Raw genomic sequence first — 57,671 nt, 5'->3', positions numbered from 1 at the left:
CACGCTGGAAAGTTCCCGTTGTCACCGATCTGTGACCAGCCGATACGGCAGGCTTGAAACTTTCAGCCGTCGTGGAGGGACCGGTCACGGGGGCGCCCCCGGAGCAGGGAGTACACGGGGCTCACCTGGCCGGACCAGCGGCGAAGGCCGACGCGGTTCACCGGAGGCACCGAAGATCATTGTAAAGTCCGCCAGTCAGGACGAGTTCGGCGAGGACCGGACCACCCTCAGGCTTCGAGACCGAATTGTCGCGAAGTCCCGCCTTTAACCGGTCTCGGATCGGCCGCCCTGGTCAGGTGACCGGGCCGGGATCGTCGAAGAGCATCGGGTGGCCCATCGCGCCGAAGGCGTCCGGCGGAGGGGTCAGGCCGAGGTGGGACCAGGCGGACGCGGTGGCCACGCGGCCCCGGGGGGTGCGGGCGAGCAGACCCTGCCGTACGAGGAAGGGCTCGGCGACGACCTCGACGGTCTCGGGCTCCTCCCCCACGGCCACGGCCAGCGTGGACAGCCCGACGGGACCGCCCCCGAACTTGCGCAGCAGGGCGCCCAGCACGGCCCGGTCGAGCCGGTCGAGCCCTTCGGCGTCGACCTCGTAGAGGTTGAGCGCGGCCGAGGCGATGTCCCGGGTGATGAGGCCGTCGGTGCGCACCTCGGCGAAGTCGCGCACCCGCCTGAGCAGGCGGTTGGCGATGCGGGGCGTGCCGCGGGACCGCCGCGCGATCTCGTGGGCGCCCTCCTCGGGAAGGTCCAGCGAGAGCAGTCGCGCCGAACGGCGAAGCACCTGCTCCAGCTCGTCGACGTCGTAGAAGTCCAGATGGGCGACGAAGCCGAACCTGTCGCGCAGCGGGGCGGGCAGCAGGCCCGCGCGCGTCGTGGCCCCCACCAGAGTGAACGGGGCGATCTCCAGTGGGATCGCGGTGGCCCCCGGCCCCTTGCCGACCACGATGTCGACCCGGAAGTCCTCCATGGCGAGGTAGAGCATCTCCTCGGCGGGGCGCGCCATGCGGTGGATCTCGTCGATGAACAGCACCTCGCCCTCGGACAGGGTCGACAGGATCGCCGCCAGGTCACCCGCCCGTTCGAGCGCGGGCCCGGAGGTCAGCCTGAGGGGCATGCCGAGCTCCGCCGCGATGATCATGGCGAGCGTGGTCTTGCCGAGCCCCGGCGAGCCGTTCATCAGCACGTGGTCGGGCGGCCGGTTGCGGCGCAGCGCGCTTTCGAGCACCAAGGAGAGCTGCTCGCGCACCCTTCCCTGGCCGATGAACTCACCCAGCCGCTTGGGGCGCAGCGCCGACTCGATCGCCTGCTCGTCGCCCTCGGCGTCCGGCGACACAAGGTCTCTGTCCAGGCTCACGCAGGGCCCCTATCGCACGCTCAGGGCCCGCAGGGCCGCCTTCAGCAGCACCGCGACCGCGGGGGCGCGCCCGGCGGCCACCTCGGCGTCGGCCTCCGGGGAGACGATCGCGATCGCCTCGTCGGCGTCCCTCGCCGAGTAGCCGAGCCCGACGAGGCCGGAGTGCACCTGCTCGCGCCAGGCGGGCTGCTTGGCCTGCCCGTTGAGCGCGGCGGCCAGCGCCGCGTCGGGCGTGCCGAGCTTGTCCTTCAGCTCCAGGATGATGCGCTGCGCGCCCTTCTGCCCGATGCCGGGGACCATGGTGAGCGCCTTGACGTCGGCGCTCGCGACCGCGACCCGCAGGGCGTTCGGCGGGTGGACGGCCAGCATGGCCAGCGCCAGCCTGGGACCGACGCCCGACGCGGTCTGGAGCAGTTCGAAGACCGTGCGCTCGTCGTCGGTGCCGAAGCCGAACAGCGTCAGGGAATCCTCGCGGACCACCAGCGAGGTGGCGAGCCGGGTCTCCTCGCCCGTGCGAAGGGTCGCCAGCGTGCCGGGCGCGCAGTGGACGAGCATGCCGACGCCGCCGACCTCGACCACGGCCGAGTCGGGGGCGATCGCGGCGACGCGCCCGGAGATCGAGGCGATCACAGGGCCGCTCCCTTCGTGGATCCGGCCCGTCCGCCACCGGGCGCGCCGGAAGCGCGGGACGGGCGGGCGGCCTTGGCCTTGGCGACGGCCTCGGCGAGGCGGTTCTGCGTGCCGCCACGCCAGATGTGGCAGATGGCGAGTGCCAGGGCGTCGGCGGCGTCCGCGGGCCTGGGCATGGCGTCGAGCCGCAGAAGGCGGGTGACCATGGCGCCCACCTGGACCTTGTCGGCGTTGCCGTACCCCGTGATCGCCGCCTTGACCTCGGAAGGCGTGTGGAGCGCGACCGGAAGGCCGCGGCGGGCGGCGCAGACGATGGCCACGGCGGAGGCCTGGGCGGTGCCCATGACGGTGCGCAGGTTGCTCTGGCTGAAGACCCGCTCGACCGCGACGGCGTCCGGCCTCACCTCGTCGAGCCAGCGCTCGATCTCGGCCTCGATCGCGACGAGGCGCGCGCCGATGTCGTCGCCGGCGGGGCTGCGCGCGACCCCGACCTTGACCAGCTCAAGCGGGGCGCCCGCGCGCCCCTCGACGGCACCGAGACCGCAGCGGGTCAGCCCTGGGTCGACCCCCATCACCCGCAGCTCAGGTAGCCGCACCGGCAAGCCTCCCGTGAAACGCCGAACACCTGTTCGGCCCCGAACTCTACCCCGGCCGCCGCGGCGGCGCACCACCGACACGCCGCGCCTGCGAGGGGCGGGCAGGCCCGGTCAGAAGTAGTCGATCATGTAAGGCCTGGCGGCGAAGGCGGTGTCGAGGAGGTCGTCGGTGCCGGGCGCGCCGCCCGCGAGAAGCCCGGCGCGGCGGAGCGTGCTCGTCGGGACGCCCGCGAACAGGGCGGACATGCCTCCGATGGACAGGCGGGGCACATCCGCGCCGGGAGGCGCCGTGGTGGCGGTGGCCGTGCCGCCGCCGGAGGAGATCGACAGGCGCCACGCGCCCGAGTTGGCGGGACGCTGCGGATCGTCCACCTCGACGACCGTCTCGGCCGAGACGCCGGCCGGGTAGCCGCGCAGGCCGACGGCGGCGGCCAGGTCGACGAGGCGGAACATCCAGCGGGTCTGCTTCACCGTGTCGTACGAGCGCTCGCGCAGCAGCCACAGCATCGGGTCGTCGGGCTCGACGCTGGCCGTGACCGTCGTGGCCATGGACGAGGCCGTTCCCACGAGCGACCACAGCGCCCTCGCCGTCGCCTCCGACCCGGCCACGAGGTTGTCGACGTCGATGTCCCCGTCGTGCCAGCGGTAGAGGACGAAGCCGTCGTCGGCGAGGTAGGCGAAGTCGTCCTCGCCGGAGAGCCACAGGCGGGCGACGCGCTCCTCCCAGCCGAGAGGCCCCGAGGCGCGCGTGGCGGCGTAGACGCGGTCGAGCACGCTCCTGAGCTCGGGGGCGTCGTCGGGGCCCATGCGCCTCAACTTGACGCCGCCGTCGGGGGCGCTCAGCGTGCGAAGGGCCTCGGCGGGCACCGTGATCCTGTTACGCGCCCCGGCGTGCTCCCAGCCGAGGCTCCGGTACAGCGGGGTGGTCGCGGGGTACAGCGCGGAGGCGACGTGGCCGAGCTCGGCGCAGCGCTCCAGCGTCCCCCGCATCAGGAAGCGGCCCACTCCGCGCCCGCGCTCCTCGGGCGCCACCGTGACGCTCGCCACGCCGCCCATCGACAGCGGACGGCCGTGCCACCACTGGTCGTAACGGTTGATCCTGCTCGTGCCGATCAGGCGCCCGCCGTCGAAGATCCCGAGATAGCGCCCCTCGGCCAGGGTCGGCGTCACCATGGCCCGCCACGGCTCCACGCTGCTCGCGGGGAGGGGGCCGAAGGCCCGCTTACGGCTGTCGAGCACGGCGTCGAGGTCATCGGCCGTCACATCACGGATCTCCACAACGGCCAAACCTATGGCGACCGCCCGGACCCGGTCGAATTATTTTCCCGCGCCCACCTGGCCCGTCGCCGTACGGATCAGGGAAAGACGCGTCACCCCCGGCACGGCCGGGGGTGACGGCGGGCTCGGCCGGCTAGTCGAGCTTCGCCAGGACGTCGTCGGAGACGTCGAAGTTGGCGTAGACGTTCTGGACGTCGTCGCTGTCCTCAAGGGCGTCGATGAGACGGAAGACCTTGCGCGCGGAGTCCTCGTCGAGGGGGACGCTGAGCGTGGGCATGAAGCCGCTCTCGGCCGAGTCGTAGTCGATGCCGGCGTCCTGCAGGGCCTTGCGCACCGGGACGAGGTCACCGGCCTCGGAGACGACCTCGAAGGAGTCGCCCAGGTCGTTGACCTCCTCGGCGCCCGCGTCGAGGACGGCGGTCAGCACGTCGTCCTCACCGAGGTCGCCCTTGGGGACGATCACCACGCCCTTGCGGTTGAACATGTAGGACACCGAGCCGGGGTCGGCCATCGAGCCGCCGTTGCGCGTCATGGCGACACGGACCTCGGAGGCCGCGCGGTTGCGGTTGTCGGTGAGGCACTCGACGAGCACCGCGACTCCGCCGGGCGCGTAGCCCTCGTACATGATCGTCTGCCAGTCGGCGCCACCGGCCTCCAGGCCGCCGCCGCGCTTGCGCGCGCGCTCGATGTTGTCGACCGGGACCGAGCTCTTGCGCGCCTTCTGGATGGCGTCGTAGAGGGTCGGGTTGCCCTCGGGGTCAGGACCACCCGTCCGGGCCGCCACCTCGATGTTCTTGATGAGCTTGGCGAAAAGCTTGCCGCGCTTGGCGTCGATCACGGCTTTCTTGTGCTTCGTCGTCGCCCATTTGGAGTGGCCGGACATCGGCTAGAGCTCCCTCACCATCTCGACAAAATACGAATGAACCCGCGTGTCCCCGGTCAGCTCGGGATGGAAGGACGTCGCGAGCAGAGGTCCCTGCCGGACCGCGACGATCCTATCTCCCGGCTCGGCCAGTCCCAGCACCTCGACGTCCGCGCCCACCGACTCGACCCAGGGAGCCCGGATGAAGATGGCGCGCATGAGACCGCGCCCCGCGAAATCCAAGGATGCCTCAAAAGAGTCGACCTGGCGGCCGAAGGCGTTGCGGCGCACCACCATGTCGATGCCGCCGAGCGTCTGCTGCCCCGCGATGCCGCCCTCGATGGAGTCCGCCAGCATGATCATGCCGGCGCAGGATCCGTAGGTCGGCATGCCCGACTTGACGCGCATGCGCAGCGGTTCGAGCAGCTCGAACGCCTCGGCCAGCTTCCAGATGGTCGTGGACTCGCCACCGGGGATCACCAGCGCGTCCACCGCTTCGAGCTCCGCCATGCGGCGGACGGCCACGGCCCTCGCGCCCACCGCCTCCAGGGACCTGACGTGTTCACGCACGTCGCCCTGGAGGGCGAGCACGCCGATCATCGGCGCAGAGGTCACCGGTGTTCCTCCCAATCACTGATCGAGCCGATCACTGCTCGAATGCTCAGGTGCCGTGGGGCCCCGGGTCGCCGGTCTGGCCCCCGCTCGGTTCTCCGAGGGGTACGGAAGCGCCACGGCACGCCGGTCCCACATAGGGACGCATGCGTCTCGAAAGCGTACGGCCATGCGGAACAACGCCCCAAACCGCCCGGGACTTCCCTGCGACGGAGCGGCCGGGTCAGGTCTGGCGGAGCAGTCCGGGGAAGCGGTCCGCGACGACGAACGTGGCCGCCGTCAGCACCGGGGCGCCCGGGGCGCTGACGTACCGAACGATCTTGAAGTCCGCGGTGAGCGCGGTGGGCTCGATCTTGACCATGAGGTAGCCGCGGCGTCTGAGGTGGAATTTCAGGTGCGGGTTCTTGGCCAGCAGCGAGTCCCTGGCTGGGTCGGCGTCGTGGCCGTCGCCACCGCTGGTGATCGAGGTGACGGCGAGCTCGGTGCCCACCACGCGCGAGTCGGGGTCGTCGTAGTCGAGGGCGAGCTCACCGGCCCAGTGCGAGTGCACGTCCCCGGTCAGCACGATGGCGTTGCGCACCCCCGCGTCGACCCAGCCGCGGGTGACCCTGGTCCGCGACCCGGAGTACCCGTCCCAGGCGTCCTGCCTGACCACCAGGCCAGAGCCGGGACGCTTGTCGCGCCGGCCGAAGAAGATCTGCTGGCCGATGACGTCCCACAGCGCCTTGGACTCGTGGAAGCCTTCGAGGAGCCAGCGCTCCTGCGCGGCCCCGGTGATCGTACGGGCGGGGTCCATGGACTCCGGGCAGTCCTTGAAGCCGGCCGAGCCGCAGAGGTAGCCGTCGCGGTACTGGCGGGTGTCCAGCATGTGGAGGGTCGCCAGGCTCCCCCACCGCAGCCGCCGGTAGAGCTGGATGGCCGGTCCCTTGGGCTGGGCGGCCCGGCGCAGCGGCATGTGCTCGTAGTAGGCGCGGAACGCGGCCTCGCGCCGGTCGGCCGGCAGCAGCTTCGTCCAGTTGTTGCGGACCTCGTGGTCGTCCATGATCGCGACCCACGGCGCGGCCGCGTGCGCCGCCCGCAGCTCGGGGTCGGTCTTGTACAGCGCGTGCCTGCGCCGGTAGTCGCTCAGCGTGCGGGCCTCCGGCCCCTCGTGGTCGCGCACGTTGCCGCCGGGGCACTTCTGCTCGCCCTTGCCGTACTCGTAGATGTAGTCGCCGAGGTGCAGGATCAGGTCGGGGCGTTCCTGCGCCATCCGCGTGTAGACGGTGAAGTGCCCGTGCTGGTAGTTGGCGCACGAGGTGACGGCCAGGTTGAGCGACCTCGGCAGTGTGCCGGGCGCGGGAGCGGTGAGCGCCCGCCCGATCGGCGAGACGTAGGGCCCGGCCTTGAAGCGGTACCAGTACTCGCGGCCGGGATCGAGCCCTGTGACCTCGGCGTGCACGCTGTGCGCCCACTCGCGCGCGGCCTCCTCGGTGCCGCGCCGTACGACGTTCGCGCAGGCCGGGTCGGTGGCGATCTCCCAGTAGACCGGCACAGGGGCGGGGGGCATGCCTCCGAACCCGTCCTCGGCGAGAGGCACGGGCGCCAGGCGCGTCCACATGACGAAGCCGTCGGGGGCGGGATCGCCACAGGCCACGCCGAGCGTGAAGGGGTCGCCATAGGAGACCCGCATGGGCGGCACTCCCGCTGCCAGCCCCATCACGAGGAACGATCGCCTGTCGAGCACATGACGATCATTAACTATTCACAGCAAACGCCAGGTATAAGGACACCCAGGTCAGAGGGGATATTTCCGGACGATCAGCATCACGCCTTCCCAGCACCGCGGAACGCGGCGCCGGGAAGGCGGAATGAGAGTCCGGGCTGCCCCGGAGGGCTACCAGCCCCGGGTGGCCAGGCGCTCGGACTCGGGAAGGTTCGCGAGGTTGATGCCGACCATGGCCTCGCCCAGGCCGCGCGAGACCTTGGCGATGACGTCGGGGTCGTCGTAGAACGTGGTGGCCTTGACGATCGCGGCCGCGCGCTTGGCCGGGTCACCGGACTTGAAGATACCCGAGCCGACGAAGACGCCCTCGGCGCCGAGCTGCATCATCATGGCGGCGTCGGCCGGGGTGGCGATGCCGCCCGCGGTGAACAGCACGACGGGCAGCTTGCCGGTCTTGGCGATCTCGGCGACGAGCTCGTACGGCGCGCGCAGCTCCTTGGCGGCGGCGTAGAGCTCGGCCTCGTCGAGGGCGGCCAGGCGCTTGATGTCGCCGCGGATCTGGCGCATGTGGCGGGTGGCCTCGACGACGTTGCCGGTGCCGGCCTCTCCCTTGGAGCGGATCATCGCGGCGCCCTCGGCGATGCGGCGCAGGGCCTCGCCGAGGTTGGTCGCCCCGCAGACGAAGGGCACGGTGAAGGCCCACTTGTCGATGTGGTTGGCCTCGTCGGCGGGGGTGAGCACCTCGGACTCGTCGACGTAGTCGACGCCGATGGCCTGGAGCACCTGGGCCTCGACGAGGTGGCCGATGCGGGCCTTGGCCATGACGGGGATGGAGACGGCCGCGATGATGCCGTCGATCATGTCGGGGTCGCTCATGCGCGACACGCCACCCTCGGCGCGGATGTCGGCGGGCACACGCTCAAGGGCCATGACGGCGACCGCGCCGGCGTCCTCAGCGATCTTGGCCTGCTCGGGGGTGACGACGTCCATGATGACGCCGCCCTTGAGCATCTCGGCCATGCCGCGCTTCACGCGGGCGGTGCCGGTGACGGCGGTGTCGGTGACTTCGGGGGTGCTGCTGGACACGGTCTTTCCTCACGGGCGCGACAATGGGTTCCCGTCCCATGTTAGGCGCTGATCAGCATGGCCCTTGACGGTCCGGATGTCACATGTTCGGGGCATCGTTGACACGGTGTACGACCCCGCCTCCCTTCCGGGAGTGAGACCCGAGGTCGAGGGGGTCACGCGGACGGGTTCGCGCGGCGGGCTCAGGGCTGCACGGGCTTCGGAGCCGCGAGCACGATCCACACCTGGCCCCGGCTGAACGTTATCGGCTCGCCGCCCTCGGTGGTGAACATGGTGCCCGCCTTCTCCGACGAGCGCGACCATTCCGCCTTGTAGGCCTTGCCATCGCGCAGGACGACCGCCTTGCCGGTGCCCGTCGTCTGGATCAGCGGCGTGTAGCTGCCGGTGAAGTCGTGGAACTCCGACCTGGTGGTCTTGGCGTACTGGATGACGATCGTGGGGGCGCCGAGCTGGCCTCCCTCGGCCGCCATGTCCTTCTTGCCGTCCTGCGTGACCAGCCAGCGCTTCTGGGCGGCGGACCAGGTGAACGTGAAATTGGCTGCCGGATATTTTACGGAAAATGACTTTTTGGGGGTTCCACCCTCGGGCGCGTCGCCGAATTCCAGGCCGATGTCCTTGGCCTTGGTCGCCTTGGGCGCCCCCGCCAGCAGCTTCTTGGTGTCGGCGAACAGGTTGTACGGGGCGACCCGTCCGGGCTGGCGGAAATACGCGCCGGGCGCGGCGCTGTCGGAGACGTCGAACAGCGACGCCGCCCTGACCAGGGGGACCATCCTGGTCTGCACGCCCGAGTAGGCCAGGGCGGGCTTGCCGAACATCGGCAGCAGGTGCAGGTCGGAGATGCGCGCGCTGCGGACGGGGCCGACCTTCTCGGGGATCTTGGAGGAGAAGACCGCCATCAGACGGGTCAGCCCGCCCTCGACCTGCTCGACGAACACGAGGTCGGCGCTGCGCAGGCCGAGTTGCGGCTTGCCGGACGAGGTGTTCTCGATCTTCACGGCCAGCACCGGCCTGCGGCTCGCCACCGGCTGCCCGGTGAACGGGTGCTCGGGCGGCGGTGAGGGGGTCGCCGCCGCCGTCCCGACGGGCTGGGCTCCCCCGGAGGCCGGCGTGGCCCCGCCGGATGACGAGCACGCCACCGCGGGCGCTAGAACGGCGGTTCCCGCAAGCGCGATGCCAATCATCCGTTTTACCCGCACAGCCCGGCTCCTCCCGATTTCTCCTAAAACGCCATGAGCTTACCGATGGTTGGCGACAGGTTTCCGCTGGTGCGCAGGAAGTTCCGTCGATTCACAGCCACGCTGGAGCAAAGCGCAGGTCATGTTCCCAGCGGGAGGCGAAGGAAGCGTCATGGAGGCCACCGGTGAGGACGGACGGGCGCGCGGACGGCCCGTCAGGACTGCTGGGCGAACGACGCGGGCTCGTCGTCGTCGATCTCGAAGTACGACGGGTACTCGGTGTGGCCGGCCAGGCGCAGCGTGCGGGCAAGCCAGCGGCGCTGGGCCTGCCGGGTCACCTCGACCGCGTTGTTGTAGAACCGGCGCGAGTAGATCACCTTCGTCACGGCGGTGTCCAGCTCGGCCATCAGGTCGGGCCCCGACGGGGTCTCGGCCAGCCGCTCGCGGAAGCGCTCCTGGTCCATCACGGCGCGAAGAGCCCGCGACAGGTCGCTCTCGGCGTGCTCACGCTCCTCCGGCCCTGCCGTTCGCGCCTCGTGCGTCGCCGCGGCGAGCACCAGGCTGGTGGCCGGGTCGAGCACCCGGGAGGCGGCGAGCTCCATGCAGACGGCGGCCCGGCGTACGAGCGCGGCGTCCAGCGCGGCACGGGCGGTCTCCAGGCGGATGTGCAGGCGGTCGAGCCGCCCGGCCCTCCAGGAGATGTAGACGGCCGCGAGCACGACCGCCACTCCCACCACCAGGATGACCATCGTGGTGGTCACGAGGCCTCACCCCCGTGGGCCCGGACACCCTCGGGCACCCGGGCGGCATGGTCGGCGGGGCCGGCCGGGCGGGCGTCGGGCTCGCGCACCCGGCCCTGCTGCTCCTCCTCCACGCCCCCGGCCGCGGTCGCGGTGACCGTCTCGTACACCCGCACGACGTCGCGGGCCACGGTCGACCAGTCGTACTTGCGCACGGCCAGGCGGGCCTCTCCGGCCAGCTTGGCGCGGCAGGCCGGATCGTCGAGCAGTGCGGCGGCCTCGCGGGCGAGCGAGGCGGCGTCGCCGGTCGCGAAAAGCGCTCCCGCCTGCCCGTCTCCCAGCACCTTGCGGAACGCCGGGATGTCGCTGGCCAGCACGGTGGCGCCGGCGGCCATCGCCTCGGCGAGCACGATGCCGAAGCTCTCGCCATGGGTGTTCGGCGCGCAGAAGACGTCGACGGAGTGGTAGGCGCGGGCCTTGTCCTCCTCGCTGACCATGCCGAGGACGCCGATGCGGTCGCGCAGCCCTGCGGGGACCCTGGCGAGCACGTCGTCGGCGTCGCCGGGACCCGCGACGAGCAGCCGCAGGCCGGGACGCTCGGGCGCGAGCAGCGTGAACGCCTCCAGCAGTACCGGAAGGCCCTTGCGCGGCTCGTCCATGCGGCCGAGGAACCCGATCACTCCACCGTCGGGACCCCAGCCGGGCAGGGGCTCGGCCTCGGCGTACCGGCTCACCGTGACGCCGTTGGGGATCAGGACCGCGTCGCCCCCGAGGTGCTCCACCAGGGTCTTGCGCGCGGCGTCCGACACGGCGATGCGGCCGGTGATCTTCTCCAGCGCGGTGTGCAGCACGGGCGCGGAGACCGACATGGCGCGCGAGCGCTGGAAGGAGGCGTGGAAGGTGGCCACGATCGGGCCGCGGGCGGCCCAGCAGGCCAGCAGGCCCACCGAGGGGACGGCGGGCTCATGCACGTGGAGCACGTCGAAACGGCCCTCGCGCAGCCACTTGCGCACGCGGTTGGCCGAGAGGAAACCGAACGCCAGGCGTGCCACCGAGCCGTTGTACGGCACGGGGATGGCGCGGCCCGCCGAGGTCACGTAGAACGGCAGCGGCGCGTCGTCGGACGCGGGCGCGAGCACCGACACGTGGTGGCCGTCGGCGATGAGCGCCTCCGCCAGGTCGCGGACATGCGCCATGACGCCGCCGGGGACGTCCCAGGTGTAGGGGCAGACCATGCCGACCCTCATGATGCGATCACCGTGGCTCCAGGTCGTCGAGCCAGAGCCGCTGCAGCATGTGCCAGTCCTCAGGGTGCCGGGAGATGCCCTCCTGGAAGACGCGCGCCATGCTCTGCGTCATGACCGCGACCTTCTCCTGACGGGTGCCCTCGGCGGGGACGGGGATCTCCTCGTGGATGTGCACGCCCCAGCCGTCGCCCTCGAACCACAGCGTGGCCGGGTGCAGCGCCGCGCCGGTCTGGAGCGCCAGAAGCGCGGGACCGGCGACCATGCGCGTCGTGCCGTCGAAGAAGTCGACCTCGATGCCCTTCTCCGTCAGGTCGCGCTCGGCGGGCAGGCAGATCGGTCGGCCCGCACGCAGCCGCTGGGCCAGGGTGCCGAAGGCGTGGGCGGTGCCGCCTCCCTTGGCGGTGAGCGGCAGCACCTCCATGCCGAGGCTCTCGCGGAAGGCAACGAACCGCTCGTACAGCGACTCGGGCTTGAGCCGCTCCATGACCGTGGTGAAGGGGTAACCCTTGTGGATCAGCCAGGCGCCGGCGAGGTCCCAGTTGCCCATGTGGGGCAGGGCGAGCACGATGCCCCGGCCGGAGTCCACCGTGGAGAAGATCCTGTCCCCGTGGACGTCGTGCATACCGGTGAGGATGCGTTCCTTGCCGATCACCGGCAGGCGCAGCGCCTCCATCCAGTAGCGGAAGTAGGAGCGCATGCCGGCCCTGCTGAGGTCGCGGATCGAGGGGTCCGTGACATCCTTGCCCGTCACCCGGGCCAGGTTCGATTCGAGGCGCCGCACGAGCTTGCCGTGCCGCCACCACATGAGGTCGGCGATGAGGCGGAAGGCCCACGCTGCAAGCGGCTCGGGCAGCTTCGGCACGAGCACCCAGCCCAGGTGGTACGCCCAGGCGACGAGCCGATCAGTCAACGCGAGGTTCACCCCCAGAAGTCGGTAAGAAGACCTGTCCTAGAAGAAGAAGGCCATAAGTTCATGTTGTCACCGTCTGGCGGTAAACGTGGAGGATGCGCTGGCCGGCGGTGAAGGCGCTGGCCACCGCGAGGAGCCAGAGGCCCGCCGCGAGGATGTACGGCACGCCGAGCCCCCCGAGACCGGCGGCGACGAGCACGACCAGGAGCCGCTCGGACCGTTCCGCCAGCCCGACGTCGCAGGTCAGCCCCAGCCCCTCGGCACGCGCCTTGGCGTACGACACGACGGCCCCGGCGACCAGGCAGAACAGCGCGACGCCCGCGAGGACCGTCTCGCCGGTGGACATGAACCACAGGATCAGCCCTGAGAAGATCGCGGCGTCGCCGACCCGGTCGAGGGTGGAGTCGAGGAAGGCGCCCCAGGTGCTGCCGGTGCCGAGCATCCTGGCGAGGACGCCGTCGAGCAGGTCGGCGAGGACGAAGAACGTGATGACGACCGAGCCCAGGAACAGCTGGCCGCGCGGATAGAAGGCGAGCGCCCCCGCGGCGACGCCGAGCGTGCCGAGGAGGGTGATGACGTTCGGACTGACCCCCCGGCGGGCGAGCGCCCGGCCCAATGGGGTGAGCACACGGGTGACGGCGGGGCGCAGGAGCTTCAACATCGCGGTCCGATCGTAGGCCACGTGAGGCCCCTGGTTCGAACGAAGTGCTCGTGGTGAGCGACCAGGGGTGAATCGTGTGCGAGAGAACGGGGAATGGGGAAGGAGACAGACGACAGGGGTACGGCCGGCGAACACGCGAGCAAGTTCAGGCATCATTTCGCAAGCACTTTTGCCTGTTCCCTCTTGTGATCCGCGCCACAGAGGTAAAGGGTGAATGCACCGCGCTCTCTCGGGCGGCGGGCGCGGCGGCGGACGATGCGGCCGCGCGCGGCCGCATCTCACGGCGAGACGCGGGAGGCGACGTGCCGGAGAGAACCACGGGCGGAACATCAGGAGCCGCGGGCAGGGCACCCTCGGCCGACCGGCCGGATGCGGTGCGCAATGTCGCGCTGGTCGGCCATTCCGGATCAGGGAAGACGTCGCTCGTCGAGGCCCTTCTGTCCGCGACGGGCACCATCCAGCGCACGGGCCGGGTCGAGGACGGCAGCACGGTCAGCGACTTCGACGAGGTCGAGGTGCGCCAGCAGCGCTCGGTCAACCTGGCCGTCGCGCCGGTCTCGTACAACGGCATCAAGATCAATCTTCTCGACACCCCCGGGTACGCCGACTTCGTGGGCGACCTGCGGGCCGGGCTGCGGGCGGCCGACGCCGCCCTGTTCGTGGTCTCCGCGGCGGAGGGCGTCGACGGGCTGACGCGCATGCTCTGGGAGGAGTGCGCCTCGGTCGGGATGCCCCGGGCGGTCGTGATCACCAAGATCGACCACCAGCGCGCCGACTTCGACGACGTGGTGGCCACCTGCCAGGACATCTTCGGCGACGGCGTGGCCCCGCTCTACCTGCCCGTCGTGACCAACGGCCATGTGAACGGCCTGATCGGGCTGCTGTCGCAGAAGTTCTTCAACTACGCCACGGGCACCCGCACCGAGAACGCCCCGGGAGCCGCGTACCAGGAGCAGATCGAGACCTACCGGGGCTCGCTCATCGAGGGGATCATCCAGGAGAGCGAAGACGAGTCCCTCATGGACCGCTACCTGTCGGGCGAGGAGATCGACACCAAGGTGCTGATCGACGACCTCGAAAAGGCCGTGGCCCGGGGCGGCTTCTACCCCGTGCTCGCGACCTGCGCGACCCCCGGCTCCGGCGCGGTCGTCGGCATGCTGGAGCTGCTCGAAGTGATCACCGCGGGCTTCCCCTCGCCTATGGAGCACCCCCTGCCGGAGATCACCACGATCGACGGGCGGCCGGTGCCCGGCCTCGCGTGCGACCCGGACGGGCCGCTTGTCGCCGAGATCGTCAAGACCACCAGTGACCCGTACGTCGGGCGCATCAGCCTGGTGCGGGTCTTCTCCGGCACGCTGCGCCCCGACATGGTGGTGCACGTCTCCGGTCACGGCCTCGCCGAGCGCGGGCACGAGGACCACGACCTGGACGAGCGCATCGGCGCCCTGTCCTCGCCCCTCGGCAAGCTCCAGCGCACGACCACCAAGTGCGCCGCGGGCGACATCTGCGCGGTGGCCAAGCTCGGCAGGGCCGAGACCGGCGACACCCTCTCCGACAAGGACAACCCGCTGCTGGTGACGGCCTGGACGATGCCGGAGCCGCTGCTGCCGGTCGCCATCCGGGCCAGGTCGAAGGCCGACGAGGACAAGCTCTCGCAGGCCCTGGCGCGCCTGGTCGCCGAGGACCCCACCCTCCGGCTGGAGAACAACGCCGAGACCCGCCAGCTCGTGCTGTGGTGCATGGGCGAGGCCCACGCCGACGTGCTCCTGGACCACCTGGCCAAGCGCCACGGCGTCGAGGTCGAGCGGGTGGAGCTGAGGGTGCCGCTGCGCGAGAGCTTCGGCGGCAAGGCGCAGGGCATGGGCCGCAACGTCAAGCAGACCGGCGGGCACGGGCAGTACGCCATCTGCCACATCGAGATCGAGCCGCTGGAGTCGGGCGGGGGCTTCGAGTTCGTCGACAAGATCGTCGGTGGGGTGGTGCCGAGGCAGTTCATCCCCTCGGTCGAGAAGGGCGTGCGGGCGCAGATGGAGCGCGGCGTGCTGGCCGGCTACCCCGTCGTGGACATCCGGGTGACGCTGTACGACGGGAAGGCGCACTCGGTCGACTCCTCCGACATGGCGTTCCAGATCGCCGGGCAGCTCGCGCTGAAGGAGGCGGCGGCGAAGGTGCCCGCTCTGCTGCTCGAACCGGTGGACGAGGTCTCGGTGCTGATCGAGGACGAGCACGTCGGCGCGGTGATGTCGGACCTGTCCTCGCGAAGGGGACGCGTCCTCGGCACCGAGGCGGTCGGCACCGGCCGCACCCTGGTCAAGGCCGAGGTCCCCGAGTTGGAGATCACCCGGTACGCCATCGACCTGCGGTCCATGTCGCACGGAACGGGAACCTTCCAGCGGGGCTTCCTGCGGTACGAGCCGCTGCCCTCCCACCTGGCCGAGAAGCTCAGGTCGGCTCCGGAGTAGGCGGAGTCACGACGGGCCGCATCCATCCGGCCGGCACGCGAGGGGGCGCGCGCCGGCCGGATGGTAAGCCACTTGTCACCCGGGCACCCGTCCCGCTCGCCGCGTGCGCGCGCGACGCCGCGCGCGCCGGAGGTCTCCGGTGCCGCGACCCCAGGTGCCGCCCGGAACCGCCCGCTCCTGACCGGGTCCGCGAGCGGCCGCCGGCGAGGGCCACGGGAATCACGAGGACCCCATCGGTCACGATGGAATCACGATACGATTTCTTTTATTCGGCCTTACCATCTCTTTGCCGATGCCACACTGATGTCCCATGCGAAACGGACATCGGCCCCTGCTCGCCGCCGCGACCATCGCGGTGGTCACCACCGGCGTCGCCTACTTCTTCGGACCGGGCGCCGTTCCGGCGGACAGCGAGACCAAGCCCCCGGCGTCGGCGGCGGCCCGTCCCGCCACCGCGGAGGCGTGCGAGGTGAGCGCCAAGTACCCCAAGCGGCAGCTCCGGGGCGTGTGGATCGCCACCGTGCACAACGTCGACTGGCCGTCCAAGACGGGGCTCGACCCGGCCCGGCAGCAGGCGGAGTACGTCCGCATCCTCGACGACGCGGTCAGGCGCAACTTCAACGCGGTGTTCGTCCAGGTGCGCCCGGCCTCCGACGCGATCTACCGGTCCCCCTACGAGCCGTGGTCCCAGTGGCTCACCGGCACCGCAGGCGAGGATCCGGGCTGGGAGCCGCTGCCCTTCCTGATCGCCGAGGCGCACAAGCGGGGCCTTGAGTTCCACGCCTGGTTCAACCCCTACCGCGCGGCCGACAAGGACGACCTCACCCTGCTGCCCGCCGGCCACCCCGCCCGGCAGCACCCCGAGTGGGTCGTCAAGCACGAGGGCAAGCTGTACTACAACCCCGGCCTGCCCGAGGTGCGCGCCCACACCGTCAAGGTCATCACCGATGTCGTGCAGCGGTACGACGTCGACGGCGTGCACTTCGACGACTACTTCTACCCCTATCCAGGCAAGGGGACGAAGTTCGCCGACGCGCGCGCCTTTACAAAGTATGGCAAGGGCGCATCCCTGGCCGACTGGCGGCGCGGCAACGTCGACAAGCTGGTCGCGCAGGTCGGCAAGGCCGTCCACGCCGCGAAGCCGTACGTCAAGTTCGGCATCAGCCCGTTCGGCATCTGGCGCAACAAGTCGGACGACCCGTCGGGCTCGGACACCAAGGGCCTGTCGGCCTACGACGCGATCTACTCCGACGCCCGCGCGTGGATCAAGGCGGGCTCGGTCGACTACATCATGCCGCAGCTGTACTGGCCGCGCGGGTTCGCCGTCGCCGACTACGCCAAGCTCGTGCCGTGGTGGGCGAACGAGGTCAAAGGCACCGGCGTGCACCTGTACATCGGCCAGGCGCTCTACCGGGTCGGCACCAGGGACAACGCGGCCTGGACCAAGGTGGGCGAGCTGCCCGCCCACCTGACGCTCAACCGGAGGTATCCCGAGGTCCAGGGCGACGTCTACTTCAGCGCCGCCCAGGTCGGCAAGAACCCCCTCGGCGTGCTCGACAAGATCGTGAAGGACCACTATCCCCGCCCGGCGCTGCTCCCGCTGATGAAGGGGCGCGGCGGCGGTGCCCCGGCCGCGCCGGCGGCCCTGAGGAACTCCGGCGGGGCGCTGGTGTGGAAGGCCTCCCCCGGCGCGCGCTCCTACGCCGTCTACCGCGTGGCGGGCGCCAAGGCGGGCGACTGCGCGGTCACCGACGCCCGCAACCTCCTCGCCGTCGTCCCCGCGACCGGCGCGGCGGAGCAGTCCTACACCATCACCTCGAAGGGCACCTACCTGGTGAGCGCGCTCGACCGCCTCGGCAACGAGAGCGCCCCCACCACGGCCACGCTCCCCTGACCCCGGCACGACGCCGGCGTCATTGCTGAGCAAGCCGGATCCAAACGGTGGGATGCTCCCCCGCAGGGACATCCCACCGTCGCGTGGCGCACGATATTGGATTTACGTGGAAAGCCTTGGCGATGCCACAAGATTGTTCGCCGCGATGACCAGTGTCGCGCAGAGCAGAGGTATGGCGGGTAGCAGATATCGGCTGTCATAGGCTGTGACGAGTACCGGACTTATGACAAGCCCGATGGCACTGACCAGCGGTAAAACCACTTCCCCGCTGGAGCGCCGTGCCCATCCCATCGCACTGACGACAGTGGCGCCGGCGAACAGCGCGCCGAAGATCGGGCCCGGCATGAAGGAGAGCGACTGGTATGTTCTCATCACTTCCGCGGCCGGCTCACAGAACCGGGTGACCGTCTGCCCCCGCTCGTACGCCTGTAAGTCCTGACGGATGGTGGCGCCGGGAATCCTGATCTCATCGGGTGGAGGGCCGCCGCTGACGTTAGGAAAGGCGTATCGGTTAAAGCCGATCTGCGCGGTTTTCGGATCTGGGCCTCTACGCCAGTTCAGCGCCCGCTTGAGGTCTTCGACGACCAGCTGAAGATAGTCCGATGGCTGGCTCGAAATCGCACGCCTGGCCAGGTTGCCCGCCAGCCGGTCGATCCCAGGGTGAAAGAGGTCCCCGCGCGTGGTGACCGAGTGGCCAGGGACGTTCCTCAAAGGCGACCAGTCCGCCCAGATGAAGTGCGGCGAGCTCGGCCGTCGACCAACGGGCTGGGCAGGGCAGAGGACGGCTTCGTCCGCCGCCGGCCTGATCTTCTGGCAGTCCGCGAACGGCATGGTGCGGGCCCACAGCCATACTCCGCTCCCCCCGTTGATCGCGGGAGACCCGTGCCAGGATCCGTACCAGGCGGCGTAGCAACCGAGCGGGACCGCCGCGGCGACGACGGTCACGAGCAAGGTGCGCCATCCGGAGCGGTTGACGACAAGGTACCCGGCGAACACGGGAAGCAGCGCGACCCCTATCGAGCGGGTGAGAGCCGCCGCGGCGAGGAGCAGCCCCACCGACGCCGCACGCCGGAGCGAGACGCGGGGCGTCCACAGGGTAACGGTGACCGCGGTGACCACCAGGAATGAGAAGAGCGGATCGCTCAGAATCGTGTGTTCGAAAAAGATCTGGTATGCGTCGAGAAGGACGGGTGCCGAAGCGAGTACGGCCGACCACTTCCGCGGATTCCTCGTCCGGCGCAGGACGAGGGCGTAGACCATCACCCCCATCGCCAGCCCTGACAGGTGCTGGAGACCGACGACGACGGCGAAGCTGTGTAACGGTCGCATCGCCCACAGCAGGATCGGGTAACCACTTGGACGGACGGGATAGGGCCGCAGCCGCTCGGCGACACCTACATAGTCGAAGGCGTCCTCGAACCACACGACCGGGGAGTAGCCGACCATGGTCAGTACACGGAGCGCCAGGCCGAGAGCGAAAACGGCGGCGAATTGCCGATGCTGAAATAAGAGCCGCATCTACCGGGCGAGTCCTTCCGGGTCAGGCAAGACCGACCAGGGCTGACAGGCCCGCCGAAACGCCCATCGCTGAGGATCCATGCTGAAAGCCTGTCGGAGGACGCTGCGGCCCACTTCCACCAGCAGGGCCGACCCACGTCGTCAAAGCCCCGGCAGGTCAATGGAAAGCCAATGACAAAGGGTAATATCCGGGGCGGGCGCCACCACATTACTAGACATTGCCGATCTTCGTGTAACCCGTTTATCCCAACCATCCGGTCACGCCATGTGGTAACGATTCGACGTCAGCTCATGTAAGCGCAGATGAGCAGTGACGTCCCTCCTTCCCCGAATCCGGATATCACAGATCGACAACAGGCACGTACGATCACCGAAAGCCGGGATCCGCGCAATTCAGGTCAACCGCACTCTGTCCTATTTCCGGATTTCGGGCGGGCCTTAGTCGGGCGCGGGTGATGCCTCAGCACTGGCGGCTCGCCCCGGCCCTCGTCGACGCGCGTCGACGCCCCGGCCGGCGGTCGCCGCCGGTGAGGAGACCAGCCCGGCGGCCGGGTGTCCCACCGGGGCGGGCCGCCTCCTCGGGCCTGGCAGGGAAGGGCAGAGGCGGGGCCGTGACGCGCGGTCGCTCTGTTCGGGCGGTGTTCGTCACGATTTCCTGGACCGGGCGGCCGGATTTCCCGTACGGTTCCAAGGATTTGCCGGTGGATGGTTCGTGGGAGGTCAGAGGTCAGTGGTGAGGCGGGCGCTCGGCGCGTTGGCCGTGATCATTTTGGGGCTGCTCATGAGCCCCGCCGCCGCGCGGGCGGACGCTCCGGGACGTGTGGCGCTGATCGGCGTGCCCGGGCTCCACTGGCACGACGTGGACGCCGCCGCCACCCCGAACCTCTGGCGGCTCGCGGGCCAGAGCGCCATCGGCTCGCTGTCGGTCCGCACGGTGGGCAGGACGACCTGCCCCTACGACGGGTGGCTCACCGTCTCCGCCGGGGTGCGGTCCTCCGTCGGCTCCCGCTGCGGCCCCCCGCCCGCCGTGGAACGGCAAGGCGCCGGGGCGGTCGTCCCCGGATTCGACTGGCTGTGGACGGTTCGCGACGCCACGTACGCGGGCACGCTCGGCGCGGCGGCGCACGCCGCCGGCCAGTGCACCACCGCGGTCGGCGCCGGCGCGGCCCTCGCGCTCGCCGACCGCGCCGGGCGCGTCGACCGCTACGCGGCCTCCCCCGGCGAGCTCGCAGACTGGTCCACCTGCCCCGTGCTCGCCGTGGACGTCGACGACCTGATCCATCCCTACCTCGACGGCGAGCTGCTGTCGCAGGCGCCGGACAAGCTCTCCCCCGCCCAGCGCAGGGCCGCGCTCGGCGTGGCGGACGCCGCGGTGGGCGCCGTGCTCGGCCACCTGCCACCGGACACCCAGGTCATGCTGGCCGGGCTGTCGGACCACGGCGCCGACCCGCACCTGCGGGTCGCGATGTGGCGGGCGCCGGGCGCCGGTGGCCACTTCCTCGGGGCGGCGTCCACCCATCGGGACGACATGGTCATCCTGAACGACGTCACGGTCACGATGCTCCAGGCGGCGGGCCTGCCCGTCGCCGCGACCGTCATCGGGGCACCGTGGAGCGCGAGCCGCCCGACCACCCTCGACGAGGGCGTGACGGCGCTCCGGCACGCCGACATCGCCGGGCAGACCATCCGCGGCGTCGGCGGCCCGTTCTTCATCGGCCTCGCCGTGCTGCAGGTGCTGTTCTACCTGATCGCCTACCTGCTGCTGCGCCGCCGCCGCGCCCTCGCCGGGGTGCGGGTCGCCGCGCTCGGCCTGGCGTCGATCCCGGTCTCGACCTACCTGGTGAACCTCACCCCGTGGGACCGCGCGGCCGTGCCCGGCCTCGCCCTGGCGGCCGGCGTGCTGGTGTCCGCCGTCGCGCTGACCGCGCTGGCCCTGGCCGCGCCGGCCCTGTGGTCGCGGCTGCGGGGCCGTCCGACGGAGAGCGGGGTACTCCTGCCGCCCTCCGTCATCGCGGGCGTGACGGCGGCCGCGCTCGTCGGCGACCTGCTCAGCGGCACGCCCCTGCAGCTCAACAGCCTCATGGGCTACACCGGCGTCGTCGGCGCCCGATACTCGGGGCTCGGGAACATCCCCTTCGCGCTGCTGGCCACCGCCGTCCTGCTGCTGACCGCCGCCGCCGCGGACGAGCTGGTACGGGCGGGACGCCGCCGGGTGGCCGTCGCCCTGGTGGCCGGCCTCGGCGGCTTCGCGATGCTCCTCGACGGGTGGCCCGGCGTGGGCAGCGACTTCGGCGGTGTGATCGCGTTCGTGCCGGGCATCGCGGTCACCGCCCTGCTGGTGGCGGGCAAGCGCGTCTCCATCGTCAAGCTGGCGGCCTTCTGCGGCGCGGGCGGCGTTCTGGTCATGGCCATCGCCTACCTCGACTACCTGCGGCCGACCGCCTCGCAGAGCCACCTCGGGCGTTTCGTCGGCCAGGTGGTCGACGGGACGTTCCTGCCGGTGATCCTCAGGAAGCTGACGGCCATGCTCAGCACTCTGCTCTCGCCGACCCTCATGCCCATCGTCGTCGCGGCCTTCGCGTTCCTGATCTTCGCCCTGTTCCGCCCCGGGGCCGCGAGCGCGGGGGTGCTGCCCGTGGCGTTCGAGCGGGCTCCGATGCTGCGCGCCGGCCTCATCGGAGCCCTGGTGAGCGGGGTCGTCGGGATGCTGGTCAACGACTCGGGGGCCGCCGTGCTGTCGATGGCGCTCGCGCTGGCCGTCCCGCTGGTGCTGTCGGCGGGCATCCGCGCCCTGGCACCCGGCTCAGGCGCCTCCACGGAGCCGGCCGCCGTGCTGAGTCCCCTGACGACGTGACCCGGGGGAGGCACCTCCCCCGGAGTCTCGGGCTCGGGCTCGGGTACCGGGGCGCTTCCAGGCGAGGCACCACCCGGGCCTTCCCAGACGCCCGTTCCGCAGTTCCCAAACCAGGACGAACCCGATTCGGAAACCCCTGAAACGACAAGATCCCGCCCGATCGCGATGACCAGACGGGATCCCGTCAACTTCAGTCCGGCCGTTTCAAGAACGGCCCTTCCTGCGCGGCCGCGGCATCATTCACCGCATCGCCCGTCGCGGTATCGAATCCAGCCAGGCTGGGACGCCACCGCTGGGTCGTCGAGCGCACCTTCTCCTGGCTGGCCGGCTGCCGCCGATTCCGGAGGATGTTTGTGATTGCCTTCCTAGTGTTCCTGTTACGCGGCAGACACTAGGAACGACCCCTTGCAGCTCAATTACAGCTCGCTTACGACACCAGGCCCCGAGCCAGGCGGTCCGCCCCCGCGCCGGCGTGGACGCCGTGTCGGGCGAGCGTCATGGCCGCCACGGCCGTCACGCCGCACAGTAGCCACACCCCATCCCCGAAGGCGGTCCAGGCCGCCACGCCGAGGATGGGGCCAAGGGAGTTGGCGAGACCGAACATCGCGTTGGCGGCGCCCAGGTACCGGCCCTGGTGCCCTCCCCGGCCGGCCTGGGCAGGGTAGGCGAAGTACATGGACGGTGCTCCGGCCATCTCGCCGAGCGTCCACACCAGGGTCGCGACGATCATGCCGGCTACTCCCCACGGCGGCGCGTACAGGGTCATGCCGAGGCCGGTGAGAGCCATCCCGCCGAGGATCGCCAGGCGCGGCGGCCGGCCCTGGACCAGCCGGGTGACGAGCAGCTCGCAGGTGATCACGAAGACGCCGTTGACCGAAATCAGCACGGCGTACACCACCACGGGCATGTGGTGGTCGCGGATCGCCAGCGGGAGCGTGGACAGGTACTGCACGTAGACGACGGAGTGGAGCAGCAAGGCAGCGAGAAACAGCAGGTAGGGGCGGTCACCGAGCATCGTGCGTCCTCGGGCGGGCGGCGCGGCCGGTCCGAGGGCCGGAGCTGCGGCGAGTCCAGGAGACGTGTCCGCCCCGGCTCCCGAGCTCGAGGCGGGGCCGGAGTCCGGGACCGAGGCGGGGCCGGAGTCCGGGACCGAGGCGGGGCCGGAGTCCGGGACCGAGGCGGGGCCGGAGTCCGGGACCGAGGCGGGGCGGCGGGGCAGGGCGACGCCCGCGATCACGGCGTAGGAGATCGCGGCCAGGGCCTCACCCCAGAACAGGAGGCCGTAGGAGACCGACGCGAGCGCGACGCCGGCCAGCGGGAGGGCGGTCGCGCCGAGGTTGACCGCGAGCCGGTTCATCGCGAAGACCATCAGCCGCCGCTCCGGCGGCACCAGGTCGCTGAGCATGCTCGCCGAGGCGGGCCGGTACGCCTGGCCGACCGCGCCGGTCAGCGCGATCAGGACGATCTTCGCGGGGTACGGCCCGAGGTAGTAGACGCCGAGGAGCAGCCCCGCCGTGCACGCCATGGAGACGACGATCGTGCGGCGCCCGCCGAGCAGGTCCGACAGCCAGCCACCCGCCAGCATGCCGCCGATGGACCCCGCGCCGTACGCGCCGAGAGCGAACGCCGCCTGCGTGTCCGAAAAGCCACGGTCGGTCATGTAGAGGATGGCGAAGACCTGGAGGAAACCGCCCAAGCGGTTCACGAAGGTACCGGCCAGCAGTGCCCGGGCGGCGGGCGGCGTCGCGCGCCAGGTGTCCAGGGCTCCGGCCCCGCTCAGCAGAGCCGGCACGCGTGGGCCCCTTCCTCGGGCGACGCGGCGTCTTCGCGTCCGCCCGCCCGGAACGGGTGCCGACTTCGGTTGGCCGGAAACGGCCATTTCCCCCCGCCGCCACGCCCGACTTCTCCTGGCCTCGACGCGGAGAATCCGCAGCACATCCAGCACTCACGGCATTCATGGATCTTGAGTCGATGCCCCGGGACCGCCGCTCGTCGCTTAACACCGCTCATTGACACGCTACTTGATCTTTGATAGGAAGCCCATGGCATTATTCGATTCTAACAGCAGGGAAGCGTGTGACCATAAAGGCGTTACTGCGACAGCCTTATCTTCCCGGCCTGCCCCTCGGAGATTATCTCGACCAAATCGGCAAACGTTTCCCTGATTTCGGCCGCGTCCTCTGGTTCGACCGAAAAGGCGCCGCCGAGGCGCTGGCCGGGCTGTACGCGACCACGAACGAATTCGAGACCAACGACGACGACGGCCGGGGCGACTCCTATCGCCGGGCGCAGCTCAATCGAATGATCCGGGCGCGCGGCATGCGCACGCTGTTCACCCTCGCCGCCGGGGTGCCGGACATGGAATCCATTCCGCCCGGCTGGACCCTGCTCGACCTCCTCGGCGGGGACGGGCTGCTGGCCCGGGTCTTCGCGACCATGGCTCCCCGGCCACGCCACGCCGTGATCACCAGCGACATGGCCGGTCACATGGTCGCCGCGGCGCTGCACGCCGGGCTCCCCGCCATCCGCCAGCAAGCACAATTCCTGTTCATGCGGGACGAGTCCGTGGACGCGGCGCTGCTCGCGTACGGCACGCACCACATCGCGCCCGAGGACCGGCTCGGCGTCTGCCAGGAGGCGGCCCGGGTGCTGCGGCCCGGCGGACGGCTCGTCCTGCACGACTTCGAAGCGGGCGCCCCGGCCGCCCTGTGGTTCTCGGAGGTCGTCCACCGATATTCCAGGGCGGGCCATTCCTATCACCATTTCACGGCCGCGGAAATGGCGGGTCATCTGAAACTCAGCGGGCTCGGATCCGTCCTGGTTCGCCGTGTCTACGACCCGCTCGTCATACGCGGGGGCTCAGCCGCCGAGGCGCGCAACCTGCTCGCCGACTATCTATTCGACATGTACGGGCTCACCGGCCTGGCGTTTCCGCAGACCCCGCTGGACGACCTCCGGCAGACGGTGTGGAAGCTCGCACGATACCACTTCGCGCACAGTGCGAAATACGCGCCGGACGACGCCGGATCCGAATGGAAACGGGAGCCGGTCGTCTACCGCGACGGCGCCGAGTGGGTGGCCGAAATCCCGAGAGTGGCCCTTGTGGCCGTCGGCGAGAAATGACCGAGGAGAGACCATGTGCGGAATCACGGCGGAAATAGCCGGGCCGACCGGCGGCGTGCCGGGCACCCGGGTGCAGGTGATGCTCTCCGAGATCCGTCATCGCGGCGACACCGAGCATTTCGGCGGTGTGGCCGAGCTTCCGGGCGCGGCGCTGGGCTGCAACCGCCTGGCCATCGTGGACCGCGCGACGGCCGCCCAGCCCATGTCCGACACCGCGCGGAACGTCTGGGCGACGTTCAACGGCGAGATCTACAACCACGCCGAGCTGCGCCGCGAGCTGGCCGGGCTCGGCCACCGGTTCCAGACCGCCTCCGACACCGAGGTCCTGGTGCACGGCTACCGCGAGTGGGGAGCCGACCTGCCCCTCCACCTCGACGGCATGTTCGCGTTCGTGGTCTACGACGCCTCCCGGCGGAGCTTCCTGTGCGCGCGGGACCGGTTCGGGGTGAAGCCGCTGTACTGGGCCCGGGACGGCGACCGCCTACTGTTCGCGTCCGAGATCAAGTGCTTCCTCCCGATCCAGGTGACTCCCCGGGAGTTCCCGCCCGGCCACCTGATGGTGGACGGCGCGGGCCCGCACCGCTACGACGAGCGGGACGACAGCCCCCTGCCAGACGGCGAGGACGAGCTCGTCGCCGGGTTCCGCGGGCTGATGGACAATGCGGTGCGCAAGCGTGTCCAGACCGACCTGCCGATCGGCGTGATCTACAGCGGCGGCGTGGACAGCGCGGCCGTCCTCGGGCTGGCGGCCCGCCACCACCCCGACGTGACGGCGATCAGCGTCGGCTTCCCGGGCGCACCTGACCTGGACTTCGCCGAGCGCTCCTGCCGGGACCTCGGCATCCGGCAGATAACGCGGCACCTGGAGTACGGCGAGCTCATCGACAGCATGAAGTCGATCGTGCAGCAGGTCGAGACCTTCGAGGTGATCGACATCATGGACTCCTGCGTGATGGCGCCGGCCTACGAGGTGGCGCGCGAGCTCGGCCTCAAGGTCGTGCTGGTCGGGGACGGCAGCGACGAGTCGCTGGCCGGGTACGAGCTGTTCCGCGAGCACCCCGACCCGGTCGCCATGAGCCGCTACCGCGTGATGAACCTGCACCGCACCGACCTGCAACGGGTCGACCGGCTCTCCATGATGAACACCGTCGAGGCGCGCGTCCCCTTCCTGGACCGCGAGGTGGTGGACTTCGCCTGGAAGCTCCCGATGGAGTACAAGTTCCGTGACGGCATCGAGAAGTGGATCCTGCGCGCGGCGATCAGCGGCGTGATCCCCGACTACCTGGCCTGGCGCCCGAAGATCAGAATGCCGCAGGGCACCGGCCTGCTGTTCCAGCTCATCGACTTCGCCCGAGGGCAGGAGACGGGCCTGGACGGCGAGCTGCTGCGGGAGATAGGCCTCGACCAGCCCGAGGCGGCCTACTTCCTCCAGGCGTACCTCGACGCCGGCTACCCCCTGCCGCCCGCCCGTTACCGCAGGCCCGGCTGGGACTTCGCGGCCAACGGCTACTTCGTCTTCCAGGAGTAGGCCGATGACCAGACCCCCGATCCTGCTGGTCTACGCGCGTGGCGGACCGCCGCTCTCCGACGTGCTCCCCCGCGTCGCCGCGCACGCGGAGGTCCATCTGCTCGCCATCTCCGCGCCCCCGGCCGGGGGTGGGGCGGCCATCGCCGCGCACTGCGCCTCCGTCCTCGACGCGACCGGGGACGGGCTCGCGGGCGAGGCGCTGGCGGGCCGGATCGTCGAGGCGGCGCGGTCCGTCCGCGCCCAGGGCGTCCTCACCTTCTCGGAATTCGCCCTGATCGCCACCACCGTGGCCGCCGACCGGCTCGGCCTGCCCGGGCCGGGCGGCGAGGTGATCAAGGCGCGCAGCAAACGGCTCATGCGGCGGACGTGGGCCGAAGCCGGCGTACCGGTCCCAGGTTTCCACCCGGTCGACTCGGTGGAGGACCTGCGCCTCGCCTGGACACTGCTCGCCCCGCCCGTGCTGCTCAAGACGGCGTGGGGCGCGGGCTCCATCGGCCAGGTCGTCGTCGAGCGGCCGGAGGACATCCCGGCCGCGTACGCCCGGGCCCGCGCCGCCGCCGAGAAGGCGCGGCAGGCGAACATGGCGGAACTTTACGTGGCCGAGCCCGGCGAGCTCATCGCCGAGGAGATCATCGTGTCCAGCCGGTCGTCCTGGCACGACGACGCACGGTACGCCGACTACCTCAGCGTCGAGGGCCTGGTCGTCGAGGGAACCTACCACCCGGTGTGCATCACCGAGCGGCTCCCCACGCTGCGCCCGTTCGTCGAGCGGGGCAACCTCGCGCCGTCCGTCCTGCCCGAGCCGCTGCAGCGCGAGATCGAGCGGGCGTCGGTACAGGCCGTGAACGCGCTCGGGCTCGGCACCTGCGGCACCCACACCGAGATGAAGCTGCTGCCCGGCCGGCGAGTCTGCCTGCTGGAGACGGCTGCCCGCTTCGGCGGGCACCTGCTGACCCGGCAGGTTGAGGCGATCCACGGCGTCGACCTGGTGGGCGCCCTGACGATGGCCTCCCTCGGGAACAACCCGGGCCTACCCAGGCAGATGATCACCGGCCCCGGCCGTCGGGCCGCCGGCTCGGTCAACATGATCGCGGCCGATTCCCTGGGCGTCCCCTGGAGGAGCACACCCACGTTCGAGCCCACCCACCTCGACCTGCGTTCCCTGGTCTCGCCCCGGAGCCACATCGAGATCGTGCCAGACCTCACCAGCCTGCCGCCGGGAACGCCCATGGCGTCCTTCGACCCACCACGAGGTTCCCTCAATCTTGCCGGGGTCTTCTACATCGAAAGCCCCGACTCCAGAACCCTGGCCCACGACGCGTACACAATCCTGAACCAACTGGAAACAGCAATGACCGCCGCCTCCACGTCCACCTCGGCCTGACCACCGCCTCCCTGGCGGTCGTGGCAAGCCCGCCAGGTAGGACCTCCGGGTGCGGCGCGGGAGTCCGGAGGAACGAGTCGTCAGCCACTGACGCCCCCAACACCCGACGACAGGCAGCGCCGACCACACATCTCAATTCCGGGCAGCAGAAAGGCCCTCTCGCAATCCTGCGAAAGGGCCTTTGTAGTGCGGAGGCTCGGGGATTTGAACCCCGGATGGGCTGGAGCGCCGCCCGGGTGTGGGCCAAGCTGTACCGGATCCTGCTGGACGAACTCGGCGCCCGAGGGGAACTGGACTGGTCGCGCTGCGCGATCGACTCCGTCAGCGTCCGGGCGGCAAAAGGGGGGAGCTGACAGGCCCGAATCCTGTCGATCGCGGCAAGAAAGGGTCGAAGATCCACCTCATCACCGAACGGAGCGGTCTGCCGATCTCTGTCGGGATCAGCGCGGCCAACACCCACGACAGCCTGGCGCTGGAGCCGCTGGTCCGACCTCTAAGGGGATCGAAGATCGACGACCTAGAGGCGGACGCGCGCCGCAAGCTCACGGTCAACGACCGCACGCTCAGCAAGACCGAATGCAGGGGCATGCATCACGGCGAGCGGATCCAGTGCAAGTACGTGAAGGGTGTGGACTCCGTCGCCGCCTAGGCGGGCCAGGCGTCGGCCAGGAGCTCCCGGGTGTCCTTGAGCAGTTGCGGGAGCACCTTGGTGTGCCCGACCACCGGCATGAAGTTCGTGTCGCCGCCCCAGCGCGGCACGACGTGCTGGTGCAGGTGACCCGCGATGCCGGCCCCGGCGACGTGGCCGAGGTTCATGCCCACGTTGAACCCCTGGGCGCCGCTGGCCTTCCTCAGCGACACGATCGCGCGCTTGGTGAAGTCGGCCAGCTCCGTGGTCTCGGCCTCGTCCAGGTCGGCGTAGTCGGCGACGTGGCGGTACGGGCAGACCATCAGGTGCCCGGAGTTGTACGGATAGAGGTTGAGCACCGTGAACACCGAGGAGCCCCGGGCGACGACGAGCCCGTCCTGATCGCTCATCGTGGGGATCTCGCAGAACGGGCAGCCCTCACCTGGGCCGGTGCCGCTCGGCTTGTTCTCCCCCTTGATGTAGGCCATGCGGTGCGGGGACCACAGACGCTGGAAGTTGTCGGGATCTCCCGCACCGGGCTGCTCAATCGGCTCCTGCATGCCTTGCAGCATAGGACGAGCCGCCGGGGCGGTGACGAGCGGGCGCGTCCCTACGACCGCGGACGGATGGGGCACGGTTTCGGCGGAATCTCACCCGGACGACGGGCCGAACCGGTATGACAGGGACGTGCCGCGAGGACACCGGCCCCGAAACCGGCATCGGCCCCCGACATCAGGAGCTTCCATGACCGACACCGTCTCCACCGAGGAATCGTCCGCGGGCAGCCGGCTCCACGAGGAGTACGCGGAGTCCTCGCAGGCGTTGCCCGATCACGTGCCCGATTCCTTCCCCGCGCCCGCGCACGCGGAGGACGAGTCCGAGTCCCGCTTCGAGGAGTCCCCCGGCGCCACGGGGCACGGCGACGAGATCGGAACCGGCCTGGTGGCCGACGAGCCCGACACCGCGACCGGCGTCAGGGGGCGCATCAAGGTCGCCGACGAGGTCGTGGAGAAGGTCGCCGCCCTCGCCGCGCTTGAGGTCACCGGGGTCGCGGACCTGGGTGGAGATCTCGAACGGGCGCTGGAGTCGGTGCGCGACCGCATCGGCGTCGGTGCCAAGCGCCCGAACCAGGGCGTACGCGCCCGCATCGACAACCGTCAGGTCGCCGTCGACGTCACCATCGTCATCGAGTACGGCCATATCGTCATGGAGGTCGCCGGCGACGTCAAGGTCAACGTGGCGCGCACCGTGAGCCACATGCTGGGGATGCGGGTCGTCGAGGTCAACGTGACCGTGGACGACGTGCGGCTCCCGGACGAGCGGCAGCCGGCGAGGTCCGACGACGATCTCGTCGAGGCCTTCTGAAGATCGTGACGGGGTGACGGCCGACCGCCCGGACGCTCAACGCCCGGGCGATCGGACCGTGTGGTCAGACCTTGCGATCCGCCTGCGTGGTCGGACCGCGTGATCAGACCTGGACGCGGCGCTCGATCGCGTCCAGGATCTCGGCGATGGCCTCGTCGACCGGAACGCCGTTCTTCTGCTCGCCGTCGCGGTAGCGGAAGGAGACGGCGCCGTTGGCGACGTCGTCGTCACCGGCGAGGAGCATGAACGGCACCTTGGACTTCTGGGCGTTGCGGATCTTCTTCTGCATGCGGTCGGCGGAGCCGTCGACCTCCACGCGGATGCCCTTCTCGCGCAGCCGCTTGGCCACGTCGCCGAGGTAGGACACGTGGGCGTCGGCGATCGGGATGCCGACGACCTGCACGGGCGCCAGCCACGGAGGGAACGCCCCGGCGTAGTGCTCCACCAGGACGCCGAAGAACCGCTCGATCGACCCGAACAGCGCGCGGTGGATCATGACGGGACGCTGGCGCGACCCGTCGGCCCCCTGGAACTCCAGCTCGAAGCGCTCCGGGAGGTTGAGGTCGACCTGGATGGTCGACATCTGCCAGGTGCGGCCGATGGCGTCCTTGGCCTGCACGGAGATCTTGGGGCCGTAGAAGGCCGCGCCGCCCTCGTCGAGGACGAGGTCGAGGTTCTCGGCCGAGGCCGCCACCCGCAGCGCCTCGGTGGCCTCCTCCCAGACCTCGTCGGTGCCGATGGACTTCTCGGGGTCGCGGGTGGACAGCTCCAGGTAGAAGTCGTCGAGGCCGTAGTCGCGCAGCAGACCGAGCACGAACCGCAGCAGGCTCTTGAGCTCGTCCTGCATCTGGTCGCGGGTGCAGTAGATGTGGGCGTCGTCCTGCGTCATGCCGCGCACTCGGGTGAGGCCGTGCACGACGCCGGACTTCTCGTAGCGGTAGACGGTGCCGAACTCGAACAGGCGCAGCGGCAGCTCGCGGTAGGACCGCCCGCGCGACCTGAAGATCAGGTTGTGCATCGGGCAGTTCATGGGCTTGAGGTAGTAGCGCGCGCCCTCCAGCTCCATGGGCGGGAACATGCCGTCGGCGTACCAGTCGAGGTGGCCGGAGACCTGGTAGAGGTTCTCCTTGGTGATGTGCGGGGTGTTGACGAAGGAGTAGCCCGCCTCCTCGTGCCTGCGCCGGGAGTAGTCCTCCATGATGCGGCGCACGATGCCGCCCTTGGGATGGAACACGGCGAGGCCCGAGCCCAGCTCGGTCGGGAAGGAGAACAGGTCGAGCTCGGCGCCCAGCTTCCTGTGGTCGCGCTTCTCGGCCTCGGCGAGGAGCGCGAGATACTCGTCCTGCTTCTCGCGGGACTCCCACGCGGTGCCGTAGATGCGCTGGAGCTGGGGGTTCTTCTCGCTGCCCCGCCAGTAGGCGCCACCCGAGCGCATCAGCTTGAACGCCGGGATGACCCGGGTGGTGGGCAGGTGGGGGCCCCGGCAGAGGTCCTTCCAGCACAGCTCGCCCGACTTGGGGTCGAGGTTGTCGTAGATGGTGAGCTGGTCGCCGCCCACCTCGACGCTCTCTTCGTCGGCCGCGCCGCCCTTGAGCCCGATGAGCTCCAGCTTGTAGGGCTCGGCGGCCAGCTCCTCGCGGGCGGCCTCGTCGGACACCGCGCGCCGGGAGAATGCCTGGCCCTGCTTGACGATCTCGCGCATGCGCTTCTCGACGCGCTTGAGGTCGTCGGGGGTGAACGGCTGCTCGACGTCGAAATCGTAGTAGAAGCCGTTCTCCACGGGCGGGCCGATGCCGAGCCGGGCGCCGGGGAAGATCTCCTGGACGGCCTGCGCCATCACGTGGGCGGTGGAGTGACGGAGGATGGACCGGCCCTCCTCGCTGTCGATCGCGATGGGCTCGACGGTGTCGCCGTCGGCGACCTCGGTGGCGAGGTCGCGCGGGTGGCCGTTGATCTTCGCGGCGACGACGGCGCGGCCGTCCGCCGCGAGGGCCTCGCCGGCCGTCGTGCCGCCCGCCACCACACGCTCGGCTCCGGCGAGGGTGATGCGTAGTTCGAGGGCGGCAGACACGATTACTCCAAGAAAAGTCGTGGACGTGATTTCGCTTTTATCGTGCCCGATGCTACCGGGAACCGCCCCCGTTTATCGCCGTCGCCTACGCCTTGCTCTCGCGCTTGTGGGGCTGGAAGCCGAGCGCGGTGAGCTGGGCGCGGGTGCCCCGGAAGACGTTGCGGTCGATCGGCCCATGGGCGTACTGGTGGATGGTCCACCTGTTCCAGGGCGGCGGCACCACGGGGTGCCCCTTCGGGTGGCTCGGGGCGGCGATCCACAGCGGGTAGTCGTCCAGCCCCTGACAGTAGCCCTTCTTGGCGAACGACAGGAAGGTGTAGATGAGGGGCCTGACGCCGGTGAGCCGGGTCATCACGTGGCACCAGCGCCGGGCGAACGCGGCGACCTCCTCGGGCGGCAGGTGGCCCGAGTGCTCCAGGTCGAGGGCGACCAGGTCGCCGCGCCTCAGGCCGCCCGCCTCGTCGACCACGTTGAGGAAGTGGCGCACCTGGTCGTCGGGATCGCCCTTCGGGTGCCCGAAGTGGTAGGCCCCGCAGACCAGCCAGTTCTCGCGCATCCCCGTCCAGTTGCGGGCGAACCACTTGTCGGTGAACGCCGTTCCCTCGCTCGCCTTCGCGAAGCCGAAGTCGACGCCGCCGCCGGCGTACTCCGACCAGTCGACGGCGCCCTGCCAGTTGGACACATCTATGCCGTGCAGCATGACGCTTCGCACACTCCCCGTGACCTCGCCCCGGGGGATTGTAGTCAGCGGACCGCCCGCGCGGCCCTCCGGACACGCCCGGCCGGCCCAGGTGGCACGCGCACCGCGCGGACGGGGACCGGCTCGCCCTTCACTAGGGTTGCGGCATGGAACCCGAGGGACTGAACAGGCTGCTGGACGAGGCCGGGGTGGACGCCGGACGGTTCCGCGCGGCCCTCGCGCTGATGTGCGACGGCGGCTGGTGGACCCTGGCCGACCTGGTCAGGCGCACGGCGACGTCGCGGCGCGGCATCGAGACGCTCCTGCGCGAGGCGGGCCCGCAGCGGTCGGGCGAGCGGTTCCGGCTGACGCCCGAGCAGGCGCGCGCGTACCGCGACCTGCTCGGCGAGGGCTTCGGCGTCCCGGTCGATCCGGTGGCCCACCTGCTCGCCGGGCACGCGGACGTGGTCGAGCGCATGGAGAAGCTGATCGCGGGAGCTCCGCGCGCCCGGCACGTGCTCGACCACGTGGCGGCGACGCCCGAGACCGTCGTGCGCAGGGCGCTGCTGCTCGGCGCCCGGTTCTGGCTGCCCGGCTCGCGGCTGCTCTGCGTGGGCGACCACGACCTGACCTCGCTGGCGGTCGCGATGATCCACCCGGGCGTCCAGGTCACCGTGGTCGACCTCGACGATCGCATCCTGGCCTACATCGACGCGCAGGCCGAGAGCCTCGGCCTCGACGTGCGCACCCGCTGGGCCGACCTGCGCCTCTGCCTGCCCCCGTCGGCCCGCGGCCAGGCCGACCTCGCGATCACCGACCCGCCCTACACCCCCGAGGGGGTCGGGCTGTTCGTCGCCAGGGCCGTGGAGGGGCTGCGCGATCCGGATCAGGGCCGGATCCTGCTGGCGTACGGGGCGAGCGAGCGCACCCCCATGCTCGCGCTGAAGGTACAGGGCGCCCTGCACGACCTCAACCTCGCCGTAGAGGCGATGTATCCGGATTTCAACCGCTACTTCGGCGCGGAGGCCATCGGCTCGGCCGCCGACCTCTACGTCCTGCGCCCCACCACCAAGACGCGCCCGGCCGTCGCCGCGCGGGTCGAGCGCTTCGGCACCGCCATCTACACCCAGGGGCCCCAGTCGGTGGAGTCGCGCCCGGCCGGTCCGCCTCCCGGGCAGGGCCCGGAGCCGGTCCCCGGCCCCGGCGAGGAACCGGACTACGCGTGGGAGGTCCTGGTGGGCGACTGGCCGAAGGAGGCGTACCCCGGGGTGCCGAGGGCCCGGCTGTCCACATGGCTGGCCAAGCCGTACGCCTCCTCGCCCGCGCGGGTGGCGGTGGCCGTGCCGGCCGGCCTCACGGCTGCGCTCCCCCGCCTGCTGCTCGCGACCCGCGCCACCCATGTACGGGTTCACCTCGCCGAGCCGCCGACCGGCTTCGGGGAGCTCTGCGGGCCGATCCTCCCGCTGTACGACATCACCCACACGGGCCGGGTGATCGACGCCGTACGGCTGCCGCCCCCGTCCGGCGAGACGGACCGCCTGCTGCGGGGCATCCTCGACAACGCGCACGGCAAGCTGGCCAACACCTGGCGCGAGGGCCTCATCAGGGCGCACGGGCACCTCACCAAGAGACAGGCGCGCGCGGTCGTCTCCGAGACCGCCCCCTGGGCCGACGAGGTCACCCTGTTGGAGCTTTCCGGTCACCGCGTTCGCGACCTGCGGGAGGCGGTGGCCGCGTCACTGCGCCTGGCCGCCTCCACCGGCCCGGCGGCGGGCGGCCCGGCCGGGTGAGAGATGGTTGAGGGAGGAAACCGGCAGGAGGTGCCGTCATGCAGGCCAAGCAGTGGACCGTGGAGATCTACATCACCGAGGACGACAACGACGATCGCACCATCGCCAGAGCCGTCCTGATCACCCGTGGAGGCCGGAGGCACGAGAGCGTCGGATACGCCCGGCGCAACCCCGTCGACCGGCCCGTACCGGAGATCGGGGACGAGCTGGCGGCCGGGCGCGCGCTCGCCGATCTGGCCGACAAGCTGACCGGCGACGCGGCCGAGGACGTCGCCCAGCTCGCCGGCCGCTCCAGGCGCGGCTGACGCGCCGAGAACGCCGGGCGCTCCGGGCGCGGCCGGCTCGGGGCGCCGGGCGCGAGGGCGAATGTCCCCGGCATTCGGGACCTAGGACCCCTGCACCCGGGGACCCGCCCAGGCATCAGATGGAGGTGAAGCGCCAGACGAGCCAGGGAGGTCACCATGGCCATGCCAACCCGCCGGGAGTCCAGGGGACTGGTGCCGGATCTGCTGGACTGGCTGGAGGCGCCCTTCACCGGCGCCCGGCCGTACGCAGGGACCCAGATGGTCCGTTTCGAGGACACCGTCAAGGACGGCCACTACGTCGTCCGGGCCGAGGTGCCCGGCATCGACCCCGAGAACGACGTGGAGGTCATCGTCTCCAACGGAGTCCTGACCATCCACGGCGAGCGCAAGGAGGAGCGGTCAGAGCCGCACCGCACCGAGTTCAGGTACGGCGAGTTCAGCCGCTCGATCCCGCTGCCGCCGAACGCCGACGAGAAGGACGTCAGGGCCGTCTACCACGACGGGATCCTCGAAGTGGACATCCCGCTCGCGGAGGAGAGGCAGGAGACCCAGCGCGTACCGATCGAGAAGCAGGGCTAGACGCCTCTCCACACCGGGCCCGCCAAGGACGCGGGCCCGGGTGAGGCCGTGCCGCAGGCGGAGACGGACGACACGTGCGGGAGGGGACCTTGGTCCCTTCCGGGGAGGCGGGCGGGCGGTTACCGTCCGACTATGATTCGCGTGTTCCTCCTCGACGACCATGAGGTGGTGCGGCGTGGCGTGGCCGCCCTGCTGTCGTCCGAGGACGACATAGAGATCGTCGGCGAGGCGGGCACGGCCCAGCAGGCCATGGCCCGTATCCCCGCGCTCAAACCGGATGTCGCCGTGCTCGACGTGCGGTTGCCGGACGGGAACGGGGTTGACGTCTGCCGCGAGGTCCGTTCGAGGACGCCGGGGCTCTCGTGCCTCATGCTGACGTCCTTCGCCGACGACGACGCCCTGTTCGACGCGGTCATGGCCGGAGCGGCCGGTTACGTGCTCAAGCAGATCCACGGCTCCGACCTGGTCGGGGCGGTGCGCACGGTGGCCGGGGGCGAGTCGCTGCTCGACCCCAAGACCACCGCGTCGATGCTGCGGCGCCTGCGCGACCAGGCGAGCAGGAACGACCCGCTGGCCGCGCTCACCGGCCAGGAGCGGCACATCCTTGAGCTGATCGGCGAGGGCATGACCAACCGGCAGATCGGCGAGCGCCTCTTCCTGGCCGAGAAGACGGTCAAGAACTACGTCTCGAACCTTCTCGCCAAGCTCGACATGCAGCGCCGTACCCAGGCGGCGGCCCTCGCGGCCCAGCTCAAGGCCGAGAGGCGCGGCTGACAGGCGCGCGGCTCACGGGCCGTGACTGACAAGGCCACGGCTGACAGGCCCAGACTGACACGCCGTGACTCACGGGCCTCGGCTGACAGGGACGGGCTTCTAGTCGAGGGGGACGCGCCAGACGACGCGGGTGCCGCCTTCTTCGGCGCTCTCCGCGGCGAAGGTGCCGCCGAACCGGGTGGCGCGGTCGCAGAGGTTGCGCAGACCGCTGCGGCGCCCGCCCGGTGCCAGGCCCACGCCGTCGTCCTCGACCTGGAGCGTCAGCCAGCCGCCCGCTGCCTCCACGGCGACGTCGGCCCGGGAGGCGCGGGCGTGCCGTACGACGTTGGACAGAGCCTCGCGCAGGACGGCCAGCAGGTGCTCGGCCAGCTGCGGCGGCACCTTGTTGTCGACGGGGCCCTCCATGCGCAGGCCGGGCATGAAACCGAGGTGCCCCCGGGCGCCCTCGACCAGCGCGACGATCTGCCCGCGAAAGCTGGGCGCCTCCGCGTCGGGAGGCGTCTGGAGAGCGAAGATGGTCGAACGGATCTGCCTGATCGTGCCGTCGAGCTCGTCGACGGCGTGCTTGAGGCGCGAGGACGCCTCCGGCTTGTCGACCAGGCGGACCGCGCTCATCAGCGTCATGGCGACCGCGAAGAGCCGCTGGATGACCACGTCGTGCAGGTCCTTGGCGATGCGGTCGCGGTCTTCCAGCAGGCCGAGCCGCTCGGCGTCCTCGCGCGCCTCGGCGAGCTCCAGCGCGATGGAGGCCTGCCCGGCGAAGGAGTGCAGCATGCGCACGTGGGACTGGCTGAACGGGATGCGGCCCGAGCGCTTGCCCAGCGACAGCACCCCGCGCACGGCGCCCGGCGCTCCGAGGGGCACCGCCACGGCGGGCCCGACCTCCAGGTCGCCGGAGATCACCGCGGGGATCTCGGACGCGGCGAGGTCGGTGACCACGACGGGCTCCCCGCGGGTGAACGCCCGCCCGGAAAGCGAGTCGCCGACCACCACCTCCACCGCCGTGACCTCACCGGCCGCCACCCCGTCGGCGATCATCACGCGGAGCTTCTCGCCGTCGGCCGAGGGAAGGAGCACGACCGCGACGTCGGCGTCGGCCATCTCGCGCGCCCGCCTGGCCATCAGCGTCAGCACCTCGTGGGAGTCGGCCCCGGACAGCAGGCTTGTGGTCACCTCGGAGGACGCCTGGAGCCACACCTCGCGCCGCCGCGTCTCCTCGTACATCCTGGCGTTCTCGATGGCGACGCCGGCCGCCGTGGCCAGGGCCATGACGATGGCCTCGTCCTCCTCCTCGAAGTCGCCGCCGCCGCGCTTCTCGGTCAGGTAGAGGTTGCCGAAGACCTCCTCGCGCACGCGGATCGGCACGCCGAGGAACGAGCCCATCGGCGGATGGCCGGGCGGGAAGCCGTACGACTCGGGATGCTCGGCGATGTGGTGCAGCCGCAGCGGGCGCGGTTCCTTGATCAGCAGCCCCAGGAGCCCGAGCCCGTGGGGCCAGTGCTCGATGCGGGCGATCTCCTCCTCGGAGAGCCCCACGGGGACGAACTGCACGAGGGTGTTCCCCTCGCCGATCAGGCCGACGGCGCCGTAGGTGGCGTCCACGAGGGTGGTGGCGGTCTCCACGATGCGGCGCAACACCGTCTCAAGATCGAGGTCGCTGCCCACCGAGACGACCGCGTCGAGCAGGGCGTGGACCCTGTCGCGTGTCGCCAGCACGGTTTCCAGCCTGACCTGCAGTTCCGACAGCAGTTCGTCGAGCCGCATGTGCGGCATCAGCGAGCGCGGTTGGACGTCCGCCATAAAGGAAGTCTCCCACACGACACCCCACCCGAATCCGCACGAATGGCCAGGTCACGACATTTACGCAAAGATCGGGTGCCGCTTGACCAGCCCCGTGCCGCCCCACCACCCGCCCATGCCCCGCGCCGCCACCGGACCCCGCCACCGGCCCGGCCGGATCCAAGCGGACGGCGACCGGCGAGGGCTCAGCGTGCGTGGCGGACGGGCGCTCGACGTGCGGTGGCGGACGAGGGCTCAGTGTGCGGTGGCGGACGGGCGCTCGGCATGCGGGCGGCGCGGACGTACGATCGCGACCGGGCAGCGCGCGTGGCGCAGGACGCCGTGGGCGACCGAGCCCGTGAAGACGTGGCCGAACGTGCCGTGCGCCCGGGAGCCGACCACGACGAGATCGGCCTCGCGCGAGGCGTCGGACAGCGCGTGAACCGCGTGCCCGCGCACGGCGGAGCCGGTCATCCGCACGTTGGGATACCGTTCCTGCCAGGGGTGCAGGCGGCGCCGGACCTCGCGCGACTCCTCCTCGGCCGCCTCCCGCACGCCTCCCGCGTAGGCGGTGGCGTCCGGCGCGAACGGCGGCGCCGACCAGGCGTACAGGACGTGGACCGGTGCTCCCCGCAGCCTGGCCCGCTGGAGCGCGTACTCCAGGGCGGCCCCGGACTCCTCCGACCCGTCGAACCCGACGACGATCTCGCCGTCGCGCGTGGGCGCGGAGCGGCGCACCACGATCACCGGACCCTCGGCGTGCCCGGTGACCGACCGGCCGACCGAGCCGAGCACCAGTCCCGCGAGGCCGCCGGGCCCCGTGCCGCCGAGGACGAGCTCGTCTGCGTACTCGGACTCGGTGGTGAGCCTCTCGGACACGGCCCCGGTGACCAGCGCGGAACTCACCTCGACGCCCGGCGAGTGGTCGTGTACCCAGTCGACGGCCGCCTCCAGCGCGCCCGTCCAGTACGCCGGAAGCGAGCTCTGCGAGCGGGGCGCCGCCTTGAACGGGAAGTCGTACGACCACGGCTCCCAGACGTGCACGATCCTCAGCCGCGCCCCCCTTCGCATCGCGTCGTCGGCCGCCCACTCCACCGCCGCAGCGGCCGAGGGGGAACCGTCGATCCCCACGACGATCTGTCCGGCCATCGCGCATCCCCTCCTCGACGAGCTGGGCTCGGGCCCGCCTGGACGGGTCCGCGTCCTGCCTCCACCTTCACACGAGACAGGGACGCACCGGTCCCGGGGGCGTGCGAAGGGGTGACGATCAGAGGTACAGCGGCGGCACGGTGACGAGGTCGTCGGCCTCGTAGCCCATCTGGTCGTCCACCTCGATGACGCCGTCGATCGCCTGCACCCCCTGGACGGCCCGCGCGATCTGCGAGCGCCGCGGCACCGTCCCCCGCAGCGACACCAGGCCGTGGTCGACCCTGACCGACAGGGTGTCGGGGTCGACGGAGGCGCGCCAGAGGGCGTCGTCGACGTCGGCGCGCACGTCCGAGGACGGACGCAGGAAGACCTTGAGCAGGTCGGACTGGTGGACGGTACCGACGATCTTGCCGGTGGCGTCGATCACGGGGAGCTGCCTGATCCGGTGGTCGTGCATGATCTGGGCCGCTTCCCTGACCGGTGTCCTCTCGGTCACGGTGATCGCGGGGGTCGTCATGACCTGCGCGGCCGTGCTCCCTGCGGCCTTGGCGTGCTCCTTGCGCAGCCGGTGGCCCTCGAACACCCCCGCCCGCGGCGCGTCGATCTCCTTCAGCAGCAGGTCGTGCGCGGACACCACGCCCACGGGCCGCCGGTCGGGGTCGAGGACCGCCACGGCGCCGACCTTGAAGCGGCGCATCGTCTCGACGAGGTCGGCGAACGACGTGTTCAGCTGGACCGCGATGGCCACCTTGCCCATGACGTCCCCGACATTCATGATCATGGCCGCCTCCCTGACTACCGCCCTGGTTCGAGCATCCCGCTCGTCCCCTCGGCCCTGTCAGCGGCGAAGGTCCCACACGGCGGGGACCTTGGACTCCGCCGGTCCCTTAGGCTCCACGACCCTCACACGGTCAGGCCCGCTCACGCGAGGTGAGCGGGCCCGACCCGTGCGGCCGTCCGCCCGCGATCCGCGAGCGTGGCTACGCCCACGGGCGGAAGACCGCGCGCACGCACCCGTCCCTCTTGTTCTTGAACATGTCGTAACCCCTCGGCGCGTCGTCGAGCGTCATGGTGTGCGTAGCGAGGTGGGCCGCCCTCAGCTCGTTCTTGGACATCAGGTCCAGCAGCTTCGGGATGTAGCGCTGCCCGTGCTGCTGCGCCCCCCGGAACGTCAGCCCCTTGTTCATCAGGGCGCCGAGCGGGAACTTGTCGACCATCCCGGCGAAGACGCCGAGGACGAACACCGACCCGCCCGTGCGGCAGGCGTGGATGGCCTCCCGCACCGCGATGGGGCGGTCCTGTTCGAGCCGGAGCCGCTGCTTGGCCCTGTCGTAGACCTTCTGCGGGCCCGCGCCGTCGGCCTCCAGGCCGACCGCCTCGATGCACACGTCCGGACCCCTGCCGCCGGTGCGCTCGCGCAGTTCGGCGACGACGTCCGTGCGGGTGTAGTCGATGGTCTCGGCCCCGATGTGGCGCTCGGCCATCGTGAGGCGTTCGGGGTAGCGGTCGATGGCGATGACCCGGTCGGCGCCGTGGAGGATCGCGGCCCGCGCCGCCATCTGTCCCACGCCTCCGCAGCCCCACACCGCGACCACGTCACCCGGGCGCACCCCTCCGAGATCGGCGCCCATCCACCCAGTGGGCGCCGCGTCCGAGGCGAACAGGGCGTTCAGGTCGTCGACCCCGTCGGGCACGGAGAACGCGCCGTAGTCGATGAACGGGACGCGCGCGTACTCGGCGTGGCTCCCCTTGAAGCCGCCCATGGCGTGGGAGTAGCCGAAGATCCCGGCCGTCGAGCCGCCCCACATCATGTCGGTGATGCCCGGCTTGGGGTTGCTGTTCTCGCACAGCGACCACATGTCGTGCTGGCAGTGCCAGCACCGCCCGCAGCCGATGATCGAGCAGACCACCACCCGGTCGCCCACCTTGTGCCTGCGGACCTCCGAGCCGACCTCGACGACCTCGCCGAGGAACTCGTGGCCGATGACGTCCCCCGCGCGCATAGCCGGGATGTAGCCACCGAGAAGGTGCAGGTCGGAGCCACAGGTGGTGGTCAGCCGCACCTTGACGATCGCGTCTTGGGCGTTAAGGATCCGAGGGTCGGGCACGCGCTCCACCGACAGATCGTCGATGCCCTGCCAGGTGAGTGCCTTCACAGCGGTCCCTCCCCGCCCGCGCGCTGCGCGGCGAGATCCACAAGCCTTCCGGTGGGCATGGGCCGCGTCGTCGGCGGCTCGTCCGGCAGCAGCACCTCCCCGGTCTCGATCAGGCACTTGGACTCCCGCAGAGCCCTCCGTACCGCCTGGCGCGGGTCCTCCCCGGCGAGGCGCGCCATGACCTCGTCGACGCCTGTGGGCACCGGCCTGATCGGCCGCGCGCCGAGCTCGGTGCCGCGGTCGCCGGGCGCCTCGCGGACCTGTACCTCGATCGTCTCGCCCAGGCGCGCCAGCGGCTCGGGCAACCGCCCGTCCGGCACCACCTCCTCGGGCCGGCGGTTGATGGTGACCATCAGCCACCGGCTCGCCTCCCGCTGGGCCCTGACCTTGGTCTGGCGCGACGTGAGCCACCGCATCACGCCCAGGCCTACGCCCCCGAGCATCATCGCGCCCAAGACAGCACGTTTCATGCCCCTCTCCCCCTTGATGGACAACTGATGGGATGGCTACCCATCCCCGCCCACGGCTCCCTCCAATTGGGGGCACTTGAGGAGGAGTTGACGGGGGGCTGACCGGAGCGGCCCCCCGGCTCACCAGTACATGATCGCCGTCTGGCCCGACCCCCTCGCGGAGTACAGCCGCACGCGCACGAGGTAGCGGCGGCCCTTGACCAGGTGCGCGGTGACGGAGGAGTTGTGCGGCCTGCCGGAGTCGTCGTCGGCCGCCACGAAGCGCGGCTCCCCGTCGATCTCCTCGAACAGCCCGAGCACGGTGTCGCTCTGGCCGAACGTCGCCACCGTGTAGTCCCGGGTGCCCTCGGGCACGATCAGGTAGTCGGCCTGCTCCGCGGACGACAGGCCCAGCGGGACGGACGTGAACGGGGACAGCCGCGCCGGCCCCGCCGGTCCCATCGGCGGGTACCACTGGCGGGCGAACTCCGCGTCGAGCACCGAGATCGTGCCCGGAGGGAACACCCCGCGGCGGTACTGCTCGGGTTCGAGGATGAGCCCCGGCCCGAAGGTGTACTCCATGATCGACGTCGCGTCCCAGATGGACCCGGTCACCTCCGACTGGTCCAGCTTGCGGATCACGTTGTTGAAGGTCTTCTCCCGCGACCAGTTGTTCGGAGGCGCCCCGAAGTCGCGGTACACCGCCTCCTCGTCCCAGACGATGCCGGCGAACGGGCTCTGGTGCTCGTGCGGCATGCCGATGACATGGCCGATCTCGTGCAGCGCCGTGGTGTGCCCGTAGGACGTGGTGAGCGGCCAGCCGTAGTTGACGGTGCGGGCGTCGGTCCCGATGCTCAGCGCGTCGCGCCCGAGATAGGCCCAGGATCCGTCGCCCTCCATGAAGCCGATGCGCACCTCGGCCTCCGCGCGGTCGTCCACCTCGGCGAACTCCAGCCCGATGCCGAGGTCCTTCCAGACCTGGAAGCTCTCGCGGACGACGTCCTGCTGGTCCTTGCCGCCGACCCAGGACACGAAGCCGGACGTGCCGTCGCCGGTGGTCACGGTGGAGCCGTCGGTCTCGCGGTCGAAGAAGTAGTAGTGCAGCACCGTGCCGTTCAGCCACTTCAGCCGGCCGAGGATGAGGGCTTCGAGCCGGGTGCCGGCGAGCCCGGCCGCGTGTACGGGCGTGGATTGCGGGGGCAGAGAGCAGTATTCGCGGCGCTCGCTGTCTGTGGTCATAGGACGCCTCCTGTCCGGTGTCCACACCAGGCTGGGGAGACGGGCGGCGCCCGCGCATGAGTCACCCCCTACCTAAGTCGGCACGGGCGGGCCGCTCAGGCGGCGCCGATGGCGGTGAACGACCACCCCGTGGCCTGGTGCAGGGGGTCGGGGGGCAGCGCTCGCCTGGCCTCGCGAAGGGCCTCGGCCATGCCCAACCCGGCGCGCAGCCCCTCGTGCAGGGAGAGCATCAGCGGCACCGCCGCCTGGTCGCTGACCGGGACCAGGCTCGCCACGATGCCGGCGGTGCCGAGCGGCAGCAGCGCCGCCGCCAGGCCGAGCAGTTCGTCGGCCCCCACCGGCTCCATCACCCCGGAGTCGCAGCTGGGCAGGACGATGCGGTACGGGGCGCGGTTGAGCCTCTCGACGTCGTGGACGGTGAGCTCGCCATCGTCCATGCGGAGCGAGGAGAACATAGGACTGTCCGCCCGGAATGTCCCGTGCGCGGCGATGTGCGCGAGCAGGCTGCCGTCGATGGCCTTCAGTACGGCCGGGGCCGTGGCGGTGCCGCCCTCCAGGAGGGTGGCCTCGCCGTACCGCGCCGCCAGGGACGGCACCTCCGCGCCGAAGGTCGCCGAACCAGGTCCGCGTACGAGCACGACGCCCGCGCCCGCCGGGGGCGGCACCCCGGCGGCCCGCAGCCACGCGCCCGCGGACGGCGAGACGCCGAGCACCCGGTCGCGCAGCGCCGGCAGCGCCGCCCAGGGCACCCCGTGCAGCCGTCCCGGGGGCACCATCACCAGCGGGCCCCGCCCGAGATGGCCGAGAGCCGGGCCGAGCAGCATGTCCTGCAGGCGGCGCGCGCCCGTCTCCAGCAGGTGGAGCCGCTCCGCCGCCCTCTCGTCCGCCCGCCGGGCCGCCGTCCCGCCGTCCCTCCGCGCCGTCCGCTCGTACGCGAGCCGCCGCAGCGCCGCGCGGAGGTGGTCGATCTCGGCGGCCGCGTCGGCGGTACGGCCCGCCTGGAACCTGCGGACCTTGCCGCCGCCGCAGACGAGCACGTGGACGTCGCCTCCGACGTCGACGATCTCGATCAGGCGGCGGTCGCCGAGACGGTCCAGCAGGGCCCCCGCGTCGAAGGGACGGCCGTTGATCGTCCCCTCCCTGCGCGCCCGGAGGGTCCGCGCGCGGATGGCGCGTTCGAGGCGGCGCCGCTCGCGCTCCAGGGCGGGGGCCGGCGTGCCCGCCGACCGGGCGGCCTCCGCGCGGCTGGTGATCTCGCGGAAGGCGCTCGTCTCGCGGAGCAGCTCGTGGTCGTCCGGCGGGCGGGTGGGCGGCACCGCCAGCGCGGTGGCACGCCAGCGCTCGCTCCAGACCAGCAGGCCCCGGGCGTTGCCCGGCCGCAGGCTCACGCGCTGGGCGAGCGCCGCGAGCTCGGCTCCCTGCGCGGTCGCGCGGGCCCGCAGCTCCGACGCGCCGAGGGCCAGCCGGTGCTCGTCCAGCACGTCGAGTCCCCTGCGGCAGGCGTGGAGCACTCCCCTGCGGCCACCTCCCGCGGCCATCGCGCGCAGCGCCTCGGCCAGCCACCCGTCGACCCTGGCGAGCGCGGGGCCCCGGTGCCGGCCGCGCGCGGCGGCGGCCAGGTGCCGGTCGGCGTCCTCCGGCCAGCCCAGCGCGAGCGCCACCCGGCCCGCGAGCAGGGACGCCTGCACCGTGTCCGGGGAACCCAGCTCCGACAGGCGGGTGGCGACGGCGGCGATGTCCCGTACGAGCCGCCCGGAGACCCTGCCGGTGGCGACGCGCGAGCGGAACAGCACCAGGCGCGCGTGGGCCTCCCCCCATTCGCGCCGCTGGCTCGCGAACAGCCGCAGCGCCGCCCAGGCGCGCGCGACGGCGGTGTCGGGGTCGCCCGCGGCCATGGCGGCCCGGGCGGCGATCAGCAGGAGCTCGGCCTTCATGGTGCTCTGCCCGCGCGTCCGCTCCAGCAGGGCCGTCGCGCCGTCGGCCTCCTGGAGCGCCTCGTCGGCGAGCCCCGCGGCGAGCAGCACGTCGCACCGGTCGATGTTCAGGCCGAAGGCCGGAGTGCCGAGGGCCTCGAAGCGTCTGGCCGCCTCGTCGAAATAGCGCAGGGCGGTGGGCAGGTCGCCGGAGCGGAACGCCGCCGCGCCGCGGTTCCACACCGCCACGCTGCGGTCGTGGTCCTGGCGGGTGCGGTCCCAGAGCCGCTCGGCGGCGACGAAGTCCCGGTCGGCCTGCTCGGTGGACCCGAAGGCCAGGTGGACGAGCCCGCGCAGGGTGAGCGCCCGCGCGCTCCAGATCGTGTCCTCCGCGTCGCGCAGCACCGGGACGGCCCGGCGGAGGTCGTCGAGCGCCTCCCGGTGCCTCCCGAGCAGCCACAGGACCCGGCCCCTGCGGAACAGCACGCGGGCCGCCGTGAGGCCGTCCCCCCGCGCCACGCCCGCGTCCAGGGCGCGCAGTCCCTCGGCCGTGCGGCCCGTGTAGACGACCGCGACGCCGAGGGCCGCGAGCGCGTCGGCCTCCCGGTCGGCGGAGCCGCTGCGGCGGGCCAGTGAGCGTGCCCGCCGCAGGTGGCCGACCGCGAGGGTGAGATCGCCGAAGTCGCGCTCCCAGATGCCGATGACCTGGTGGGCGACGGAGGCGTCGTGGGGATCCGGGGCGCGGGACAGCAGGACGCGCGCTCCCGCGAGTGCCTCGGCCGGGCGCGCGAAGACCATCGGCAGCAGGTCGAGAGGATCCGCCGCCTTTCGAGGCTTCCGCGAGCTTCCCTCACCCACGGATCGATGTTAGACGTGGGGTTTCGGGGCGTCCACGCGGTTTCGATGTATCAGCCGGCCATCGACCGGCTCTTACTCGGTGACGAAGGCTGGATGACAACCCCGCGACAAGGAGCCGTGATGGCGTTCGACCGGTTCATGGAACAGCTCGGCCAGATCTCCAGGGCCATGGGAGTCCCTTTGGCGGCCGGCCCCGAGGAGGACCCGAGGTTCCTCTACGAATACGGCCACATCCTCGTGCCGGCGGCGGAGCTGTCCGAGGTCGTCCCGGTGGTCAACGCCGGCAGGCGGGTCCCGGTCACGCCGCCCCACGAGCGGGAGGCCAGGGCAGGCCTGCTGCGGATCCCGGTGACCGACCCGGATGACTCCGGCTCACGTGACGGCGGGGTGACCAGGGCGCTTGCGGCGATCAAGCTCGCGGAGGCGCGCAACGGCGGCCGGAAGATGGGGAGCCGCAACCACATCATCGCCATCACCACCGGAGGGGTGAACTCCTGCCCGTCGGACGAGCCCGCGTTCACGGAACGGGACTGGCATCCGGGGATCGCCCCGCCCTCCGCCGCCCCCGCCCGTCCCGTCTCGATCGTCGTGATCGACACGGGCCTGCTGGTGGACCACGACCTCCTCTATCCGTGGATGCGCCACGTCGTGCCGACCCCGGGCGAGCCTCTCAAGCGCGGGGGCCTGCCCGCGGGGGTCCGCCCGTCCGACCCCGTCGCCGATCCCGACCCGGTCGTGAAGGAGTACGTGGGGCACGGCACGTTCATCGCCGGGATCATCTCCGCGATCGCGCCGCGGGCCGCCGTCCGGGTCTCCGGCAAGCTGGTCCACGCCGGCGCCATCTCCGAGCAGGTCTTCGGAGAGGAGGTCCTGGACGCGGTCGGCTCCCGGTGGCCGGGGCTCGCCGACCTCGCGCCCGGCCTGGACGACGGTTCCCGGTGGCCGGACATCATCAGCCTGTCCGCCGGCACGTCCAACGAGGACGGCGAGCCGCTGCTGGGGCTCCAGAAGTTCATGAGCCGGCTGGCCGATCACCCGGAGACGCTCCTGGTGGCCGCCGCCGGCAACAACGGCAGCGACGCCCCCTTCTGGCCCGCCGCCTACACGCGGCTGCCCGAGTACCGCGGGGCGGTGCTGTCGGTCGGGGCACTGCGCGAGGACGGCCGGCACGGGGCCTGCTTCACCGACCACGGGGACTGGGTCCAGGTGTACGCCCCCGGGGAGCGGCTGGTCGGGGCGTTCCTCGGCACGCCGGAACGCCCGAGGAGGTACCGATACCAGCACTCGACCTACGGCTACTGCCGCTGGAGGCAGACCTCCGAGCACGACTTCGACTACGACTGCACCTGCGGGTTCCCCGCGCGTGCCGGGGAGCTCAGCACGTCCCTGGCCGAGGCGGCGACGCAGGATTTCACGGGAAGGGCCGAGTGGAGCGGGACGTCGTTCGCCACGCCCGCCGTCGCGGCCATGATCGCGAACTGCATGATGGAGAACCCCGGGCTCGGCTCCCGCGCGGCCGCGGTCAAGCTCCTCACGGGTCCCGCCCTGCGGACGGCCGAGGTCCGCGGCCGATCGGTCCCCGCCCTGTGGCCGCCGCTCTGGAACCCCAGGGAGGTGGTCCTCCACCCGCCCCGGCCCTGACCGGCATCGCGAACCGGCCCGGAAGCGCATCATGTCCCCCGAGGGCTTCGCGCATCGTACGATGATGATCCCCGCCCCAAGGGACGTCGCCGTGGACCGTGATTCGATCGGCAGCATCTTCCTGTCAGCGGCCGATGGTGACGCCGCCGCGTGGAAGGCGCTCGTCGAAGGGCTCGCGCCCCTGGTGTGGTCGGTCGTGCGCGCCCACGGGCTGTCGGACGCCGACGGCCACGAGGTGTTCCAGACCACCTGGCTCCGGCTCGCCCAGCACCTGCGGCGCATCCGCGAGCCCGAGAAGGTCGGGTCCTGGCTGGCGAGCACGGCGCGGCACGAGTGCCTGAAGGTGATCCAGGCCTCGCGCCGGGTCTCCCCCGTCGGCGATCCCGAGGTCTTCGACCGCGCCGCCGACCAGTGGACCCCGGAGGAGGCGCTGATCAGGTCGGAGGAGGCCGATGCCAGGGCCGACCAGGTGAGGCAGCTCTGGCAGGCCTTCGAGCAGCTCAGCGAGGCCTGCCGGCGTCTGCTGCGCGTCCTGATGGCCTCCCCGCGGCCGCACTACCACGAGGTCTCCGCCGCGCTCGGCATCCCGGTCGGCGGCATCGGCCCGACCCGGCAGCGCTGCCTGCGACGGCTGCGGACGCTGATGGAGCGAGGTGCCCCATGAACGGCTTCGACGACGGCGGGGACGAGGAGGACATGGGCCTTGAGGAGGCGCTGCGCCACGCGGCGGCGCTCTTCGACCCGGTGCCCTCCGATCTCGTCCAGACGGCCGTGGAGGCCTACACGCTGCGCACCATGGACGCCGAACTCGCCGCGCTGACCTTCGACTCGCTCGCGGAGCCCGCGCCCGTGCGCGGCGGCGACGAGCCCCGGCTCGCCACCTTCCACGCCCTCGGGGTCACGATCGACGTGGAGGTGACGGTCATGGGGACGACCGGCCGCGTCCTCGGCCAGGTGATCCCGGCCCGGCCGGGCGAGATCGAGGTACGCGGCCGCCGGCCCGCCACCGTGACGGTGACCGCCGACGCCATGGGCAGGTTCGTCTGCGAGCGGGTGCCCACGGGGCCGTTCAGCCTTCGCTGCCGCTTCGCGTCGGTCGTGATGGTCACGGAGTGGATCATCATCTGACGCGGGCCCGTTCGGCCGACGGGCACTTCTCCTATCGCTTATAGGAGTAAGAAAGTCACGACATACCGCCATACTCCGCTTACACAAGGTCACAAAAGGGGCGGGCGGATTCGGGCCACATCGAGGCGCACCGGCAAAACACTCGCCCCGGCATTGCCTTATCGTGTTCACATGTAACACCCAGGATTGGGCAGGGGACGGGCCCGGCGAAAGGCCGGCCGGGGCCACGCGGGCCGCACGGGGGTCCATGATTGTCCTGACCCAGCGAAATCACCCGGACATTCCATGCCTGTCACGGTCATTGGATTGAGAGGTCGCCGGGCGGGAGGCGCCCTTCGGCCCGAAGCCGCCGGACGGCCGGACGCGGCGGATCTCGGCGAGTTCGCACCGGAGGGGCAGAGATAATGGCGGAGGTTCGCCGGCACGTCAAGTGGCCGGTACCGGCGAGATTATTGTTCGGATTGGCACGGGCCGCCAACTCCCGGCATACCCGGCGCTCCGGCGTCCTGGGCGGGGAAGCTCTTGAGAAGCGGAGATCGGCCGCGTCTCGCAGGGGTTATGCGGGGAAAGGCGTCCCCGGTGGGGACGCGGCGCCGGGCCGGGGTTTTCCCGGGAACTTCACGGGCACGGCCGCCGTCGCGGCACACACACGAGCCGGTAAGGAATAGTGCTCATCCAGACAAATTCCCTGAAGTCAGCACTACCTCGCCCGAATGGCAGCCGCGGCACGCTCGCGCCCGGGAGGCGAGACCCCGCAGGCCAGGCGCGTGGGCCTGTGGACGGGAGGAACCGCTCTCGGGCCGCCTGAGCCACACGGGCGGCCATTGCCCGGTGCGAGCACGGCCGCCTCACAAAGGCGGTCCGCTAGAGAGATCCAGGCGGAGGATCACGTGCTCGTCGGGCGACTAATCCGGGCGCGACGGGTTAATCATTCACTGTGCCGCTTCGTACTGGGCCACGATGTGCGAGGCGATCCGGCCACGCTCGCTGACGTTCAGCCCGTGTGCCTTGGCCCAAGCCCGGATCTCCGAGCTTTTGTCGCGAGAGGGCCGCTGGGGGGCGCCCCGCTTGCGACCCCTGGCGGGGGTGCCCTCGGCGCGACGGGCGCTGGAGACGAAAGGCGAAAGAGCCTCGCGCAGATTGCTGGCGTTTTTGTCGTTCAGATCGATCTCGTAGCTGGTGCCGTCAATCGCGAAGACCACGGTCTCTTTTGCTTCGCCGCCATCCAGGTCGTCGATGAGAAGCGTCTGGATCTGTGTCGCCATCTCCCACTCCTTTCACAGAGCTTAGTTTGACACCTCAAGAATATACCCGGTTTCCGTCGCTTCCCACGCGGAGAACAGCGCGATGCATTGGCGGCCTCATCACGTAAGTCCGCCGATTCCGGCGAACCTCCCGTTTATCGGAGCGCGGAGCCGCCCGTCATCGGACGGGCGACCACTCATCGGACCCGAAACTGGTGCGGGCTCCGCATCAGCGCAGGGTGGAACATAGGGCCGACTACAGGTATTCAGGGTCAGGAAGGCGTTCCCGCGCCAGAAGGGGCAGGTGAATAGTGGATGAGTCACCTACAGCCCGGCGAGGCGCGGGGTCCCGGAGGCCCTTCCGCCGCCGTGGAGGCGGGCACGCCGTCACCGGCGTGTCGCCGCGTGCGGCCGGTCGCGTCCCTCACGCCCGTCCAGCCTGACGAACCGCCGCCCGCGGCCGTCCCCTCCGCCGCGGGGCGCCCGTACAGTTGCGCCCATGGGCATGGTCAAGACCGTAGGGCTGGTGCTGCACCCGCGGCGCGACTCCAAGCAGGCCATCGACACGATCGTCGAGTGGGCCCGGGACAGGGCCGTCACGGTGCTCGGCCTGCCCGAGGAGGTCGGCCGCATCGACTGCAGCGCCGTGCCGGTCGACGCCGCCACCCTGGTGGAGCGCGCCGACCTGCTGGTCAGCCTCGGAGGCGACGGCACGATGCTGCGCACCATGCGGCTGGTCTGCGGCCGGTCCACCCCCGTCCTCGGCGTGAACCTCGGCAAGCTGGGCTTCCTCGCCGAGATCGACGTCGACGAGCTGCCCCCGGCGCTCTCGGCCATCGACAGCCACGCGTTCACCATCGAACCCCGGCTGGCGGTGAGGGCCACCCTCCCGGACGGCCCGACGGTCACCGCGTTCAACGACATCGCCCTGGCGCGCATACCGGGCGACCGGCTCTCCGCCGTCGCCATCTCGGTGGAGGGCCATCCCTTCGTCCGGTACGCGGCGGACGCGGTCATCGTGTCCACGGCCACGGGTTCGACCGCCTACAACTTCTCCGCGGGCGGTCCCATCGTCTCCCCTCTCGTCGAGGGGTTCCTGGTGGTCCCCGCGGCGGCGCACTCGTCGTTCAACAGGGCCCTGGTCCTGTCGGCCGACGAGCAGGTGACCCTGGAGCTGCTCCCCACCAGCGGCCGGCTCGCCGTCGAGGTCGACGGCTCGGTGGCCGGGCGCATGTCGCCCGGCGACCGCGTCACGGTGACGGCGGTGCGCTCGGCCGGTCAGGTCGTGCGGCTCGGCACCACCACCTTCTACGAGCGGGCCCGGCGCAAGCTCAGGGTCAGCGGCAGCGCCGAGGTCGACTGAGCGACCCTGTGAGCAATCTCACACGCGCGTCAGCGCCCGGCGCAGGCCGGCCACCCGGCCGTCGGCGGCCCTTCGGCTGAGCGCGGCGTCGGGGACGAACGCGTCGAAACCGTGGAAGGCTCCCGGGTACATGTGGAACTCGGTGGACACGCCCGCCCGTACCAGCCGCAGGGCGTAGTCGGCGCACTCGTCGCGGAAGACCTCCAGCTCGCCCACCTCGATGTAGGCGGGCGGGAGTCCCGACAGGTCGGCGGCCCTGGCCGGCGCGGCGTACGGCGACACGCCGGCGGTGCCGACCGAGTCCCCGAGCAGGGCCGTCCATCCGAACACGTTGGCGGCGCGGTTCCACGCCACCGCCTCGGCGAACTCGCGGCTGGAGGGGGTGGTGCCCCGGTCGTCGAGCATGGGAGAGCTCAGGAGCTGGAACGCGACCGCCGGGCCTCCCCTGTCGCGTGCCATCAGGACGGTGCCCGCCGCGAGCCCGCCTCCCGCGCTCGCCCCGCCCACGGCGACGCGTTCGGGGTCGATGCCCAGTTCCTCGGCGTTCTTGACCGCCCACACCAGGCCGGCGTAGCAGTCCTCGACGGGCGCCGGGTGCGGGTGCTCGGGGGCCAGCCGGTACTCGACCGACACCACCGCGCAGCCCACGTCCCGCACGTAGCCCGCCATCCGCGCGTCGTCCATCTCCACCAGGCCGAGGATCATCCCCCCGCCGTGCATCCAGTACAGGCAGGGCAGCGGGCCGCGCCGCTCCTCGGGGCGGTAGACGCGCACCCTGATGTCGGGGTCGCCGTCCGGTCCCGGCGCCATCCGGTCCTCCACGGAAAGCCCCGGCGCGGCGAAGGGCGGCATGGCGGCGAACGCGGCGCCCATCTGGCGGCGCAGGCCCGGCAGATCAGCCGGTGACATGCGGGCGAAGTCGACGGGCGGGAGGAAGGCGTGCCGGAGACCCTCGGCGAGCTCGGGGTCGATATTGGGGTGAAGCGGCATGTGGTTCACCTCGTAGGACGTGTCGTGGCAGGGCGGTACACCGGAGCATGTGCCCCGGGCCGCCTCTCACCACAACCGCGACCTGACCACAATGACCGGCTGTTTCCCGTTCGATCGGCTCCAGCAGGGTCAACCGGCCGTCACACCCCCGGACGATCGGCGTCCCGGCCCCCGGTAAGACTTGGGGGCCGGGACGCCGGATCGGTTCCCCCGCGGCCCTCAGGACCGGTGGCGGGAACCGGCGCGCCTCTCGGCCAGGCGCAGCAGCCCGGCCCCGGCCATGGTCGCCGCTCCCACCGCGATGAGGACGGCCGGGCGGCGGGAGATCCCGTCCGCCGCGCCCCTCAGCGCGCCGGTCGAGCCGGGGACCGCCCCGGTGCGGCCGTCCCTCCCCGAGTGCGAGGTGACCTCGCGGAGCCTGCCCGCCATCGCGGAGGCCTTCTCCCTGGCGACGACCTTCGTCTCCGCCATCTTCTGCTGCGCCCGCGCCTTCACGTCGACCTTCTGCGCCAGCGCCTCGACCGTGCGGCCGAGGTCCTCGCGGGTACGGACGATCTCGTCCCGCAGCCGGTCCTCCTCCGATACGCGCATCTCGTGCTTCCTTTCACGCGGGACCTCCGGGCGTGCCCGGAGGGATGTCTCGGACAGACCGGCGAGCGGGTCGCCCCTGCCGTGGCTGACCACGGGTTTGACGTACGGCTTCGGTGGCGCGTGGACTTCGGGCACGTTCAGCGACGGCCCCGCGGACTCGGGGGTGGCCGTTCCCGGCTCCTGCCGGTGCATGCCCACCTCACCGGCGGTGGGCCGTTCCGGCGCCCCGATGGGATCGGTCTCGGTCATCGGTGCGCACCCTCCTTCACGGCGTCGACGTCGGCCTTGAAGCCCTGGATGGCCTCTTGGGGGAGCGGAGGCGTGGCCTTGGAGACCTGGCTCTTGCCGGTCAACGCGAGAACGGCCGCGACGATCAGCAGCGCCACACCCACGATCACGGCGGCGATCCACGCCGTGAGCACCTGGGCGATCAGCAGGATCACCGCGGCGACCAGCGCGCCGCCGCCGTACAGGGCGACGACCCCCGCGCCGCCGAACAGTCCGGCGCCCCTTCCGGCTCTCTTGCCCTTGCGCGTGAGCTCCAGGGTCCCCAGCCGGATCTCGTCCCGGACGAGCCGGGACACCTCCTCCGACAGGTGCCTGATCAGCTCGGCGGTCGAGAGGGAGGCGTACGGGTTGGTCATGTCCCGGGCTTCCTTCAGGTCGGTCATGGCGTTTCCCCTTTCTTCCCCCGGCCCCGGCGGTTCAGCGCCGGACGGGAGCGGCTGTGAACGGCTGAGCGGGGCGATGACCGCCCGCTCCACGCCACCGTGGGTGGCGGGAACGGCAGATCCACACCTCTCCTTCACGCGGCAGTTCCACCGTCACGCCGGGTCCCTACCCGCGCTGCACGCCGCAAACAGGACGGTCGCCCCCGAAGGGTGGCGGACCTGCTCACGCAGCGGGTGTGGCGGGCACACCGCCACACCCTGAGGCCGCCCCCTCACTACCTCGTGGGCATCTTCCGGGTCCCCACCGCCATGGCCCCCAGCCCGAGCAGCAGGATGACGATGCCGGTGACGACGTTGTTCCAGATCGACCCGGTCGTGTGCGATCGAATGATCCAGGGTGACAGGATCGTCCAGACTCCCAGGATCGGTACGATCCACGTCAGCCCGTAGGTCCGGCCGAAGGCCGACGCGAACCCCAGGGCGAGAGCGGCCAGCGCCAGCCCGGTGACCATGTTGCTCACCGAGAGCCGGGACAGGCCGTTGAACCCCACCACCCATGGCGATATCGCAAGGTAGAGCCCTGCGAGAAGCGTCAGCCCATCGATTACCTGTGCGGCCGTGCTGGAGCCCGCACGCTCGTACTTGGCCCGCATCGCGACAATGTCGGGATGCGCCTCCAGGCCGGTCGGTCTGGTCATGACCTCACCGCCTTCCGATTTCCTTTGCGGAACGGATCAATGTCGCCATACCCATGCGGGGAGCGAGATCACGGTGAGCTGTGCAAAATGATGGCCGATCGTCTGATTTGTCTTTTATGCCCGAATCGGGCGCGATCCGGCCGGAAAGGCCGCGTCGCGCCCGGTCGGGGCGTCATCCGGACCCGCGGGTCAGGTGCCGTACACGTTCAGATCCCACAGGGAGTAGCCGTACGGTGGCAGCCCCCGCTGGGTGCCGTACACGCGCACGTAGCGCCCCGTGCCGGTGACGGTGAGGTCGTCGACGCCCCCGTCACCGCTGGTGGTGGAGAAGACCGTCGTCCAGGCCGCGTTGTCCGGCGAGGTCTGGACCTGGTAGCCCCGCGCGTAGGCGGCCTCCCAGTTCAGCCTGACCCGGTTGATCGGGTGCGAGGCGCCCAGGTCCACCGTGATCCACTGCGGATCGGTGTACGCGCTGCCCCAGCGGGTCGCCGCGTCGCCGTCCACCGCGTTCGCGCCGACCAGCACGTTGCCGTCCTCCACACTGGACACGATGGTGGGACGGCCGCGCGCGAGGTCACCGGTGCCGGTGGGAGGCGTGCTCACACCGGGACCGGTGAAGGTGTAGCTGTCGATGTCGTACAGGGCGGTGGTGCCGGTGTTGACCCCGCTGAACACGATGTAGAGGTCGTGCGTGCCGTCGTCGGGCTTGGTGACGGGGGCGGTGAGCTCCACGTAGTTGTCCCAGCCACCGGTGCCGGCCACCGCGACGCGCGCGACCTCCGGGCCGGTCGGCGAGTCGAAGCGGAACGACAGGGTGCCGCCCGCGTTGGCCGAGGAGACCCGCGCCTTGATCCCGGTGATGCCCTTCAGGCTGACGGCGTGGTGCTTGACCCACTCGCCGCTCTGGATGTCCCCGAGCCGCTTGCCGCCCTCGGCCGCGGCCTGGTCGATGACCTTGGGGCCGTTGAGCTGGACGTAGTGCTCGGCCTGCCACTGCTTGGGCCAGAGCGTGATCTCCTTCTCCCCCGTGAGGGGCACGGTGCCGGGCGCGCCCTTGTCGGTGTAGGAGGAGCGCAGGACGAAGAACTGGACCGCGTCGAGCCCGGCGTGGATGGGGCCGGTGTTCACGGTGAACCCGCAGCCGGTGCCCTGACCCTCCTCGTGGGCGTGCTCCTGGTGCCCGAGGGCGGCCCGGACGACGACGCTCGCGCAGGGCACGGCGCCGTCCTGGGGGTCGGTGGCGCCCGCGGTGGCGGTCAGGTCGTCGCCCCAGCCGTAGGTGCCTCCGGCGGGAAGGCCCGACAGCGACAGGGTCGGGCGGTTGTTGCCCACCACGACGGGGACCAGCACCGTACCGGTGTGGCCGGTGCCGTCGTTGACCGTCAGCCGGGCCCGCTTGTCGCCGTTGGTGGTGTAGGTGTAGGAGGGGTTGGCGGCCGTCGCGTCGGTGGTCCCGTTGTTGTCGAAGTCCCAGGCGTAGGTGAGCGGGTCGCCGTCGGGGTCGGAGCTGCCGGCGCTTGAGAAGGTGACCGAGAGCGGGGCCAGGCCGTTGTCCTTGTCGACCGAGGCCACCGCGATCGGCGAGCGGCCTCCCTGGACATAGTTGATCTTGTACAGGCCCGCGTCCGCCGCGCCGGAGAAGTAGCCGCTGCCGTACTCCAGCAGATACAGCGAGCCGTCGGGGCCGAACTCCATGTCGATCGGGTGGACGAGGCTCATGCCCGCCAGGACCGGCTCGATGACGGTCGGGGTCCCTGTGGAGGGGTTGCCGTTGCCGAACTGCACTTCCTTGATCCAGTTACGGCAGTACTCCGAGATCAGCCACTTGTTGTCGTAGTAGGCGGGCCACTTGTAGGGCGAGTTGAGGCTCGCGTTGTAGTGGTAGACCTCGGTGTGGTTGGGCGATCCGCAGCCGCCCGGGTTGTCCAGTGCGGGCCATTCCTTGCTGCCGCCGTGCTGCTCCCAGACCAGCGCGGGCTTGGTCGCGGGGAGCTGCTGCAGGCCGGTGTTGCGCGGCGAGTTGTTCACCGGCCCCGCCGTGCCCCCGCAGGGGAACCAGCCGCGGGGGGCGTTGGCCGCGAAGTCCCAGTCGTTGTAGGCGACGTTCGGCCCACCGCAGTACGGCCAGCCATAGTTGCCCGGGCCGGTGGCGCGGTTGAACTCGTCGTAGGCCGCCGGACCCCGGTTGGCGATGGTGGCTCCGGCGTCCGGTCCGACCTCGCCCCAGTAGAGGGTGTTGGCCGCCTGCTTGTCGACCCAGATCCGGTAGGGGTTGCGGGTGCCCATGATGTAGATCTCGGGCCGGGTCTGAGCGGTGCCCGGGGGGAACAGGTTGCCGGCCGGGACGGTATAGGTGCCGTCGCTCTCCGGGTGGATCCGGTTGATCTTGCCCCGGAGGTCGTTGGTGTTGCCCGACGTGCGCTGGGCGTCGTACTGGGGGTTGCGGCTGGTCCGCTCGTCGATCGGCGCCATGCCGGCCGAGTCGCCTCCGGAGTTGGTGTTGTCCCCGACGGCGAAGTACAGGTTGTCGTTCGAGTCCCACGTCATCGACCCGGCCGAGTGGCAGCACAGGTCACGCTCGGTCGGCCACTCGATGATCATGTCTTCGCTGGCCGGGTCGAGGACGTTGGCCGAGGTGTTGAAGGTGAACCGGGAGATCCGGTTGACCAGCGGGGTCACCTTCGGCGAGTAGAAGAGGAACACCCAGTGGTTGGTGGCGAACCGCGGGTGCGGGGTGATACCGATGAGCCCGTCCTCGAACCGGGCGTCGAGCTGGAGCGTCAGGGCGACCGTGGTGGCCTTGGTCGCCGGGTTGTACAGGCGCACCTGGCCGCCGCCGGAGGTGGAGCCTCGGTTGATGTACAGGACCTTGCCGTCGGGCAGCACCGACAGCTCGATGGGCTCGCCCATCGACAGGCCGCCGTCCAGTTTCACCTTCTCGAAACCGCTCGTCGGGGGCGGGGCGAGGGCGATGGAGGAGGATGACGCGGACAGGGACGACGGGGTGGAGGCGGAGGCGCTGGTGCTGCCCGCCGCTCCCGCCGTGGCGGTCGCGACGAGGGCGAGCACGACGGCGCCGACGACCGTGCGAAGGCGCGCTGAAGAGGGCACGAAGACTCCAGGGGGTGTGAAGGCCGGGGGTTTCGGCTGCTCAGGCGCCGTAGACGTTGAGGTCCCACAGGGAGTAACCCCACTGGGTGGCCCGCTGGGTTCCGTAGATCCGCACGTAGCGGCCGGCCCCGCTGACCGCCACGTCGTCGGTGCCGCCGTCCCCCGTGGTGGTGGAGTAGATCGTCGACCAGGTGGCGTTGTCGGGCGAGGTCTGGATCTGGTACGCCTTGCCGTAGGCGGTCTCCCAGGTCAGCTTGACCCGGTTGATCGTGCGCGTGGCGCCGAGGTCCACCGTGATCCACTGGGGGTCCGAGTAGGCGCTGCCCCACCGGGTGGCGGCGTTGCCGTCGACCGCGTTGGCGCCGGCGTGCGGGCTGCCGGGCTCGACGCTGGACACCGTGGTCGGACGGCCCCGTGCCAGGTCGGTCACGGTGACGGTGTCCTGCTTGATCCGGATGTTGCGGTAGTTGATGTCCGCGCCGGCCCCGTCGTTCTGCACGCCGATGTACCCGTTGGCGATGGCGCGGGTGCTCGTGTAGTCGTTGATCTTGACGCCGTTGAGGTAGATCTCGACGCGCTGCCCGTGCACGCCGATCTCGTAGGTGTTCCACGAGCCGGGCGGGTTGAGCGCGGCGGCGCGCAACGCCGCGTCGGGCGCCTTGAAGCTGTACACGCTGCCCGTCGTACGGGTCGGGTCGGCGTCGGTGGCGTCGATCTGGATCTCGTGCCCCGCGTCGACCGGCTTCCAGGGGTCGCCCTGCGGGTCGGGGAAGCCGATGAACACCCCGCCGTTGTCGTCGCCCGGCATCATCCAGTCGAGCTTGAGGGAGTAGTTGGCGAAGGTGCCGACCGGGTACCAGAGCAGGCCCATGCCGCCGAAT

At 71.1% G+C, this 57,671-nt stretch carries 47 protein-coding genes and 2 pseudogenes (1 of these 49 only partly in view); 17 read left to right on the top strand and 32 right to left on the bottom strand.

Annotated elements, in window-relative coordinates:
- Positions 1-292: 292 nt before the first annotated feature.
- From ruvB to pgsA, 13 genes are all read right to left on the bottom strand, one after another.
- Positions 293-1,354 (bottom strand): Holliday junction branch migration DNA helicase RuvB, encoded by a 1,062-nt coding sequence (gene ruvB / locus ACGFIV_RS25760; RefSeq protein WP_358558570.1) that lies wholly within the window; start codon positions 1,352-1,354, stop codon positions 293-295.
- 9 nt (positions 1,355-1,363) lie between these two features.
- Positions 1,364-1,984 carry a Holliday junction branch migration protein RuvA gene (ruvA, locus tag ACGFIV_RS25755; protein ID WP_392838012.1) on the bottom strand — a complete coding sequence of 207 codons (621 nt, stop codon included), beginning with the start codon at positions 1,982-1,984 and terminating at the stop codon, positions 1,364-1,366.
- Positions 1,981-2,565 (bottom strand): crossover junction endodeoxyribonuclease RuvC, encoded by a 585-nt coding sequence (gene ruvC / locus ACGFIV_RS25750; RefSeq protein WP_358558582.1) that lies wholly within the window; start codon positions 2,563-2,565, stop codon positions 1,981-1,983. The genes ruvA and ruvC overlap by 4 nt, the downstream gene beginning before the upstream one ends.
- A 126-nt stretch (positions 2,566-2,691) precedes the next feature.
- The gene (gene eis, locus ACGFIV_RS25745; protein ID WP_392838011.1) at positions 2,692-3,858 is read right to left on the bottom strand and encodes an enhanced intracellular survival protein Eis; all 1,167 of its coding nucleotides are present in this window, start codon (positions 3,856-3,858) and stop codon (positions 2,692-2,694) included.
- Positions 3,859-3,991: 133 nt separating this feature from the next.
- Positions 3,992-4,741, bottom strand: a complete 750-nt coding sequence (locus ACGFIV_RS25740) for a YebC/PmpR family DNA-binding transcriptional regulator (RefSeq protein ID WP_358558564.1) — start codon at positions 4,739-4,741, stop codon at positions 3,992-3,994.
- Positions 4,742-4,744: 3 nt separating this feature from the next.
- Positions 4,745-5,335 carry a pyridoxal 5'-phosphate synthase glutaminase subunit PdxT gene (pdxT, locus tag ACGFIV_RS25735; RefSeq protein ID WP_358558562.1) on the bottom strand — a complete coding sequence of 197 codons (591 nt, stop codon included), beginning with the start codon at positions 5,333-5,335 and terminating at the stop codon, positions 4,745-4,747.
- Between the two features lie 220 nt (positions 5,336-5,555).
- Complete coding sequence (locus tag ACGFIV_RS25730) at positions 5,556-7,058, bottom strand: alkaline phosphatase D family protein (RefSeq protein WP_358558560.1); 1,503 nt, start codon at positions 7,056-7,058, stop codon at positions 5,556-5,558.
- A 150-nt stretch (positions 7,059-7,208) separates the two neighbouring features.
- On the bottom strand, positions 7,209-8,123 hold the full coding sequence (gene pdxS, locus ACGFIV_RS25725; protein ID WP_358558558.1) for a pyridoxal 5'-phosphate synthase lyase subunit PdxS: 915 nt from the start codon (positions 8,121-8,123) through the stop codon (positions 7,209-7,211).
- A gap of 182 nt (positions 8,124-8,305) precedes the next feature.
- A complete protein-coding gene (locus ACGFIV_RS25720; RefSeq protein ID WP_392838010.1) occupies positions 8,306-9,259 on the bottom strand; it encodes a DUF3048 domain-containing protein in 954 nt (317 codons plus the stop codon).
- A gap of 254 nt (positions 9,260-9,513) precedes the next feature.
- Positions 9,514-10,047 carry a hypothetical protein gene (locus ACGFIV_RS25715; protein ID WP_392838025.1) on the bottom strand — a complete coding sequence of 178 codons (534 nt, stop codon included), beginning with the start codon at positions 10,045-10,047 and terminating at the stop codon, positions 9,514-9,516.
- An 8-nt stretch (positions 10,048-10,055) separates the two neighbouring features.
- Positions 10,056-11,285 (bottom strand): glycosyltransferase family 4 protein, encoded by a 1,230-nt coding sequence (locus ACGFIV_RS25710; RefSeq protein ID WP_358560102.1) that lies wholly within the window; start codon positions 11,283-11,285, stop codon positions 10,056-10,058.
- A 7-nt stretch (positions 11,286-11,292) separates the two neighbouring features.
- Positions 11,293-12,195, bottom strand: coding sequence for a phosphatidylinositol mannoside acyltransferase (locus ACGFIV_RS25705; RefSeq protein WP_358560100.1), 903 nt, complete (start codon positions 12,193-12,195; stop codon positions 11,293-11,295).
- 61 nt (positions 12,196-12,256) lie between these two features.
- Positions 12,257-12,856 (bottom strand): phosphatidylinositol phosphate synthase, encoded by a 600-nt coding sequence (gene pgsA, locus ACGFIV_RS25700; protein WP_358560104.1) that lies wholly within the window; start codon positions 12,854-12,856, stop codon positions 12,257-12,259.
- 302 nt (positions 12,857-13,158) lie between these two features.
- On the opposite strand from pgsA, the gene ACGFIV_RS25695 reads away from it, so the two are divergent.
- On the top strand, positions 13,159-15,318 hold the full coding sequence (locus ACGFIV_RS25695; RefSeq protein ID WP_392838009.1) for an elongation factor G-like protein EF-G2: 2,160 nt from the start codon (positions 13,159-13,161) through the stop codon (positions 15,316-15,318).
- A 310-nt stretch (positions 15,319-15,628) separates the two neighbouring features.
- Positions 15,629-17,212: a family 10 glycosylhydrolase gene (locus ACGFIV_RS25690; protein ID WP_358560097.1), complete on the top strand. Its 1,584-nt coding sequence runs from the start codon at positions 15,629-15,631 to the stop codon at positions 17,210-17,212.
- Positions 17,213-17,314: 102 nt separating this feature from the next.
- Here ACGFIV_RS25690 and ACGFIV_RS25685 read toward each other — a convergent pair whose 3' ends face one another.
- Entirely contained in the window at positions 17,315-18,730 is a 1,416-nt protein-coding gene (locus tag ACGFIV_RS25685; RefSeq protein ID WP_358560096.1) for a hypothetical protein, read from the bottom strand.
- A gap of 730 nt (positions 18,731-19,460) precedes the next feature.
- On the opposite strand from ACGFIV_RS25685, the gene ACGFIV_RS25680 reads away from it, so the two are divergent.
- The gene (locus ACGFIV_RS25680) at positions 19,461-21,584 is read left to right on the top strand and encodes a hypothetical protein (protein ID WP_392838008.1); all 2,124 of its coding nucleotides are present in this window, start codon (positions 19,461-19,463) and stop codon (positions 21,582-21,584) included.
- 211 nt (positions 21,585-21,795) lie between these two features.
- Positions 21,796-21,937, top strand: a pseudogene (locus tag ACGFIV_RS25675) (IS5/IS1182 family transposase); the annotation flags it as partial.
- Between the two features lie 74 nt (positions 21,938-22,011).
- Here ACGFIV_RS25675 and ACGFIV_RS25670 read toward each other — a convergent pair.
- Positions 22,012-23,376 (bottom strand): MFS transporter, encoded by a 1,365-nt coding sequence (locus tag ACGFIV_RS25670; RefSeq protein WP_392838007.1) that lies wholly within the window; start codon positions 23,374-23,376, stop codon positions 22,012-22,014.
- Between the two features lie 284 nt (positions 23,377-23,660).
- On the opposite strand from ACGFIV_RS25670, the gene ACGFIV_RS25665 reads away from it, so the two are divergent.
- The 4 genes and pseudogenes from ACGFIV_RS25665 to ACGFIV_RS25650 all read left to right on the top strand — a co-directional run.
- The gene (locus ACGFIV_RS25665) at positions 23,661-24,707 is read left to right on the top strand and encodes a methyltransferase domain-containing protein (RefSeq protein WP_358553504.1); all 1,047 of its coding nucleotides are present in this window, start codon (positions 23,661-23,663) and stop codon (positions 24,705-24,707) included.
- Positions 24,708-24,720: 13 nt separating this feature from the next.
- Positions 24,721-26,235 (top strand): asparagine synthetase B family protein, encoded by a 1,515-nt coding sequence (locus tag ACGFIV_RS25660; RefSeq protein WP_392838006.1) that lies wholly within the window; start codon positions 24,721-24,723, stop codon positions 26,233-26,235.
- Positions 26,236-26,239: 4 nt separating this feature from the next.
- Entirely contained in the window at positions 26,240-27,619 is a 1,380-nt protein-coding gene (locus ACGFIV_RS25655; RefSeq protein ID WP_358553500.1) for a hypothetical protein, read from the top strand.
- A 221-nt stretch (positions 27,620-27,840) separates the two neighbouring features.
- Positions 27,841-28,270 (top strand): annotated as a pseudogene (locus ACGFIV_RS25650) (transposase); the annotation flags it as partial.
- Here the strand turns inward: ACGFIV_RS25650 and ACGFIV_RS25645 are convergent.
- Positions 28,265-28,807, bottom strand: a complete 543-nt coding sequence (locus ACGFIV_RS25645) for an HIT family protein (protein WP_392838005.1) — start codon at positions 28,805-28,807, stop codon at positions 28,265-28,267. The pseudogene ACGFIV_RS25650 and the gene ACGFIV_RS25645 sit on opposite strands and share 6 nt — an antisense overlap.
- 184 nt (positions 28,808-28,991) lie before the next feature.
- On the opposite strand from ACGFIV_RS25645, the gene ACGFIV_RS25640 reads away from it, so the two are divergent.
- Positions 28,992-29,612 carry an Asp23/Gls24 family envelope stress response protein gene (locus ACGFIV_RS25640; RefSeq protein ID WP_358553496.1) on the top strand — a complete coding sequence of 207 codons (621 nt, stop codon included), beginning with the start codon at positions 28,992-28,994 and terminating at the stop codon, positions 29,610-29,612.
- A gap of 103 nt (positions 29,613-29,715) precedes the next feature.
- Here ACGFIV_RS25640 and thrS read toward each other — a convergent pair whose 3' ends face one another.
- Entirely contained in the window at positions 29,716-31,683 is a 1,968-nt protein-coding gene (gene thrS / locus ACGFIV_RS25635) for a threonine--tRNA ligase (RefSeq protein ID WP_358553494.1), read from the bottom strand.
- A gap of 85 nt (positions 31,684-31,768) precedes the next feature.
- Positions 31,769-32,395, bottom strand: coding sequence for a glycoside hydrolase family 25 protein (locus ACGFIV_RS25630; RefSeq protein WP_358553492.1), 627 nt, complete (start codon positions 32,393-32,395; stop codon positions 31,769-31,771).
- 134 nt (positions 32,396-32,529) lie between these two features.
- On the opposite strand from ACGFIV_RS25630, the gene ACGFIV_RS25625 reads away from it, so the two are divergent.
- The 4 genes from ACGFIV_RS25625 (at position 32,530) to ACGFIV_RS25610 (ending at position 35,810) form a co-directional block, all read left to right on the top strand.
- Positions 32,530-34,152 carry a bis-aminopropyl spermidine synthase family protein gene (locus tag ACGFIV_RS25625; protein ID WP_358553490.1) on the top strand — a complete coding sequence of 541 codons (1,623 nt, stop codon included), beginning with the start codon at positions 32,530-32,532 and terminating at the stop codon, positions 34,150-34,152.
- 38 nt (positions 34,153-34,190) lie between these two features.
- Positions 34,191-34,457: a DUF1876 domain-containing protein gene (locus ACGFIV_RS25620; RefSeq protein WP_358553488.1), complete on the top strand. Its 267-nt coding sequence runs from the start codon at positions 34,191-34,193 to the stop codon at positions 34,455-34,457.
- 156 nt (positions 34,458-34,613) lie between these two features.
- The gene (locus ACGFIV_RS25615; protein ID WP_358553486.1) at positions 34,614-35,036 is read left to right on the top strand and encodes an Hsp20/alpha crystallin family protein; all 423 of its coding nucleotides are present in this window, start codon (positions 34,614-34,616) and stop codon (positions 35,034-35,036) included.
- A 132-nt stretch (positions 35,037-35,168) separates the two neighbouring features.
- Positions 35,169-35,810: a response regulator transcription factor gene (locus tag ACGFIV_RS25610; protein WP_358553484.1), complete on the top strand. Its 642-nt coding sequence runs from the start codon at positions 35,169-35,171 to the stop codon at positions 35,808-35,810.
- A gap of 99 nt (positions 35,811-35,909) precedes the next feature.
- Here ACGFIV_RS25610 and ACGFIV_RS25605 read toward each other — a convergent pair whose 3' ends face one another.
- From ACGFIV_RS25605 to ACGFIV_RS25575, 7 genes are all read right to left on the bottom strand, one after another.
- A complete protein-coding gene (locus ACGFIV_RS25605; RefSeq protein ID WP_358553482.1) occupies positions 35,910-37,610 on the bottom strand; it encodes a GAF domain-containing protein in 1,701 nt (566 codons plus the stop codon).
- A 234-nt stretch (positions 37,611-37,844) separates the two neighbouring features.
- A complete protein-coding gene (locus tag ACGFIV_RS25600; protein WP_358553480.1) occupies positions 37,845-38,738 on the bottom strand; it encodes a universal stress protein in 894 nt (297 codons plus the stop codon).
- Between the two features lie 118 nt (positions 38,739-38,856).
- A complete protein-coding gene (locus tag ACGFIV_RS25595; RefSeq protein ID WP_358553478.1) occupies positions 38,857-39,519 on the bottom strand; it encodes a CBS domain-containing protein in 663 nt (220 codons plus the stop codon).
- 199 nt (positions 39,520-39,718) lie between these two features.
- Positions 39,719-40,894: a zinc-dependent alcohol dehydrogenase gene (locus ACGFIV_RS25590; protein WP_358553476.1), complete on the bottom strand. Its 1,176-nt coding sequence runs from the start codon at positions 40,892-40,894 to the stop codon at positions 39,719-39,721.
- Positions 40,891-41,364, bottom strand: coding sequence for a hypothetical protein (locus ACGFIV_RS25585; protein ID WP_358553474.1), 474 nt, complete (start codon positions 41,362-41,364; stop codon positions 40,891-40,893). The genes ACGFIV_RS25590 and ACGFIV_RS25585 overlap by 4 nt, the downstream gene beginning before the upstream one ends.
- Positions 41,365-41,484: 120 nt before the next feature.
- Complete coding sequence (locus tag ACGFIV_RS25580; RefSeq protein WP_358553472.1) at positions 41,485-42,582, bottom strand: hypothetical protein; 1,098 nt, start codon at positions 42,580-42,582, stop codon at positions 41,485-41,487.
- A gap of 95 nt (positions 42,583-42,677) precedes the next feature.
- Positions 42,678-45,353, bottom strand: coding sequence for a CHAT domain-containing protein (locus ACGFIV_RS25575; protein ID WP_358553470.1), 2,676 nt, complete (start codon positions 45,351-45,353; stop codon positions 42,678-42,680).
- A 120-nt stretch (positions 45,354-45,473) separates the two neighbouring features.
- Between ACGFIV_RS25575 and ACGFIV_RS25570 the strand changes: the two genes are divergently transcribed.
- The 3 genes from ACGFIV_RS25570 to ACGFIV_RS25560 all read left to right on the top strand — a co-directional run bounded on the left by ACGFIV_RS25570 (position 45,474) and on the right by ACGFIV_RS25560 (position 48,122).
- The gene (locus tag ACGFIV_RS25570; protein ID WP_392838004.1) at positions 45,474-46,994 is read left to right on the top strand and encodes a S8/S53 family peptidase; all 1,521 of its coding nucleotides are present in this window, start codon (positions 45,474-45,476) and stop codon (positions 46,992-46,994) included.
- Between the two features lie 91 nt (positions 46,995-47,085).
- Positions 47,086-47,658 (top strand): sigma-70 family RNA polymerase sigma factor, encoded by a 573-nt coding sequence (locus ACGFIV_RS25565; protein WP_358553466.1) that lies wholly within the window; start codon positions 47,086-47,088, stop codon positions 47,656-47,658.
- On the top strand, positions 47,655-48,122 hold the full coding sequence (locus ACGFIV_RS25560; protein WP_358553464.1) for a hypothetical protein: 468 nt from the start codon (positions 47,655-47,657) through the stop codon (positions 48,120-48,122). Before ACGFIV_RS25565 ends, ACGFIV_RS25560 begins: the two co-directional genes overlap by 4 nt.
- A gap of 932 nt (positions 48,123-49,054) precedes the next feature.
- Here ACGFIV_RS25560 and ACGFIV_RS25555 read toward each other — a convergent pair.
- Positions 49,055-49,387 carry an Lsr2 family protein gene (locus ACGFIV_RS25555; protein WP_358553462.1) on the bottom strand — a complete coding sequence of 111 codons (333 nt, stop codon included), beginning with the start codon at positions 49,385-49,387 and terminating at the stop codon, positions 49,055-49,057.
- Between the two features lie 478 nt (positions 49,388-49,865).
- Here ACGFIV_RS25555 and ACGFIV_RS25550 point away from each other — a divergent pair, with 478 nt between their 5' ends.
- The gene (locus ACGFIV_RS25550) at positions 49,866-50,729 is read left to right on the top strand and encodes an NAD(+)/NADH kinase (RefSeq protein WP_392838003.1); all 864 of its coding nucleotides are present in this window, start codon (positions 49,866-49,868) and stop codon (positions 50,727-50,729) included.
- Between the two features lie 18 nt (positions 50,730-50,747).
- Here ACGFIV_RS25550 and ACGFIV_RS25545 read toward each other — a convergent pair whose 3' ends face one another.
- The 6 genes from ACGFIV_RS25545 to ACGFIV_RS25520 form a co-directional block, all read right to left on the bottom strand.
- A complete protein-coding gene (locus ACGFIV_RS25545; RefSeq protein WP_392838002.1) occupies positions 50,748-51,719 on the bottom strand; it encodes an alpha/beta hydrolase in 972 nt (323 codons plus the stop codon).
- Positions 51,720-51,938: 219 nt separating this feature from the next.
- Positions 51,939-52,559 (bottom strand): DUF3618 domain-containing protein, encoded by a 621-nt coding sequence (locus ACGFIV_RS25540; RefSeq protein WP_358552582.1) that lies wholly within the window; start codon positions 52,557-52,559, stop codon positions 51,939-51,941.
- Positions 52,556-52,981, bottom strand: a complete 426-nt coding sequence (locus tag ACGFIV_RS25535) for a phage holin family protein (protein ID WP_358552580.1) — start codon at positions 52,979-52,981, stop codon at positions 52,556-52,558. Before ACGFIV_RS25535 ends, ACGFIV_RS25540 begins: the two co-directional genes overlap by 4 nt.
- Before the next feature lie 275 nt (positions 52,982-53,256).
- Positions 53,257-53,679 carry an SPW repeat protein gene (locus ACGFIV_RS25530; protein WP_358552578.1) on the bottom strand — a complete coding sequence of 141 codons (423 nt, stop codon included), beginning with the start codon at positions 53,677-53,679 and terminating at the stop codon, positions 53,257-53,259.
- Between the two features lie 189 nt (positions 53,680-53,868).
- Complete coding sequence (locus tag ACGFIV_RS25525) at positions 53,869-56,790, bottom strand: carbohydrate-binding protein (protein WP_392838001.1); 2,922 nt, start codon at positions 56,788-56,790, stop codon at positions 53,869-53,871.
- A gap of 40 nt (positions 56,791-56,830) precedes the next feature.
- Positions 56,831-57,671: the final stretch of a ThuA domain-containing protein gene (locus ACGFIV_RS25520; protein WP_358552574.1), read on the bottom strand. The gene runs 920 nt beyond the window's last position; only the last 841 of its 1,761 coding nucleotides appear in the window; its start codon lies off the right edge, out of view; it ends in the stop codon at positions 56,831-56,833.

Source organism: Sphaerisporangium sp. NPDC049003 (assembly GCF_043197795.1).
GTDB lineage: Bacteria > Actinomycetota > Actinomycetes > Streptosporangiales > Streptosporangiaceae > Sphaerisporangium.
This window is presented reverse-complemented; position numbering and strand designations above follow the sequence as displayed.

What these genes read in the sequence shown, in the direction of transcription:
- ACGFIV_RS25545 (WP_392838002.1), bottom strand. Translation starts at nt 51,719, where the DNA reads ATGCCGCTTCACCCCAATATCGACCCCGAGCTCGCCGAGGGTCTCCGG.
- ACGFIV_RS25605 (WP_358553482.1), bottom strand. Translation starts at nt 37,610, where the DNA reads ATGGCGGACGTCCAACCGCGCTCGCTGATGCCGCACATGCGGCTCGAC.
- ACGFIV_RS25715 (WP_392838025.1), bottom strand. Translation starts at nt 10,047, where the DNA reads ATGGTCATCCTGGTGGTGGGAGTGGCGGTCGTGCTCGCGGCCGTCTAC.
- ACGFIV_RS25685 (WP_358560096.1), bottom strand. Translation starts at nt 18,730, where the DNA reads ATGCGGCTCTTATTTCAGCATCGGCAATTCGCCGCCGTTTTCGCTCTC.
- ACGFIV_RS25620 (WP_358553488.1), top strand. Translation starts at nt 34,191, where the DNA reads ATGCAGGCCAAGCAGTGGACCGTGGAGATCTACATCACCGAGGACGAC.
- ACGFIV_RS25595 (WP_358553478.1), bottom strand. Translation starts at nt 39,519, where the DNA reads ATGATCATGAATGTCGGGGACGTCATGGGCAAGGTGGCCATCGCGGTC.
- ACGFIV_RS25655 (WP_358553500.1), top strand. Translation starts at nt 26,240, where the DNA reads ATGACCAGACCCCCGATCCTGCTGGTCTACGCGCGTGGCGGACCGCCG.
- ACGFIV_RS25640 (WP_358553496.1), top strand. Translation starts at nt 28,992, where the DNA reads ATGACCGACACCGTCTCCACCGAGGAATCGTCCGCGGGCAGCCGGCTC.
- ACGFIV_RS25540 (WP_358552582.1), bottom strand. Translation starts at nt 52,559, where the DNA reads ATGACCGAGACCGATCCCATCGGGGCGCCGGAACGGCCCACCGCCGGT.
- pgsA (WP_358560104.1), bottom strand. Translation starts at nt 12,856, where the DNA reads ATGTTGAAGCTCCTGCGCCCCGCCGTCACCCGTGTGCTCACCCCATTG.
- ACGFIV_RS25555 (WP_358553462.1), bottom strand. Translation starts at nt 49,387, where the DNA reads ATGGCGACACAGATCCAGACGCTTCTCATCGACGACCTGGATGGCGGC.
- ACGFIV_RS25560 (WP_358553464.1), top strand. Translation starts at nt 47,655, where the DNA reads ATGAACGGCTTCGACGACGGCGGGGACGAGGAGGACATGGGCCTTGAG.
- ACGFIV_RS25535 (WP_358552580.1), bottom strand. Translation starts at nt 52,981, where the DNA reads ATGACCGACCTGAAGGAAGCCCGGGACATGACCAACCCGTACGCCTCC.
- ACGFIV_RS25550 (WP_392838003.1), top strand. Translation starts at nt 49,866, where the DNA reads ATGGGCATGGTCAAGACCGTAGGGCTGGTGCTGCACCCGCGGCGCGAC.
- ACGFIV_RS25660 (WP_392838006.1), top strand. Translation starts at nt 24,721, where the DNA reads ATGTGCGGAATCACGGCGGAAATAGCCGGGCCGACCGGCGGCGTGCCG.
- ACGFIV_RS25710 (WP_358560102.1), bottom strand. Translation starts at nt 11,285, where the DNA reads ATGAGGGTCGGCATGGTCTGCCCCTACACCTGGGACGTCCCCGGCGGC.
- ACGFIV_RS25740 (WP_358558564.1), bottom strand. Translation starts at nt 4,741, where the DNA reads ATGTCCGGCCACTCCAAATGGGCGACGACGAAGCACAAGAAAGCCGTG.
- ACGFIV_RS25530 (WP_358552578.1), bottom strand. Translation starts at nt 53,679, where the DNA reads ATGACCAGACCGACCGGCCTGGAGGCGCATCCCGACATTGTCGCGATG.
- ACGFIV_RS25615 (WP_358553486.1), top strand. Translation starts at nt 34,614, where the DNA reads ATGGCCATGCCAACCCGCCGGGAGTCCAGGGGACTGGTGCCGGATCTG.
- ACGFIV_RS25625 (WP_358553490.1), top strand. Translation starts at nt 32,530, where the DNA reads ATGGAACCCGAGGGACTGAACAGGCTGCTGGACGAGGCCGGGGTGGAC.
- ACGFIV_RS25580 (WP_358553472.1), bottom strand. Translation starts at nt 42,582, where the DNA reads ATGACCACAGACAGCGAGCGCCGCGAATACTGCTCTCTGCCCCCGCAA.
- ACGFIV_RS25610 (WP_358553484.1), top strand. Translation starts at nt 35,169, where the DNA reads ATGATTCGCGTGTTCCTCCTCGACGACCATGAGGTGGTGCGGCGTGGC.
- ACGFIV_RS25645 (WP_392838005.1), bottom strand. Translation starts at nt 28,807, where the DNA reads ATGCAGGAGCCGATTGAGCAGCCCGGTGCGGGAGATCCCGACAACTTC.
- ACGFIV_RS25690 (WP_358560097.1), top strand. Translation starts at nt 15,629, where the DNA reads ATGCGAAACGGACATCGGCCCCTGCTCGCCGCCGCGACCATCGCGGTG.
- ACGFIV_RS25600 (WP_358553480.1), bottom strand. Translation starts at nt 38,738, where the DNA reads ATGGCCGGACAGATCGTCGTGGGGATCGACGGTTCCCCCTCGGCCGCT.
- ACGFIV_RS25585 (WP_358553474.1), bottom strand. Translation starts at nt 41,364, where the DNA reads ATGAAACGTGCTGTCTTGGGCGCGATGATGCTCGGGGGCGTAGGCCTG.
- ACGFIV_RS25570 (WP_392838004.1), top strand. Translation starts at nt 45,474, where the DNA reads ATGGCGTTCGACCGGTTCATGGAACAGCTCGGCCAGATCTCCAGGGCC.